This is a genomic window from Xanthobacter sp. NM-25 (assembly GCF_022138605.1).
Classification (GTDB): Bacteria; Pseudomonadota; Alphaproteobacteria; order Rhizobiales; family Xanthobacteraceae; genus Xanthobacter.
The window spans coordinates 130,001-187,671 of the sequence record NZ_JACBFS010000007.1; the positions used below are offsets into that span (position 1 = coordinate 130,001).

Genomic DNA, 57,671 nt, shown 5'->3' on the forward strand with positions numbered 1-57,671 from the left:
GGCCACGAGGGCACCATTGCGTTGTCGGACCGCAACGAGTTCGTGAACGTGCCCGAGCCTGCGGAAACGGAGATCGCCGGCGTCTCGGAGGATACCGATGACGACAGCGGCCCCGGCATCCGGCTTTATGAGAGCGTCTATGAAACGGCGCTGCGCAACGAGATTCCGCGCAACGTGATCGCCGATCTGATCCGGATCTATGCCTTCGACGTGGATTTCCAGCGGCGCGTGCGGTCCGGCGACAGCTTCGAGGTGCTCTATTCCGACGATGCCGGCGCCAACAACGAAATCCTCTATGCGGCGCTGACCACCGGCAGCGAAACCAAGCGCTACTATCGCTTCCAGACCTCGGACGACGGCCTCGTCGACTATTATGACGAGGATGGAAAGAGCGCGAAGAAGTTCCTGGTGCGCAAGCCCGTGGCCGGGGGTGTCATGCGCTCGCCCTTTGGGTACCGCCGCCATCCGATCCTCGGCTATTCCAAGCTCCACACCGGTGTGGACTGGGCGGATTCCATCGGCACGCCCATTTATGCGGCGGGCAACGGCACCATCATCTATGCCAACTGGAAATCGGGTTATGGCAAGCACACCGAGATCCAGCACGCCAACGGCTATGTCACCACCTATTCGCACCAGTCGGGCTTCGCCCGCGGCATCCGCGAAGGCATGAAGGTGCGCCAGGGGCAGCTGATCGGCTACATCGGCTCCACCGGCCTCTCCACGGGACCGCATCTGCACTATGAAGTGAAGATCAACGGCAACTTCGTGGACCCCATGCGCATCAAGTTGCCCCGCGGCCGTGCCCTCGCCGGGCGGTTCCTCACCGAATTCGGCAAGGAGCGCGAACGCGTGGACGCCCTGATGAACCATGCCCCCGTGCCGGCCAAAGTGGCCAGCGCCGGCGCGTCGGGCGCCAAGCCCGCGCGCTCCAGCGCCGACTGATCATCCGTCGCGCTGCGGGCCGAGCGCCGCGGGTACCCCCGCCGCAGTTGACGGCCCCTTCCCCCATCCTCACTCTTCTCTCCCGCCCCAGGGCGGGAGCGCGACGCCTCGGTCCGCTCCCGCGAACCGCCACGGCTGAGACGAGGACACCACAGGATGGGACATCACCTTCTGCGTGACCGCCCGCGACCGGCCCGTGCCGGCATCCGGGCGGCTGCCATGGCGATAGCGGTGGCCCTGTCCTGTTGGGGCAGCCACGACGTGGCCGCCGACACCCCGATCGAAAGCTACATCGCCACCCGCAATCAGCTGAGCGAGGCGGTGGCCGCCGCCGTCAAGGCCGGTGAGAACCAGGACGCGGTCGACACGCGCAGCGCCGCGGCGGTGCAGCAGCTGGAGCGCCTCATGACGGCGCTTATCGGCCCGGTCACCTTCGCGGACACCCGGCCGCCGCCGGTGTTCCTGCCCACCACCCTGGTGCCCGACTATCTGGAATCCCGGCAGCCCGATGGGCTGCTGTTTTCGAGCGCCGACTTCGTCACCCGTTTCTTCGTGGCGCCGGAGCCGGTGTTCGCAGACTGGCTCGCCCGGAGCGCCAAGGATGAGGACGCCCCCGAGGCGCTGCGCGGCGGGCTGGCGGCGGCCGTCGGCACACAGGCGCTCTATCAGGCGGTGATGGGATCGGACGCGATGTTCGTCAAATATATGGACCTGCCCATCACCACCGCTCCGGGCGAGACGGTGAATGCGGCTTTGGGCCTGTTCACCCAGACCGGCGCCCAGAATGATGTGCCGGACAGCATCGTCTTCACCCGCATGGCCGGCGGACGGGTGGTGGTGGGGGCGGCGCCGGTCAAGGTCACCATCAGGCCCATGCCGGCCTGCGACAAGGTCTGGAAGGGGTTCGCCGCGAAATCCAAGGCCCTGATCGCCGCCGCCGAGAAATCGAGGAACGACCAGGACCCGCGCTGGGACCAGGCAACCGATGTGGAAGAAGAAGGCGCGGCGGCCTATCAGGCCTGCTTCGCGAAGGCGGCACCCGCCCTGCCCTTCTTCGCCGCCGCCACCCAGCGGGCCCAGGAGCTGCTGGCCGCCGCCCGCGGCGAATAAAGCCGCGCACCCGGTCCAGACGTCGATGGCTCTCACCAGATGAGTGCCGAGCAACGGCTTCTTGTCTCGTGGCGGACGCCACCCGCGCGCACAACAAAAAGGCCCTCCCCGAAGGGAGGGCCTCTTCTCTTCAGTCATACCCCTGCGACGCCAGGATCAGGCGGCCGCATCGACGGGTGCCGCGGTGGACTGGAAGGCGAGGTGATCGCCTTCGAGGGTGACCTGCACCGTCGCGCCATCCAGGATGTCGCCGGCGAGGATCTTCTCGGCGAGCGGGTCCTGCACCAGCTTCTGGATGGTCCGCTTCAGCGGACGCGCGCCATAGGCCGGGTCATACCCCTTCTCCGCCAGGAAGTGCCGCGCCTCGGGAGACAGCGTGATGGTGATCTTGCGATCCTCCAGCAGCTTCTTCAGGCGGCCCATCTGGATATCGACGATGGAGTCCATCTGCTCCCGCTTCAGGCGGTGGAACATAACGATCTCGTCGATCCGGTTGATGAACTCGGGGCGGAAGTGGTGCCGCACCGCCGTCATCACCAGGTCATAGGCCTCCTCGTCGGACACCACCTTGTCGCCCTCGTGGCCCGGCACCTTGAAGCCCATGGGCTGGCGGGGATCCGCCAGGAACTCGGCGCCGAGATTGGAGGTCATGACGATCAGCACGTTGCGGAAGTCCACCGTGCGCCCCTGCCCGTCCGTCAGGCGCCCGTCGTCGAGCACCTGCAGGAGGACGTTGAAGACGTCCGGATGGGCCTTCTCCACCTCGTCGAACAGCACCACCTGATAGGGCCGGCGCCGCACCGCTTCGGTGAGGGCGCCGCCCTCGTCATAGCCCACATAGCCGGGAGGGGCACCGATGAGGCGACTCACGGAGTGCTTCTCCATGTACTCCGACATGTCGATGCGCACCATGGCGGTCTCGTCGTCGAACAGGAACTCCGCCAACGCCTTGGTCAGCTCGGTCTTGCCGACGCCGGTGGGGCCGAGGAACAGGAACGAGCCGATGGGCCGGTTCGGATCCTGCAGGCCGGCTCGGGCCCGGCGCACGGCGGTGGAAACGGCGGCAACCGCTTCCGACTGGCCGACCACGCGCTTGGCCAGCTCCAGTTCCATGCGCAGCAGCTTCTCCCGCTCGCCTTCCAGCATCTTGTCCACCGGCACGCCGGTCCAGCGGGAGACGACGCCGGCAATGTGGCTGGGCGTCACCGCCTCTTCCACCATGCCGCCGGTCGCTCCGGCCTTCTCCACCTCGGCAAGGCGCTTCTCCAGCTCCGGGATCACCGAATAGGTGAGCTCGCCGGCCTTCTGGTACTCGCCCTGGCGCTGCGCGGTCTGCAGATCGGCGCGGGCCTGGTCGAGCTTGGCCTTGACGGTGGTCGCCTCGTTCAGCTTCTCCTTGTCCGCCTTCCACTTGGAGGTGAGGACGGAGGCCTTCTCCTCCAGGTCCGCCAGCTCCTTCTCCAGCTTCTTCAGCCGGTCCTTGGAGGCGGTGTCGGTCTCCTTCTTCAGGGCTTCCTGCTCGATGCGCAGGCGGACGATCTCACGGTCGAGATTGTCCAGCTCCTCGGGCTTGGAATCCACCTGCATGCGCAGGCGCGACGCCGCCTCGTCGACGAGGTCGATGGCCTTGTCGGGCAGGAAGCGGTCGGTGATGTAGCGGTTGGACAGCACCGCCGCCGACACCAGCGACGAGTCCGTGATGCGCACGCCGTGGTGCAGCTCATACTTCTCCTTCAGGCCGCGCAGGATGGAGACGGTATCCTCCACCGTGGGCTCGGAGACGAAGACGGGCTGGAAACGACGAGCGAGGGCCGCGTCTTTCTCCACATGCTTGCGATATTCATCCAGCGTGGTCGCGCCAACGCAGTGCAGCTCGCCACGGGCCAAAGCCGGCTTCAGCAGGTTGGACGCATCCATGGCGCCGTCGGTCTTGCCGGCGCCGACGAGGGTGTGCATCTCGTCGATGAACAGGATGATGCCGCCCTCGGCCGCCTCGACCTCGTTGAGCACGCTCTTCAGGCGCTCCTCGAACTCGCCGCGATATTTCGCGCCGGCGATGAGGGAGCCCATGTCGAGGGCGAGCAGGCTCTTGCCCTTCAGGCTCTCGGGCACGTCACCATCGACGATGCGGCGGGCGAGGCCCTCCACGATCGCGGTCTTGCCGACGCCCGGCTCGCCGATGAGCACGGGGTTGTTCTTGGTGCGGCGGGCCAGCACCTGGATGGTGCGACGGATCTCCTCGTCACGGCCGATCACCGGGTCGAGCTTGCCGTCGCGCACCGCCTGGGTCAGGTCGCGGGCATACTTCTTGAGCGCGTCATAGGCGTTTTCGGCGGTGGCGGTATCCGCGGTGCGGCCCTTGCGCAGCGCCTCGATGGCCGCGTTCAGATTCTGCGGGGTGACGCCCGCATGGGCCAGGATCTTGCCGGCCTCGGTTTCCTTCTCAATGACCAAAGCGAGCAGCATGCGCTCGACGGTGACATAGCCGTCACCCGCCTTCTTGGCCGCCTGCTCCGCCGCCTCGAAGACGCGGGCGAGCTGCTGGCTCAGATAGACCTGGCCGGAGCCCCCCGACACCTTCGGCAGCTTGGCCAGCGCGGCTTCCACATCGGCGCGCACCAGCGTGGGATTGCCGCCCGCACGCTGGATGAGACCCGAGCACAAGCCTTCCGGGTCGTCCATGAGCACCTTCAGGAGATGCTCAGGGGTAAACTGCTGATGACCTTCCCGCGTCGCCAGCGCCTGGGCCGACTGGACGAACCCGCGCGCGCGCTCGGTATAGATCTCGAAATTCATGTCTTTCCTCCTTCTCACGCCCGGCACCTTCATCTGAAGCATGCCAACGCGCTGGGGCACGGTCCCGGTATCCCCGGCGACCGTCGCGCACGGCCTTGCAACCTGCGCCGTGCCTCATGTGGGTGTGGCTTCCCGGCAACGGAAGGGGGTGCGCGACGAAAACAAGCTTATCGTTCCGCGGCCATGAAACCTTGACGAAGCCCAAGCCCGGACGCCGTTTTCGGCGCCGGCGCCAGCATCCCCGGGATGCCCAGAGCCGGCGTGGCGGCTTGACCGCGATGCCCTTCAGATGAGATCGCGGCACCCATGACCACCGTCGAGACCGTCGCCTCCCTTCCACCCGCCACCGTCACCGCCCTGTACCGTCATCCGGTGAAGGGGCTCTCCGCCGAGCCGCTGGCGGCGGTGCAGCTGGAAGCCGGCGCCTTCTTCCCCGGCGATCGCCTCTATGCGGTGGAGAACGGCCCGTGCGGATTTGACCCCGCCACCCCGGCCTATCGCCCCAAGACGGCGTTCCTGATGCTGATGCGGGATGCGCGCCTCGCCGGCCTGGACAGCCGCTACGACGACGCCTCCCGGGAACTGACCCTGTGCCTCGAAGGGGTGGAAGCCGCCAGGGGCAACCTCGCCACGGCGGAGGGGTGCGCCGAGATCGAGGCCTTCCTCACCTTTTATATGGGCGAGGAGGCCCGCGGCCGGCTGCAGCTGCTGACGGCGCCGGAGGGCTTCCGCTTCACCGATTCCCTGCGCTCGGGCTTCATCTCCCTGCTCAATCTCGCCAGCGTGCGGGATCTGGCAGGGCACATGGGTGAAGCGGTGGACCCGCGACGTTTCCGCATGAACCTTCATCTCGACGGCTGGGCGCCGGGCACGGAGCTCACCCTCGTCGGGCAGACGTTGGCCATCGGCGACGCCCGCCTCGCCATTCTCAAGCGCACCGAGCGCTGCGCCGCCGTCAATGTGAACCCGGACACCGCCGCCCGCGACATCAATGTGGTGAAGGGCCTCGCCCGCGCCTATGGGCACACGGATTGTGGCGTCTACGCCAGGGTGGTCCAGGCCGGCCGGGTGGCGGTGGGCGATGCCGTCCGCGTCGTCTGAGGCCGCCGCCGGCGGCCGGACTTGACCTTCCGACCCGCGCAGCGCACTAGAAGGCATGGAACCGGCTAGCCTCGCTCTTTTCGCGGCGGTCCTGACACTGGGGGCCGCGAGCCCTGGTCCGGCCGTTGTCGCCCTGGTGGCGCGCACGCTCGCCCGGGGTCGCCACGGCGCGTCCGCCTTCATCCTCGGCCTCGCCACCGGCGACATTCTGTGGCTCGCCGCCGCCGCGCTGGGCCTCGCCGCTTTGGCCGCCACCCTCGGCAGCCTGTTCATCGTGGTCCGCCTGGCCGGCGCCGCCTATCTGCTGCTGATGGCCTGGCGCATGTGGACAGCCCCCGCCGCGCCGCCCAGCGACGCACCGGTGCCCACGGATCAATCGGCGCTCGGCCTCTATGGTGCCGGCGTGGCCCTGACCTTGAGCAACCCCAAGACCATGGCCTTCTACCTGGCGCTGCTGCCCACCCTGATGAACCTCGACCAGCTCTCCATGCTCGGCTTTGCCGAGATGAGCGGGGTCATCCTGGTGGTGCTGACGGCGGTGTTCGCCGGCTATGTGATCGTCGCCGACCGGGCCCGCCGGTTCATCGCCTCGCGGCGGGCCATGCGCACCCTCAACCGCATCTGCGGCGCCACCCTTGCCGGAGCCGCCGTGACCGTCGCCGCCCGTTAGCGGCCTCGCCCCAACAGCGCCACCAAATCACCGCGCGCGTGCGCTAAAGTCGCATGACGCTGACCACCGATTCGAGATCCGAGAACCGATATGGCAGAACCCGTGCCCGCTGCTTCCCCCGACGATTACGGCGCCCAGTCCATTCAGGTGCTGAAGGGTCTGGACGCGGTGCGCAAGCGCCCGGGCATGTATATCGGCGACACCGATGACGGCTCGGGCCTCCACCACATGGTCTATGAGGTGGTCGACAACGCCATCGACGAGGCCCTGGCGGGCTGGGCCCACGAGGTCACCGTCACCCTCAACGCCGACGGCTCGGTGACCGTGACCGACGATGGCCGCGGCATCCCCACCGACCTGCACCCGGAAGAGGGGGTCTCGGCGGCCGAGGTCATCATGACCCAGCTGCACGCGGGCGGGAAGTTCAACCAGAATTCCTACAAGGTCTCCGGTGGCCTGCACGGGGTGGGCGTCTCGGTGGTGAACGCCTTGTCCACCTGGCTCGACCTGACCATCTGGCGCGACGGCAAGGAGCATTTCATGCGCTTCCGCCACGGCGACGCGGAAGCGCCGCTGAAGGTGGTGCGCGAGGCCCCCGAGCATGCCCGTGGCACCAAGGTGACGTTCCTGCCGAGCCCGGAAACCTTCACCAAGGTGGAGTTCGATTACGCCACCCTGGAGCACCGCCTGCGCGAGCTCGCCTTCCTCAATTCCGGCGTGCTCATCACCCTCACCGATGCCCGCGGCCCCGAGCCCAAGCGCGAGGAGCTGCATTACGAAGGCGGCATCGAGGCGTTCGTGAAGTATCTCGACCGCTCCAAGACAGCGCTGGTGCCCAAGCCCATCGTCATCCGCGCGGAGCGAGACGGCATCACCGTGGAAGCCGCTCTTTCGTGGAACGATGGCTACCACGAAAACATTCTGTGCTTCACCAACAACATCCCCCAGCGGGATCGCGGCACCCATTTCACCGGCTTTGCCGCCGCCCTCACCCGCCAGGTGATCGGCTACGCCAATGCCTCCGGCATCGCCAAGAAGGAGAAGGTGGACCCCACCGGCGAGGATTGCCGCGAGGGGCTCACCGCGGTGCTCTCGGTGAAGGTGCCCGATCCGAAATTCTCCTCCCAGACCAAGGACAAGCTGGTCTCCTCCGAGGTCCGGCCGGTGGTCGAGAGCCTGGTGGGCGAGGCGCTGAGCACCTGGTTCGAGGAAAACCCCGCCGAGGCCAAATCGGTGATCGGCAAGGTGGTGGAAGCCGCCGCCGCCCGCGAGGCCGCCCGCAAGGCGCGCGACCTCACCCGCCGCAAGAGCCCGCTGGACATCGCCTCCCTGCCCGGCAAGCTGGCCGATTGCCAGGAGCGCGACCCCGCCAAGTCTGAGCTGTTCCTGGTGGAGGGTGACTCCGCCGGCGGCTCCGCCAAGCAGGGCCGCGACCGCGCCTTCCAGGCGGTGCTGCCCCTGCGCGGCAAGATCCTCAACGTGGAGCGCGCCCGCTTCGACAAGATGCTGTCCTCCGAGCAGATCGGCACCCTGATCACGGCGCTCGGCACCGGCATCGGCCGCGACGACTTCGATCTGTCGAAGCTGCGCTACCACAAGATCATCATCATGACCGACGCCGACGTGGACGGCGCCCACATCCGCACCCTGCTGCTCACCTTCTTCTTCCGGCAGATGCCGCAGATCGTCGAGGCCGGCCATCTCTTCATCGCCCAGCCGCCGCTCTACAAGGTGACGCGCGGCAAGTCCGAGACCTATCTCAAGGACGAGAAGGCGCTGGAAGACTATCTGGTGACCGCCGGCCTTGAGGATGCCTCCCTGCGGCTCGCCTCGGGCGAGGTGCGCGCCAGCGCCGACCTGACCCGGCTGGTGGAAGTGGCCCGCCACATGCGGGGCACCCTGCATGCGCTGCACCCCCGCTACAACCGCGCCGTGGCCGAGCAGGCCGCCCTCTCCGGGGCGCTCAGCGCCGCCGCGCTGTCCGATCCCGAGGCCGCTACCCGCAGCGCCGCCGCCATTGCCGGCCGCCTGGATGTGCTCGCCGAGGAAACCGAACGCGGCTGGGTCGGCCTCGCCGACGAAGACGGCTACACCTTCTCCCGCATGGTGCGCGGCGTGCAGGAAGTGGCGCGTCTCGACGCGGCCTTCCTCGCCTCGCCGGAGGCCCGGCGCCTCGACAGCCTCGCCCGCGAGCTGGACGGCGTGTTCACCGAAGCCGTCACCCTCAAGCGCAAGAGCGACGAGCAGACCCTGTTCGGCGCCGTGGACCTGTTCAACGCGGTCACCGATGCCGGCCGCAAGGGCCTTGCCCTGCAGCGCTACAAAGGCCTGGGCGAGATGAACCCCGAGCAGTTGTGGGAGACCACCCTCGACCGCAACGCCCGCTCGCTGCTGCAGGTGAGGGTCAAGGAAGTGGACGCCGCCGACGACCTCTTCAACCGGCTGATGGGCGACGTGGTGGAACCCCGTCGCGAGTTCATCCAGGAAAACGCTTTGCGCGCCAGCGTGGACGTGTAACCCCCTCAAGACGGGGGTGGACACCGCGTCGGCGATGTTGCCGCTGGACCGCGCCTTTGCCACAAAGGGGCGGCCAGAGGGACCATCATGACCACGCCTGCCCCGCTCGCGCTCCGCGCGCTTCCCGTCGAGGATCTCTCCGCCGATCAGGCCGCCCGGGAGCACCAGGCCCTGGCGGCGGAGATCGCCGGCCACGATGCCGCTTATTACCGCGAAGACGCCCCGGTCATCTCGGATGCGGATTATGACGCTCTGCGCCGCCGCTATGAGGCGATCGAGCAGCGCTTCCCGCACCTCGTCGGCGCCGACAGCCTGTCCCAAAAGGTCGGCGCGGCGCCGGTGGAGAAGTTCGGCAAGGTCACCCACCAGGTGCCCATGCTGTCGCTGGCCAACGCCTTCACCGATGAGGAGGTGGAGGATTTCGTCGGTCGGGTGAAACGCTTCCTGGCGCTGGACGAGGCCGACCCGGTGGCGTTCACCGCCGAGCCCAAGATCGACGGCCTCTCCTGTTCCCTGCGCTACGAGCGCGGCCGGCTGACCGTGGCCGCCACCCGCGGCGACGGGTCCGAGGGCGAGGACGTGACCGCCAATGTGCGCACCATCGCCGAGATCCCCCACGAGATCCGCGGTCCCGACGTGCCGGACATCATCGACGTGCGCGGCGAGATCTATATGGCGGTGGCGGATTTCGAGGCTCTGAATGCCCGCCAGGAGGAGGCCGGCGAAAAAGTGTTCGCCAATCCGCGCAATGCTGCGGCCGGCTCCCTGCGCCAGCTCGATGCCAGCATCACCGCCGCCCGCCCGCTGAAATTCTTCGCTTATGCCTGGGGCGAGGCGACCACGCTGCCCGCCGACACCCAGATGGGCATGGTGGAGACGTTCGCGCGCTGGGGCTTTCCCACCAACCCGCTGACGGTGATCGTGGAGTCCGCCCAGGGCCTGCTCGCCCACTACCACGGCATCGAGGAACGCCGGGCGACGCTCGGCTATGACATCGACGGCGTGGTCTACAAGGTGAACCGGCTGGACCTGCAACGCCGGCTAGGCTTTGTCTCCCGCTCGCCGCGCTGGGCCATCGCCCACAAATTCCCCGCCCAGCAGGCCATCACCATCCTGGAGGATATCGAGATCCAGGTGGGCCGCACCGGCGCCCTCACCCCGGTGGCCAGGCTCGCGCCCATCACGGTCGGCGGCGTGGTGGTCTCCTCCGCCACGTTGCACAATGAGGATGAGATCCAGCGCAAGGACATCCGCATCGGCGATACGGTGGTGGTGCAGCGCGCCGGCGATGTCATCCCCCAGGTGGTGCGGGTGATCGCCGACCAGCGCCCCGCCGGCGCCCGGCCCTATGTCTTCCCCACCGTGTGCCCCGCCTGCGGCTCCCACGCGGTGCGCGAAGCGGATCTCAAGAGCGGCAAGGTGGATGCGGTGCGCCGCTGCACCGGCGGCCTCATCTGCCCGGCGCAGATGGTGGAGCGGCTGCGCCACTTCGTCTCCCGCAACGCCTTCGACATCGAGGGGCTGGGCGAGAAGCAGGTGCATGCCCTTTATGAGTGGGAGCTGATCAAGTCCCCCGCCGACATCTTCACGCTCGAGGCTCGCAACGCCAATTCCCTGCAGCGGCTGGAAAATCGCGAGGGCTGGGGCAAGACCTCAGTGAAGAACCTGTTCGCGGCCATCGCCGCGCGACGCACGGTGGCGGTGGATCGCTTGGTGTTCGCGCTGGGCATCCGCCATGTGGGCGAAACCAACGCCAAGCGGCTGATGCGCCACTACGGCACCGTGGAGGCGCTGGAGCAGGCGGCCCTGGATGCGGTGATGCCGTGCGAGGCCGAGCCCAAGGGCAATGCCGCATGGCAGGAGATGCTGGCCATCGACGGCATCGGCGATGTGGTGGCGGAAGCGGTGATCGACTTCTTCACCGAGCCCAACAATCGCGAAGTGGTGGCGGCCCTGCTCACCCATGTGACGCCGGCCCCCATGGAAGCGGTGGCGGCGGCAAGCCCGGTCTCGGGCCAGACCGTGGTGTTCACCGGCAGCCTGGAAAAGATGACCCGGGACGAAGCGAAAGCCATGGCCGAGCGGCTGGGGGCGAAGGTGGCGGGCTCGGTCTCGGCCAAGACCAACCTCGTGGTGGCCGGCCCCGGCGCCGGCTCCAAACTCGACAAGGCCCGCGCCCTGGGGGTGAAGGTGATCACCGAGGATGACTGGTTCGAGCTGGTGGGCTGAGGCGGGGACAAGCCCTCGCGCCGACGGGGCAGCGCCCTCCGCCCCCTTGACGCCCCGCGCGGGAGCGCTCATTGGTCCCGCACCAGCCGGCCGGGCGGCCGCGGCATTTCGGTGTCGAGGAAAGTCCGGGCTCCACGGAGACACGGTGCCGGATAACGTCCGGCGGGGGCGACCCCAGGGAAAGTGCCACAGAAATCAAACCACTCGCGAAGGTCCCTCGGGTCCGCGCGAGCCAGGGTGAAACGGTGGGGTAAGAGCCCACCGCGCGACCGGCAACGGAAGCGGCACGGCAAACCCCACCGGGAGCAAAGTCAAATAGGGACGACGCGGGAAACCACCCGGTCTTCGGGATGTCGTCCGGGTTGACTGCTAGAGGCGCCGGGCAACCGGCGTCCCAGATGAATGGTCGCCACGCGGGCCTTGTGCCCGCCGTACAGAACCCGGCTTACAGGCCGGCTGGTATTCCCCTATTTCGCCTGCACCTGCTTCAGGAGCGCCTCCACATCCGGCAGGATGCCGGACACCATCACCCGCACCCCGTCGGGATTGGGGTGCAGCCCGTCCTTCTGGATGAGCTCGGGATGCCCGGCCACCCCCTCCATGAAGAAGGGATAGAGCAGCACGCCCTGCTGGGCCGCCAGCTGCGGGAACACGGCGTTGAACTCGGCCTGGTATTCCGGCCCGAGGTTGGGCGCCGCCAGCATGCCGGCCACCAGCACCTTGATGCCTCGTGCCTTCAGGCGGCTGACGATCTCGGTCATGGCCTTACGCGTGGTGGCGGGGGGCAGCGCCCGCAGCATGTCGTTGGCGCCCAGCGCCACGATCACCCCATCGGTGCCCTCGGGCACCGACCAGTCGAGCCGGGCGAGGCCCTGGCTGGCGGTGTCGCCGGAGACGCCGGCATTCACGATCGCCACATCATAGCCCTTCGCCTTCAGCGCCGCCTGAAGCTGCACCGGAAACGCCTGCGATGACGGCACACCATAACCGGCGGTGAGGCTGTCGCCGAAGGCCACCAGCTTCACCGTGCGGGCGGCGGCGGGTGACGCGATCGTGATCAGGCAGGCGAGGGCCATCAGCCCCGGCAGTGCCTTAAATACCGTTTTCCATCCGTATGCGGTTGCCGGACGCGCGCCCGCGCCCATTGCAGATGCCTCGAAGGTCTTGTCACGCATGAACGATGCTTCCCTTCCCCCGCCGGCCCTGAAGCTCTCCGGGGTCGATCTCTCTTTGGGGGCCGGCGCGGCCCGTGTCCATGTGCTGAAAGACATCTTCGTCCAAATCACGGCAGGGCAGACCGTGGGGCTGGTGGGTCCCTCCGGCTCGGGCAAGTCCACCCTGCTCATGGTGATGGCCGGCCTGGAGCGGCCGGACAAGGGACGGGTGGAGGTGGCGGGCACCGATCTCACCCCCCTGTCGGAAGATGCCCTCGCCCGCTTCCGGGGCCGGCATATCGGCATCGTCTTCCAGTCGTTCCACCTCATCCCCACCATGACGGCGCTGGAGAATGTGGCGGTGCCCCTGGAACTGGCCGGCCGGGCCGATGCCTTTGCCCGCGCCGCCCGGGAGCTGGAGGCGGTGGGCCTCGGCCATCGCGCCACCCATTATCCCGCCCAATTGTCCGGCGGCGAGCAGCAGCGGGTGGCGGTGGCCCGGGCGCTGGCGCCCGAGCCGCCCATCCTGGTGGCCGACGAGCCCACCGGCAATCTGGACGAGGCCACCGGCCAGCAGATCATGGACCTGCTGTTCGCCGCCCATCGCGACCGCGGCACCACGCTGGTCCTCGTCACCCACGACACTGGCCTTGCCGCCCGCTGTGGCCGGGTGATCCAGGTGCGGTCCGGCGTCATCGCCCACGATTCGGCGGGCGAGGACCCGGCGGCGGATGCGGCGGCCCAGGCGGCCATCGGGGCCCTGGCATGAGCAGCCCGACCGAAACGCCCCCCCTTGCGCCCCTCCGATTCACGCCTCTCCGTTTCACGCCGCTCCGCTTTGCCTGGCGCGAGCTGCGCGGGGCCCGGCGGGGCTTTGGCATCTTCCTCGCCTGCCTGATCATCGGCGTCATGGCCATCGCCGGCATCGGCTCCTTCGCCCGCGCCCTCACCGAGGGGCTGGAGCGGGAGGGCCGCGCCATTCTCGGCGGCGATGCCGCCTTCACCTCCGCCCAACGCCAGGCGAGCCCGGACGAGCTGGCGCTGATGCGCGGGCCTCAGAGCTCGACCACCTTGGGCCGCGTCGCGTTGCTGCGGGCCATGGCCCGCGCCCCATCCGGCGATGCCACCCTGGTGGAGCTCAAGGCGGTGGATTCGACCTACCCCATGGTCGGCACCCTCGATATGTCTCCGCCGGCGCCCCTTTCAACGGTGCTCGGCCTGCATGACGGCCTTTATGGCGCGGTGGCGGACGAGGCGCTGATGACGCGGCTCGACCTCGGTATCGGCAGCCGCATCAAGGTCGGTGAGGCGGAACTGGAAATCCGCGCCCGGCTGGTGTCGGAGCCGGACAAGCTCGCCTCCGGCGTCGGCTTCGGCGCCCGCCTCTTGGTCTCCGATGCCGGGCTCGAGGCCACCCGCCTGATCCAGCCGGGCAGCGTGGTGCGCTGGACCTATCGGGTCCGGCTCTCAGATCCCGCCGCATTACCGGCCTATCTGGAGCGCACCCACACGCCTTTGGCCGCCGCCGGCTATGAAATCCGCACCCGCGATGCCGCCACCCCGCAATTGGAACGCAATGTGCGGCGCATCAGCCAGTTCCTCACCCTGGTGGCCCTCACGGCTCTGCTGGTGGGCGGGGTGGGCGTCGCCAATGCGGTGTCGAGCCACTTGGCCGCCAAGCGGGAGACCATCGCCACCCTGAAGGCGCTGGGGGCCACCCGCGCCACCATCTTCGCCACCTATGGGGCCGAGCTGGCGCTGATCGCCATGGTGGGCATCGGCATCGGCCTGGTGCTGGGCGCTCTGCTGCCGTTCGTCGCCACCGCCGCCATCTCCGCTCTGGTGCCGTTCCCGCTGGCGCCGCGGCTCGATCCGGCGGCGCTGGCTCTGGCCGCCCTCTATGGGGTGCTGGTGACGGCCATCTTCACCCTCTGGCCCCTGGCCCGGGCCCAGGAGGCGCCGGTTTCGGTGCTGTTCCGCGACAGTTTGGGTGCCGACCGGCGCCGGCCGGCGCTGGCCTATGCCGCGCTGGTGGCCGTGCTTGCCCTGGCCCTGGTGGCGCTCGCGCTCCTCACCTCCGACGACATGCGCACGGCGGCGGTGTTCCTGGTGGCGGCGGCCGGCGTGTTCGTGCTGCTGCGCGGCGTCGCCCTCGCCATCATGGCGCTGGCCCGCCGGCTGCCCCGGCCCCGCTCGGCTTTGGCGCGCCTCGCCCTCGGCAACATCCACCGGCCGGGCGCCCTCACCCCCACGGTGGTGCTCTCCCTCGGCCTCGGCCTGTCGCTGATGGTGGCGCTGGCATTGGTGGACCGCAGCCTCGGCACCCAGCTGTCCGGCCCCATGCAGGAGAGCGCGCCGAGCTTCTTCTTTGTCGATGTGCCCTCTTCCCAGCAGGAGGAATTCGCCGCCTTCATCACCGCCAAGGCGCCGGATGGGGTGATGGACTCCGTGCCCATGCTGCGCGGCCGCATCACCGCTTTGAACGGCGTGCCGGCGGAGGAGGTGAAGCCCACCGCCGACGCCGCCTGGGTGCTGCAGAGCGATCGCGGCATCTCCATGGCCGCTGCGGTGCCCAAGGGCTCGCAGGTGGTGGCCGGCACATGGTGGGCGCCCGATGCCACCGAACCGCTGGTGTCGTTCGAGGACAAGCTCGCCGCCGGGCTCGGGCTGAAGCTCGGCGACAGTGTCAGCGTCAATGTGCTGGGGCGCACCGTCACCGCCCGCATCGCCAATCTGCGGCGGGTGAATTGGGAGCGGCTTGGCATCAATTTCGTCATGGTGTTTTCCCCCGGCAGCTTCGCCGGCGCGCCCTATACGGTGCTCTCCACCCTCGCCTTCCCGGGCGGCGCCGACACCGCCCGCGAGGTGACGCTGATGAAGGAGGTGGCCGCCGCCTTTCCCGCCGTCACCACGGTGCGGGTGAAGGAGACCCTGGAAGAGGCCCGGCGCATGCTCGACAACCTCTCCCTCGGCATCCGCGCCGCCAGCCTCGTCACCTTGCTGACCTCGGTGCTGGTGCTGGCCGGCGCCCTGGCGGCCGGGCATCAGCACCGGGTGTATGACGCGGTGATCCTGAAGACGCTGGGGGCGACGCGCACCCGCCTCATCGGCGCCTATGCACTCGAATATGCCGGGCTCGGCCTCATCACCGCGGTGTTCGCGCTCATCGCCGGCGGCATCGCCGCCGCGGTGGTGGTCACCCAGATCATGGAGATTCCCTTCACCTTCTCCATTCCCGCTGCCGCCGGGGCGGTGGCGGGGGCCCTGCTGCTCACCGTGGGCTTCGGCCTCATCGGCACCTACCGGGCCTTGAGCGCGCCGCCGGTTCGGGTATTGCGGCACCTGTGAACGTGCACCGGGTCAGCACGCCGCGTTGATCCGGCGCCCGCGCCGTGCCAGCACCATTCCAAATACAAAGGGGAGGATGGGGCATGGCACAGCGGGAGCCGGACCATGGCTGAAGCGGATCTGGTCATCGGCGAAGGGCGCACCCTCGCGGCGCATCCGCTGCGGGCGGCGGTGCTGAAGGAATTGCACGCGCGCCCGTTCATGCCGGCGGAGACGCCGCGCCGCATCCTCCACGCCGCCTTCCTCCTGGATACGGGCGCGGCCGCCCGCGACCGGGCGGCGCTCAGCGCCCTGTGCAGCTCGCGCGGCCTGCCCACCCCGCCGGCCGGCGCCAAGCATCACCATGTCTCGTTCGGTGGTGCCGACCTGCGCTGGGAGAGCCACGCGGAATTCTGCACCTATACCTGGGATCTGCCCTCGCCCGGCGTGCTGCCCGGCATGCTGCCGTTCCAGCCGCCGGCGGTGACCCTGGCGAGCCCGTTCGGCGAGATGCCCCAGCCTGGCCCGCTGCTGGTGGCGGTGGACCTGCACCTGATCCAGGACACCGCCGAGGACCTGTTCCTCGACAAGGCCTTCAACCGGGCGAGCCTGGCCCGCGCCGACGTCAATGACGGCCTCGCCGAGATCGCCACCGATTTCATGGCCGATCCGTCCGGCTTCGTGCGCATCCTGGTGCGCGATCGCGGCCTCGGGGCCGAGGCGGCGGGGGCGCTGGTGCAGCGCCTCCTGGAGATCGAGACCTATCGCACCCTGGCGCTGCTCGGCCTGCCGGAAGCGCAGCGGCTCGCCCCGGCCATCTCCAAGATCGAGGGGCGGCTGGCGGAGGTGGCCACCGCCATGACCCATTCGGAGGGGCTCTCCGCCAACAACAAGCTGCTCGACGAGTTGGTGGCGCTGGCGGCGGAGCTGGAGGCGGATGCCGCCGGCTCCCTGTTCCGCTTCGGCGCCAGCCGCGCCTATATGGAGATCGTGAAGCTCCGCCTCGCCACCATCCGCGAGGTGCCGGTGCCGGGCTTTCCCACCTGGCAGCAATTTCTCGATCGCCGGATGGCCCCGGCCATGCGCACCTGCTTCGCCATCGAGGAGCGGCAGGACAAGATTGCCCGCAAGCTCGCCAATGCCGCGGACCTGCTGCGCACCCGGGTGGATGTGGAGCTGGAACAGCAGAACCGCGACCTGCTCACCTCCATGAACGAGCGCACCCGCCTGCAATTGCGCCTGCAGCGCACGGTGGAGGGACTTTCGGTCGCCGCCATTTCTTATTATGTGGTGAGCTTGGTCCACCACCTCGCCGAGGGGGTGCATCAGAGCGGCATGGCCGAGGCGCTGGGCCTCCACTTCGACGTGGGGCTCATCACCGCGGTGTCGGTGCCGGTGGTGGTGCTGGGGGTGTGGGGCGTGGTCCGCAAGATCCGCAACGCCCACGGCGACCATGACTGAATCTGGCGACCATGATTCGATTTGACAATCATGCCTGAGGCCGGCCGAACGCCCGGCGCGGAGGACACCTTGGATCTCGCGCTCGAATATGACAATCGGGCCCGTGTTCCCGACTATCCCGCCATTGTCGATGGCTGGATCCGCCGTTCGGCGACCCTGCGCGCCGAGGTGCCGGCGGCCGATCTCGGCGTGCCCTACGGCCCCTCGCCCCGGCAGACCCTCGACATCTTGTGGCCCGACGCCTCGCGGCAGGCTCCAGTGGTGCTGTTCTTCCATGGTGGCTACTGGCAGCACGGCCACCCGCGCAATTTCTCCTTCGTCGCCGAGGGCTGCCTCGGCCAATCGGTGGCCATGGCCATCGCCGGCTATGACCTCACCCCCGACGTGTCGCTGGCCACCATCGTCGCCCAGGCCCGCGCCGCGGCGCTCTGCCTCGCCCGGCTGGTGGGCCGCAAGGTGGTGGCCTGCGGGCATTCGGCCGGCGGCCATCTCACCGCCGCCCTGCTGTGCACCCCATGGCGGGAGCATTCCCCCGGCGCGCCGGCGGATCTGGTGCCGGCGGGGGTCGGCCTGTCCGGCGTCTATGACGTGGAGCCCTTGGTCGCCACCCCGCTCAACACCGCCCTGCGGCTGACGCCGGAAGAGGCGCGGCGGGTCTCCCCCTCCGCCTGGGCGGTGCCGCCGGGCCGGGTGTTCGATGCCGTGGTGGGCGGTGAGGAAAGCAGCGAGTTCCTGCGCCAAGGCCGCCACATCACCGATCTGTGGGCGACCCAGGGCGCCACCACCCGCTATGTGGAACTGCCCGCCACCAACCATTTCACCATTCTCGAGCCGTTGACCGATCCGCGATCGGCGCTGGTGCAACGGCTCACCAGCCTGGCCCGCGGCATCACCGACTGAGCCGCCGCCCCATGCCAGGCCCGCCCGGCCTGGCCCTGGAGTTCCCATGGAAACCGCCCCCGCCCAGCCCGTGCAGATCGCCATCGTCCCCGTCACCCCGTTCGCGCAGAATTGCTCGATCCTGTGGTGCACCAAGACCATGAAGGGGGCAGTGATCGATCCCGGTGGCGATGTCGACCGCATCCAGGCGGCCGTCGCCGAAACCGGCGTCACCATCGAGAAGATCCTGCTCACCCACGGTCATGTGGACCACGCGGCCGGCGCCGCCGCGCTCGCCGAGCAGCTGAAGGTGCCGGTGGAAGGGCCCCATGCCGCCGACCAGTTCCTGCTCGACGAGATCCCCGCCTCGGCCACCAAGTTCGGCTTCGAGGGCGGCGGCCGGGCGGTGACGCCGGATCGCTACCTGAGCGAGGGCGATGCCTTGAGCGTGGGCGCGCTCGACATCGACATCCTCCACGTGCCCGGCCACACGCCCGGGCACCTGGTCTTCGTGCTGAAGGACGCCAACATCGCCATCGTCGGCGACACCCTGTTCCGCGGCTCGGTGGGGCGCACGGATTTTCCCTATGGCGACCATGAGCAGCTCATTGCCGGCATCGTCGAAAAGATGCTGCCGCTGGGGGATGGCGTGGTGTGCCTGCCGGGACATGGCCCTTTGACCAGCATCGGCGACGAGCGCGCCCGCAACCCCTTCCTGCCGCGCTGACGGCCGGCCATGACCCATCGCTACGCGCTCTATCTGGCTCCGCCGGCCGCCAGCGCCCTGTGGCGGTTCGGCTCCGCGGTGGTCGGCTACGACGCAGAGACCGGCGCCGAGCTGGCGCCGCCCGAGGTGGCCGGGTTCGATGCCGAAACCTGGCGCACCCTCACCGGCGAGCCACGCCGCTACGGCTTCCACGGTACGCTGAAGGCGCCGTTCCGGCTGGCGCCGGGGGTGAGCGAGAGTGATCTTCAGGCCCAGATCGCGATGGTCGCCGCCGGCCAGCACCCGTTCGAGCTGCCGCCGCTGGTGGTGCGGGCCATCGGCCCGTTCATCGCGCTCGTGCCGGCGGCCCCGGCGCCGGCCCTCGACGACCTGGCCCGCAGCATGGTCCTCGGCCTCGAACCGGCGCGCGCCCCGCTGAGCGCCGAGGAGATCGCCCGCCGCCGGCCCGAGCGGCTCACCACCCGCCAGCGCGCCCATCTCGAACGCTACGGCTATCCCTATGTGGGCGAGGACTTCCGCTTCCACATGACCCTCACCGGTCCGCTGGAGCCGGAGACCCAGGCCCACGCCCTCAACGCGCTGAGCGACGCCTATGGCGCCTGCGGCGCGGAGGCGCCCCTCACCATCACCGAGGTGGCGCTCTACACCCAGGCCAGCCCCGACAGCCGGTTCCGGCTCAGCCGCCGCATGCCCCTCGGAGCGCCCTGAGCGCGGCCGGCCGCGTGTATTGATTCGGCCTGCAACCCACCAACACGTGGCCGCGCGCACCCACCGGCGCCCGGCTGCGTTCCGCGCAGGGCTGGATTGCCGAGCGGGCCAAAGCCTGTCGCACCAAGAACTTATACAAACTCTTGCACAAGCTCTTGCAAACGCTGCGTTCACCCGGCGTCACGCGGCGCGGATGCTCCCCCTGCGGCGCGAATGGTGCTAAGACAACCGGCATGATGCCCTCTTTGAAGATCCCTGTTCCAGGTGCCGACGAGCAACCGATGCGGCCCTCTTCCGTCACGTCCGCTCTGGCCACCCTCGACGCGGAGAGCAACGGCCTCAAAGCCCTGACGGCCGCCATCGCCGGCCCGCTCGGTGCCGCCTTCGAGACGGCGGTGGAGACCATCCGCAACGCCCGCGGCCGGGTGGTGGTGACCGGCATGGGCAAGAGCGGCCATGTGGCGCGCAAGATCGCCGCCACCCTCGCCTCCACCGGCACCCCCGCTTATTTCGTGCACCCGGGCGAGGCGAGCCACGGCGACCTCGGCATGATCACCGGCGATGACGTGATCATCGCCCTGTCGTGGTCCGGCGAGACGGCGGAGCTGCGCGATCTCGTCGACTATTCCAGCCGCTTCGGCGTGCCGCTGATCGCCTTCACCTCCAATCCGCAGAGCACGCTGGGGCGCACGGCACAGGTGCTGCTGAGCCTGCCGGTGGAGCCGGAAGCCTGCCCCCACGGCCTCGCCCCCACCACCTCCACGGTGATGCAGCTGGCGTTGGGTGACGCGCTGGCGGTGGCCCTGCTGGAGAGCCGCGGCTTCACCGCGCTGGACTTCCGGCAGTTCCACCCCGGCGGCAAGCTGGGTGCCAAGCTCAAGTTCGTGCGCGACGTGATGCGCGACCGCGACGCCCTGCCGGTGGTGCGCCGGGGCACGCTGATGGGCGAGACGCTGGTGGAGATGAGCGCCAAGGGCCTCGGCTGCGTCGCGGTGGTGGACGAGGACGCGCGGCTGATCGGCATCGTCACCGACGGCGACCTGCGCCGCCACATGACCCGCGACCTCACCGTGCAGACCGTGGAGACGGTGATGACCGCCGCGCCGAAGACCGTGCGCCCGGACCAGCTGGCGGTGGAAGCCCTCAAGATCATGAACGAGCGGCAGATCACCACCCTGCTGGTGGCCGAGGACCAGGCCCTGAAGGGCGCGCTGCACATCCACGACCTGCTGAGCACCGGCATCGCCTGAGCGCAGTCGAGGGCCTTCATCCCCGGTGCACGCCGCTCAGACCATGAGGGGCGCCGGCGCCGGGCGGCTGGTGACCAGGCGATGCAGGGTGGTGATGGTGGACGCATCGGCGATGCCGTCCACCCGCGTCCGCCGGAAGTGGCGCTGGAACGCGGTCACCACTTGGGTGGTGGCCGGGTCGAACACACCTGTCACTTCAAGGCCATAGCCATAGAGCGCGAACAGCGCCTGGAGCGCCGACACCGGCTCGCCATAGTCGCCGGGCATCAGAAAACGGCCGCCGGTGAGCGGCGTTTCGGGCACCAGATGGCCGATGCCGGCGGCGTGGAGGGCCTCCCAGGGGAAGTTCTCGCCGGGATCTTGCTTCCGGTCCGGCGCCACATCCGAATGGGCGAGCACCCGATCGGCGCGGATGGCGTGCCGCGCCTGCAGATCCGCGCACAGCGCGATCACCGCCGCGATCTGCGCCCCGGGAAAGGCCGGCAGCCCGAAATCGTGGCCGCCATTGACGATCTCGATGCCGATGGAGCGGGAATTGGTATCGGTGATGCCTTCCCAGCTGGACCGGCCCGCATGCCAGGCCCGCTGCGCTTCCGGCACCATCTGGATGATGCCGCCATCCTCCAGCACCACATAATGGGCCGAGACTTCGGCGGCCGGATTGCGCAGCTGCTCCACCGCCGCCTCGGCGCTGGCCATGCCCGTATAGTGCAGCACCAGCATATCGACCGGCGCACGGCGCGCGCCGAAATTGGGCGAGGGCACCAACGTGGTGACCAGGCAGCAGTCGGCCCTCATCTCAACCGGCCCGCTCATCGCAACCCCCGCATCTGTGCAATCCGTCCATAGGCGACATTGAGGGCCGCCACCCGATCATTGGCGAGCTTCACCGCCGCCGGCGGCAGGCCGCGCCCGGCGATGCGATCGGGATGATGGCTCGCCACCAGCGCCCGCCAGCGGGCCTTCACCTGCGCATCGGAGGCCTCCGCATCGAGATCCAGCACCGCATAGGGATCATCGGGCCGGCGCACGTGGCGCGCCTCGATACGGGCATAGGCCGGGCCGCTGAAGCCGAGGATGCGGCCGACCTCCTCCAGAAAGGCGAGCTCCCGCGGGTGCAGGGCATGGTCGGCCTTGGCCACGTGGAACAATGCGTCGATGAGGTCTTCGCGGGTGTCGGGATCGTCGGCGAACATCTCCGCCACCTGGCGGGCATAGGCCTCGTAGCCCGCCACGTCCGCCTTGGCGAGATTATAGAGCCGCGAGACCGCCTCGAAATCCTCCGGCGGAATGTCGAACACCTCCTGGAAGGCGGCCACCTCAGCCGGCACCACCACCCCGTCGGCCTTGGCCATCTTGGCCGACAGGGCGATGAGCGCCACGGAGAAGGCGGCCGGCCGGGGCGCCGGCGCCAGCAGCAGCCGATCCAGCACCACCCCGGCCAACGCCCCGAGCAAGGCTCCGAGCGGCCCGCCCAGCACGAAGCCGACGCCGGTGCCGCCGATCAATCCTATGGTCAAATGTGTCTCCCTGGTCGGCGCCGGGCTAGCCGAGCAGTGCGGCATTCTCAAGGGCGCCGTGGGCCGACGCCGCCGGCAGCCACACCGTGAAGACGCTGCCCTGGCCAGGCGCGCTCTCCACCTCCATCACGCCGCCGGCCCGCTCCACCAGGGTGTAGCTGATGGAAAGACCGAGCCCGGTGCCGCCCTCGCCCTTGGTGGTGAAGAAGGGATCGAACACCCGGGCGAGCTGCGCCGGGGCGATGCCGACCCCGGTATCGCGCACCGCCACCGCCACCCCGGCCTGCCCGCCGCGCGCGCCGTCACGGACGGTGAGGGTGAGCGTGCCGCCGGCCGGCATGGCATGGATGGCGTTGACCATCAGGTTGATCAGCACCTGCTGCAGCTCCACCCGGTTCATCAGCACCATGCCCGTGGCCTGCTCGTGCCGCACCACCTCGATCTCCGAGCGGGCCAGAAGGTGCTGCACCAGCAGCAGGCAGTCGCCCACCACATCCACCGGGCTCACCGGCTCGCGGGCGCCGGCGAACTCGTCCGGACGCGCGAACTGCAGCAACTTGGACACGATGATGTTGATGCGGTGCACCTGCTGGTCGATGAGGGCGAACTCGCCTTTCACCGGGCCCGCAGCGCCGCCCAGAAGCTCCCGCGCCACGTCCAGATTGCCCTGGATCACCGCCACCGGATTGTTGATCTCATGGGCGATGCCGGCGGTGATCTCACCGATGGCGGCGAGCTTGCCACTCATCACCAATTGCCGCTGGGCGGCGGCCAGCTCCGCATTGGCGGCCTCCAGCTCGCGGGTGCGGGCGGCCACCCGGGCATCCAATTCCTCCGCCCATTGGCGCAGCTGGGCATCGCGCTGCTGCAGCAGGTCGAGCATGGCGTCGAGATGGTGGGCGAGGCGACCGATCTCGTCGGCCGGGCCGGTAAGGCCGGTGCGGGCATCGAGGGCGCCGGCCTCCACCTTGGAGATGGTGGCGTTCATCGCCTCCAGCGGCCGGAAGATGCCGGCGGCCCAGCGCAGCAGAATGGGAATGGTGACCAGCGCCACCAGCAGAAAGCCCACCCCCACCGAGGCCAGGATGGCCCGTTTCAAGGCCAGGAACGGAGCCTCCAGGAAGCCCACATAGAGCATGCCCACCCGCTGGCCGGCGGAATTGAGGATGGGTTCATAGGCCGAGATGTACCAGTCGTTCACCACGAAGGCGCGGTCGAGCCACACTCGCCCCTCGCCCAGCACCGCCGCGCGCACCTCCCGCGACACCCGGGTGCCCAGCGCCCGCTGGCCCTCGAACAGGCGCACATTGGTGGAAATGCGCACATCATCGAGGAACAGCGTGGCGGTGCCCTCGCTGCCCTCCGGCAAAGCGCCGCGGCCATAGACCAGATCGTTGATGGTGTCGATGAAATCGAGATTGCCATTGAGCAGCACCCCGCCCACCAGCACCCCGCGATGGTCGCCGGCCAGCAGCACCGGCGCCGCCGACTGCACCACCATGCCGCGCACCTCCTCGGTGCGGGTGGTGGGCACGGCGCCGGGGGTGGGCACCAGTTCCACCCGCGCCCGCTCGGCCAGCGCCGGCGAGAGCCGCGCCAGGGTGGCGGCACCGAACACGTCGATGCCGGAACCGGCCTTGCCATCCAGCGCCCGCAGCACCACCGAGGACTGGGTGACGGCGGTGCCATCCGGCCGCGCCCCCGGCGGCGCGGCGGCCACCAGCGCATCGCGGGCATCGAGCACGTAGAGGAAATCGAGGCCGAGGGCAGCGCGGCGGGTATTGAGGAAGGTGGCGAGCGCCGCCGGATCGCCGGCCTGCGCCACCTTCTCGAACGCCACCGAATCCCCCAGCGCATGCAGCGTCTCGTCGGAACGCTCCATCAGCCGGTCGAGATACTGGCGGGCGATGGTGAGATCGCCCTGCACCTTGGAAATGAGCAGCCGGTCAAACTGCCGGGTCCACCAGCCCACCGCCACCAGCAGCACCACCGGCAGAATGATGAGCATGGGTAAAAGCGCGATGGCCAAGAGCCGCGCCCGCACGGTGCCAACGCGCCCGTATCCCAACCGCCCGTATCCCAAACGCCCGTGGCTCACTCGCCAGTTCCCCAATCGCCCGCGGCCAAGGGCGGGCCGCGCCCCATCGGCGGGAGCCCCTTCAGCCATGCCAGGCCTTCAGCTTGCGATCCAGCGTCTTGCGCGACACGCCGAGCCGGCGCGACGCCTCGGCGCGATTGCCCCCGGCCTCCGCCAGCACCTTGAGCATGTGGTGTTTTTCCACCGCCTCCATGGCCTGGGAATAGGCCTCCTCGTCGTCGGCGCCATCGAGGGGCACCACATCGCGCGGGAAATCGCCGAGGATCAGCGCCCGCTCGATCACATTACGCAGTTCCCGCACGTTGCCCGGCCAGGGATAGCGGGCGAGCTGGCGCAGCACCGCCTCGGTGAGCTCCAGCGGCGGCACCCCCAGCTGGGCGCTGAGCTCGTCCATGAACAGGCGCGCCAGCGGCGCCACGTCGGCCGCCCGCTCGCGCAGCGGCGCCAGGTGAATGTTCACCACGTTGAGCCGGTAATAGAGGTCCTGCCGGAACCGGCCGGCCTCCACCATCTCCTTGAGGTCGCAATTGGTGGCCGCCACTAGGCGCACGTCCACCGGTACCTCCCGTTCGGCCCCCACCGGGCGCACCTTCTTATCCTCGATCACCCGCAGGAGCTTGGCCTGCAGGCCGAGCGGCAGCTCCCCCACCTCGTCGAGAAACAAGGTGCCGCCCTGGGCATAAAAGAACAGCCCCTCGCGAGAGGAGGCGGCACCGGTGAACGCCCCCTTGAGGTGACCGAACAATTCGCTCTCGATGATGTCCGCCGGAATGGCGGCGCAGTTCAGCGGCACGAACGGCTTGTCGGCCCGGGGCGAGGAGGTGTGCAGGGCGCGGGCGGTCACCTCCTTGCCGGTGCCGCTCTCGCCGGTGACCAGCACCGTGGTAGGCATGGGCGCCACCCGCGCCACCATGGTGCGCACCGCGTGGATGGACAGGGAATCCCCCACCAGGGTGGACGGGCCGGCGCTGGCGCCCGGGGTCCGCAGGGCCCGGCGCAGCACGAAGTTCTCGCGGCTCAGCCGGGCCCGCTCCAGGCAGCGGGCCATGGCGTTGAGAATCTGGTTGGAGCGGAACGGCTTCAGCACGAAATCGGCGGCCCCGGCGCGCAGCGCCTCGATGGCGGTTTCGAGATCGGCGAAGGCGGTGATGAGGATCACCTCGCGGAAGAAGCCGGTGGCCCGCAGCTCCTTCAGCCAGTCGAGGCCGGAGCGGCCAGCCATGATGTTATCGAGAATGATGAGGTCGAACGGCGTCGCCTCCAGCAGCCGGGCGGCGGTGGCCACATCGGCCGCCTCCGCCACATGGCGGCAGCGCGGCGCCAGCATGCGGGTGAGGAAGTTGCGCATGCCCGGCTCGTCATCCACCACCAGCACGGCCGATTCCGCCAGGTGCGGGCTGAAGGTGACGTCGGAAGCGGGGTCCGCCGGAAGGGCGCGGGTCATGGTCATCAGATGCGTGCCGCAGTTGCTGGGCGCTCGCCCCTGGCGACACGACCCCACCTCGAAGCCCGGCGCCCGGCACCGGTCTTCCTCCTCGATGGCGGCGACACGTCTTCTGTCACGGGCTGCCCGCGCGGCGCGGCTCGTCATCAGCCCTATCAATCGCTCAAATTGATCCAGCGATCAAATACGCAGCACGAGGCCCCCTCTCCACCCCCGCGGGGGAGAGGGGGTTCTGCAATCCGGCCGGACCCCTGACGCCCGGCCGGGTGCCCGCGATCAGTGGAACAGGACCACCGCCTTCTGCAGGGTGATCCAGATGCCCCACACCAGGGGGATACCCACCGCCAGCCAGGCCAGCGCGACCAGCGCCACGGGGGTCGAGCCGGTGGCCACCGGGGTGCTGGAACGCACGGCGGACGTGGTGCCGTCCTTCGCCTCCTCCTCGAAGTCCTCGAAGTCGGCGTGGGTCTCCTCCTCGGCCTTCTGGACGGCGAGCTTGCCCGCCTTCTTGAGCTCCTCGTCGGTCATGTAGAGCTTCTCGGCGACCGGCCTGACCAGGAGGTTGCAGATGAAGCCCAGCACCAACAGACCGGCCAGGATGTACATGGTCTGGTCATAGGCGGCGAACCGCGGAATGCCGGCGGCGATCTGGTATTCGCGCAGATAGTTCACCAGCACCGGCCCCAGCACGCCGGCGGTGGCCCAGGCGGTGAGCAGCCGGCCGTGGATGGCCCCCACCATATGGGTCCCGAAAATGTCGGCGAGATAAGCGGGAATAGTGGCGAAGCCGCCGCCATACATGGACAGGATGATGCAGAACGCCAGCACGAACAGCACCACCGACCCCATGTGGGCGGTGGTGGGCACCAGGGCATACAGGCCAAAGCCCAGCACGAAGAAGACCGCATAGGTCATCTTCCGCCCCAGCTTGTCGGAGAAGGAGGCCCAGCCGAACCGGCCGCCGATGTTGCACAAGGACAGCAGGCCGGTGAAGCCGGCGGCGATTGCGGCGATCTGCGCCTTCTGGCCCGCATCCAGCTGGGAGAAGGTGAGGTCGAGGCCGATGAGCCGGCCGCCGAACACTTCCTGCAGCATGGGCGAGGCCATGCCGATGACGCCGATGCCGGCCGACACGTTGAGGCACAGCACTGCCCACAGCAGCCAGAACTGCGGGGTCTTCCACGCCACGTCCAGATGCACATGGCGATGGGTGACCATGGCGTTGGCGCTGGCGGCGGGGGGGGTCCAGCCGGCCGGCTTCCAGCCTTCGCGCGGCACCCGGTAGCCCAGCGCGCCAGCCACCATGAACACGAAATAGATGGCCGCCATGGCGAGGAAGGTCTGCGCCACGCCCACCGAGGTGGGGCTGGCGAAATGCTGCATCAGGATGTTGGCCAGCGGCGCGCCGATCATGGCACCACCGCCGAAGCCCATGATGGCCATGCCGGTGGCCATGCCGCGCTTGTCGGGGAACCATTTGATGAGGGTGGACACCGGCGAGATATAGCCGAGACCGAGGCCGATGCCGCCGATGACGCCGGAGCCGAGCCACAGCATCCAGATCTGGTGCAAATAGACGCCGATGGCCGAAATCACCAGGCCGCCGCACCAGCAGAAGGCGGAGACGAGGCCGGCCTTGCGCGGCCCGGCATGCTCCAGCCAGCCGCCCCACACCGCCGCCGAAGAGCCCAGCAGCACGAAGAACAAGGTGTACATCCAGCCGAGCTGGGAGATCTGCCAATCACAGGAGGTGGCGAACAGGCCCGCGATGAAGCCCATGTCGGCCGGGCAGGCCACCGGCGCGGTGATGCCGACGGCGCGCGACAGCGGCAGCCAGAACACGCTGAAGCCATAGGCCATGCCGATGCACAGGTGGATGGCGAGGGCCGCCGGCGGGACCAGCCAGCGATTGAAGCCGGCGCCGGCGATGGTGCGTTCCCGGCTGAGGAACGGGGGTGGGGCAAGGGTGGTGACGGACATCTTTCCTCCTGGCGGCTTCTTGCTTGGGCCTGGATCTTGATCCCGCGCACGTCCGGCGCAGGTGGTCTCGCCTAGCAAGCCGGGGGCCAGCACCGATCTGCCCGCAGAATTGTGGAATTTGAGGCCTCCACGCAGCCGCGCGCCGCCAGCGACGACGGCAGGGTGGACATTTTGTCCCATCGGCGACGGAAGCGGCGCCCCGCCCGGGGCAAAATGACGAGACGCTCAGCCGAGCTCCAGGCTGGTGATGCCGAAGATTTCGGCCAGGGGCAAAGCCGGCGCCGGGCCTTGATACATGCGCGCCGTCTCGAACACCGGCGCCAGCCCGGCGGTCTGCGCCAGGGCGGCCGCCGCGCCATTGGGCTCGGGCACGTCGAGGAAAACGGCCTCTCCGGTCCGCCCGGCCACGAGCGCGCGGAACAGAGCTTCCGCACACGCCGGGTCATCGGCGAACAGCGGCCCGATCCTGTAGCCGGTCCGGCACGCCCGGATCACCCCATAGCCCTTCACCGTTCCATCCTCCACCAGGGCCAGCGCGCTGCCATGGGTCGGCACCAGCCAGGAGGCCAGGAAGCGGGGCCGCTGAAAGCCGAAATGGCGCGCGTCATAGTCCATCACCGCGGCCCGCACCGCCATGTCCACGGGCACGATGCGGGGGTCGACGGCACCGACGGCAGGGGCTGGCCCTCCATATCGGTTGTTGCGATGGGCGAGGACAAAGCCGGAGGTCGCATAATTGGCCTGCTGCGCCACCACCCCATCAAGGCCCATGCTGCGACCGGACAGGCCGGCAAGGGCCGCCTGCCACAGCTTGAGCCCCAGCCCACGCCCCCGCAGATCCGGCCGGCAGATGTAGAAGCCGACGAAAGCGAAGCCGCCGTCATAGCGCACGGTGGACAGGCTGACCGCCAGCGCCCCCTCGACAAACAGGCCCCAGAACCCTTGTGGGTCCTGGGCGTGGAAGATGGGGGCATCGGCGAGGCCCGGGTTCCAGCCCTCGGTGGCCGCCCATTCCACGACCGTGTCCAGCTCGGGGGCGGACAACAGACCGATACGAAGATCCTCAGCCATCACGCGCCTCCTCCGGCTCCGCCGCCCACATGACCACGCAATTGCGCCCGCCCGCCTTGGCGGCATAGAGGCCGCGATCGGCCCGTTCGATGACGGCCGCAATGGTCCGGTCGTCCGCCGCGAGGGCGGCACAGCCGATGCTACAGCGCACCTCCAGCGCCATTTCTCCCACGGTGACCGGCACACCGGCCACGGCCTCCAGCAGGTTCTCGGCCACCAGACGCGCCCCGGCCGCGCCGGTGTTGGGCAGCAGTACGGCGAATTCCTCGCCCCCCATGCGGGCCACCAGATCGCGCGCCCGCAGCGCCGCCCGGCAGCGGCCGGCCACCTCGCGCAGCACCGCATCGCCGGCGGCGTGGCCATGGCTGTCGTTGATGCCCTTGAAGTGATCGAGGTCCATCATCAGCACCGACAGATCGGAGCTGGTGGCAACGGCGATCCGGAAGGCGCGGTCCGCCTCCTCGAAGAAGCGGCGGCGGTTGCACAGGCCGGTGAGCTCGTCGGTCACCGCCAGGTGACGCAGCTCCCGCTCCAGCCGTCGCGGCTCGGAGACATCCCAGAAGACCACCACATAGGTGTCACCCACGAAGCGGAAGCGGAACAGGATGGTGCGGGTTTGGCCATCACGGCACAGCACCTCCCATTCCGCATCCTGGACCGTGCGCGGATCGGCACGCACCGCATCCATGCAGGACCGCCACTCGCGGATCACCTCGGCCCGGATCGCATCGTCGGGAAAGGCCCGCTCCCACCAGCCGTCGAAATCACCATAGGCCGGCGTCTGATCGCCCGCGCCGAGGCCGAAGAGCTGATCCGACTGGGCATTGAAGAACAGCTCCCGCATGTTGACATCGTAGATCTCGACACCGACCGGCAGGGAGCGGACGATGTCTTCCAGCTTGGCGCCGAAATCGTCGACCGCAGGCAGCGGCCGCCCGCGCCGCGCCGCCGCGCTCTCCCGGTGATCCCGCAGGGTAACCACCGTGCCGTCCCCTTCCGGCAGCCGCGCGACCTTGAAACCAAAGGTGGCGAGGCCGAAGGGCGTGCGGCAATAGAGCACCATCTCTTCGGTATCGAGACGCGGGCCCGCCAGCAGGCCATGCAGACGACCGGCGGCATAGGCGCCGAACAGGTCCGCAAGATCACGCCCGTCGAGCTGATCACCCACCAGGCTCACTGCCGACGCGTTGGCCCTGATGACCCTGCGCCCCTCGCCCTCCACCACCAGCACGGGGGCGTGGACGAGATCGAGCCACGCGAAGCGACCAGCATCCTGCACTGCGAGAACCTCACGCGAGACAGTCGTCGACGGAGCCCGCTCCCGCCTCAAACGGGCCTGCCCCTTGAAGTTACTTTGGACATGGCGCGCGCACACCCGAAATCTCAGACGTCACCGCACGGACACGGCCACCACGCCGGATCCCCCATCGCGTGCCGGACCTGAACACCACTCCCGGCCAGACATGGCCCTGCGTTACGGCGACCGAAGTGACCATATCACGCAGATATACAACCTCAAGATGTACCCATTGTCAGGCCAGGGCCTTCAGGAAGCCTTCGAGGTCATCGGTCACATGGTCCACATGCGGCGCCTCACGCCCCTCCAGCTCCCAACTCTCGCGGCCGGCGCCGGAATGGCCGGGGGTGACCACCAGCACGGTGGCCATGCCGAGCCGGGCAGGCACTTCCAGATTGCGCGCCAGATCCTCGAACATCACCGCCCGGGTGGGCACCACCCCATGCGCGGCAAGGAACCGCTGATAGGCCTCCGCGGTGGGCTTGGGGTGGAAATCGGCGGCGACGATGTCATGAATGGCGTCGAACTGGCCGGCGATGCCCAGCCGTTCCAGCACATTGCGCGCGTGGCGCTCTGAACCGTTGGTATAAACCATCTTGCGTCCCGGCAGAGCGGCGATGGCCGCACCCAGGGCCGGTTCCGGCGCCAGGCCCGACAGGTCGATGTCGTGCACATGGGCGAGGAAGGCGGCGGGATCGATCTTGTGCTCGATCATCAGCCCGCGCAGGGAGGTGCCGTAGCGCCGGTAATACTCCTTCTGGAGCTTGAAGGCGTCGTCGGGCGTCATGTCCAGATGCTGCGCAATATAGGATTTCATGCGCGCATCGATCTGCGGCCACAGATCGTGGTCGGCGGGATAAAGGGTGTTGTCGAGATCGAACACCCAGGTGTCGATGCCGGCAAAGCGGGGCGAAGAAACGGGAAGCGACATGCAGCTCTCGATGGGCGCGCCCAGGCGGCGCGCCGGGTGATGGAGCGCCCGCGCAGTGGCCGGGCTCCGAAGTCAGAAGGGTCCGCGCGCGGAGATGGCGCCCAGGGCGGCCTCCAGCTCCGCGATCCGCGCGGTATAGGCGGTCTGCACGCAGGCCGCATCCGTGCCGCACAAGGCACGCCGCGACAGCCACGCGCGCTGGGCATCGACCATATCGCCGCGCTGGCCCATGGCGACCAGCTGGGTGAGCACCCCATAAAGGGTCGCCATCTTCACATCCAGCTGCTGCAGGTCGCAGCTGGCGCAGATGGTCTTCTCATCCGCCGCTTTCGCCGCCGCGCAGGAGAAGCTGGCGCCCTGCGCGACGGCGCCGGTGGCCAGAAGAACGGCGATTGCGACGCCGGCGAGCCGGAACAGTGACGCGCCCATATGATCCTCCTTTCCTGCGCGCCGATGGCCGGCGCGGATCTAAGGGACGGCGGCGTAGCGGGCGAAGCCCTCGGCCCTGAGCCGGCAGGCCGGGCATTCGCCACAGCCATAGCCCCAGGCATGGCGAGCCCCCCGCGTTCCCAGGTAACAGGTGTGGGTCTGCTCCAGAATCAGCTCCACCAGCTCGCGCCCGCCGAGCCGCTCCGCCAGCCGCCAGGTCTCCGCCTTGTCGATCCACATCAAGGGGGTGTGCAGCACGAAACGGCTGTCCATGCCGAGGTTCAGGGCCACCTGCATGGCCTTGACCGTATCGTCGCGGCAATCGGGATAGCCCGAGAAATCCGTCTCGCACATGCCGCCGACCATATGGCGCAGGCCACGCCGGTAGGCGAGCGCCGCCGCGAAGGTGAGGAAGATGAGGTTGCGGCCCGGCACGAAGGTGTTGGGCAGGCCCCCCTGCTCCATCTCGATGGAGACGGCGCGGGTCAGCGCGGTATCGGAGATCTGGCCGAGGGCGTCGAGGTCGAGCAGATGGTCCGGCCCCAGCCGCTCCGCCCATTGCGGCCGCAGCCCGGCGATGCCCGCGCGCACACCCGGCCGGCAATCGAGCTCGATGCGGTGCCGCTGGCCATAGGAAAAGCCGAGGGTCTCCACCCGCTCGAAGCGGTCAAGGGCATAGGCGAGGCAGGTGGTGGAGTCCTGCCCGCCGGAAAACAGCACCAGGGCACCTTCGCGGGCACCCGCGTCAGCGGTGGTCATGGGAGCCTTTCAATGACGAACGGGCCGCAGTGCCCGCTCCGTTCGTTCCGCGCAAATGGCGCTCAATTGCAGTGCGCTCACTCCCCGGGAGCCTTGGCCTCGATGGCCAGGGCGTGCAGCCCCTTGGCGATTTCACCCTGCAGCAGGGCATTCACCATGCGGTGGCGCTCCAGCCGGCTCTTGCCCGCGAAATCGGTGGCCACCACCCGCACGCGCAGATGGGTGATGCCCCCGTCATCGCGATGGGCCCCCTTGTGATCATGCATCACGCCGGCATGGCCGGCATGCTTGTGGCTTTCGTCCTCCAGATCGAGGGCCAGGGGACGAAGGCCGGCTTCGAGGCTGTCACGAATGGCGGAAAGTGAGGCATTGGACATGATGAAAACCGTGCTCTGAAAAGAGAAGCGTCACCGTGCAGGCCGCGCGCCATGGCCAGCTCACCAGAACAAGCTCAACCATGGCACCTGCCGGACCCTGCCATTATATAAGCGTTATTCCGGCGCGCCTATCCTGCCCCCTGCGGTGCGGAACGGCTGTCTGCCGGGGGGGGGGCCGTCGCGTTTCCGGTGCCGTACCTGCGGTATCGGGAGCCCTCGTCGCGTCGCCGCGTATCTGTGCCGTATCCTTGCCGCGCTGCCGCACGGCGCTCATAATTGCCCTGTCATGAAGCTCAACTCTCCGCTCTTCGACCGCATCCGCGTGAAGCCCGCCGCCACCCGCGCGCGCGAGCCGGAACAGACCTGCTGCCAGTGGCCGGGCTGCGGAGCGCCGGCGACTCACCGCGCGCCGAAGGGGCGTCAGCAGGAAGGGCAATACTGGCATTACTGCCTCGACCACGTGAAGCAGTACAACCAGTCGTACAACTATTTCGCGGGCATGACCGACGATGCGGTGTACGCCTATCAGAAGGATGCGCTGACCGGCCACCGCCCCACCTGGCGCATGGGCAGCAAGGGGGCCGGTGGCGCCGCGGCCGGCGACGAGGGGGCCACCCCGCGCGGCGATTTCCATGAGGGCGTGGGCGATCCGTTCGGCTTCGGCGCCGAGATGGGCCGCACCTTCCGGCCCGAGCGCGAGGAGGCCGAGGGCCGCGTGGTGCGCACCACCGAGCGCCGGGCGCTGGAGGTGATGGGCCTCGAAATGTCCGCCGGCGCGGACGAGATCAAGGCCCGCTACAAGGAGCTGGTGAAGAAGCACCACCCCGATGCCAATGGCGGTGACCGTTCCTCCGAGGACCGGCTGCGCAGCGTCATCCAGGCCTATACCAACCTCAAGCAGGCGGGATTTTGTTGACCTTCCGCCGGCATTGAGCCCACCAAGGGGCGTTTGATTTTTCTTGTGGCCGCGGCTTTGCTTGGGCGAATCCAGCGGCGAACCATTCAGGCACGAAGGGCGCGGGATGCGCCCACGGAGGAGTTATGAGCGGCACCGAAACCCTTGCCCCCACCCCGGACATGAAAGTCTCGGTGCGCCAGACCTTCGGCATCGACATCGACATGGAAGTACCGGCCTATTCCGAGCCCAACGAGCACGTGCCCGATCTCGACCCGGACTATCTGTTCGATCGCCCCACCACCCTCGCCATCCTGGCCGGCTTCGCCCACAACCGGCGGGTGATGGTCACCGGCTATCACGGCACCGGCAAGTCCACCCATGTGGAGCAGGTGGCGGCCCGCCTCAACTGGCCGTGCGTGCGCATCAACCTCGACAGCCACATCTCCCGCATCGACCTGATCGGCAAGGACGCCATCGTGGTGAAGGACGGGCTGCAGGTGACCGAGTTCCGCGACGGCATCCTGCCCTGGGCCTACCAGAACAACATCGCTCTGGTGTTCGACGAATATGACGCCGGCCGGCCGGACGTGATGTTCGTGATCCAGCGCGTGCTGGAATCCTCCGGCCGCCTCACCTTGCTCGACCAGAGCCGGGTCATCCGCCCCCACCCCGCCTTCCGGCTGTTCGCCACCGCCAACACCATCGGCCTCGGCGACACCACCGGCCTTTATCACGGCACCCAGCAGATCAACCAGGCGCAGATGGACCGCTGGTCCATCGTCACCACCCTGAACTACCTGGCCCATGACCACGAGGTGGCCATCGTGCTGGCCAAGGCCAAGCACTTCCAGACCGCCGAGGGCCGCGACACGGTCAACCGCATGGTGCGGCTCGCCGATCTCACCCGCCAGGCGTTCATCAACGGGGACCTCTCCACGGTGATGAGCCCTCGCACGGTCATCACCTGGGCCGAGAATGCGGACATCTTCAAGGATCTCGCCTTCGCGCTCCGGGTCACCTTCCTCAACAAGTGCGATGAGCTGGAGCGGCCGCTGGTGGCCGAGTTCTACCAGCGCTGCTTTGGTCAGGAACTGCTGGAAAGCACCGTCAACGTCGCTCTGTCCTGAGGGCGTTCCGGCGGCCGCCGCGGGTGGCCGCCTCCTTGTCCGCGGTGCCGGCCGTCCCGGCACCGTTCCTCGCGTCGCTTTGAGAGACCGGCACCATGGCCCCCACCAACCGCACGCCTGGAAAGGCGCCCCAGGAAGCGCCCGTCGAGCCGTTCAAGCGCGCGATCACCGGATGCTTCAAGGCCATCGCCGGGGTAGGCGAGTTCGAGGTGACCTTCACCGCCGAGCGCCCGTCCCTCGGTCCCGACAGGGTGCGCCTGCCGGAGCCGCCGCGGCGCTTCACCGTCCATGACGCCGCCGTCGTGCGCGGCCAGGCGGATTCCATGGCGCTGCGCCTTGCCTGTCACGACGCGGCGGTGCATCGCAAGATGCTGCCCACCGGCGACACCGCCCGCGCCATCTTCGAGGCCGTGGAGCAGGCGCGGGTGGAAGCGCTGGGCTCCAACCGCATGCCGGGCACCAAGACCAACATCTCCGCCATGCTGGCGGACCGCTACCACAAGGCCAATTACGCCGATATCACCGATCGCGCCCAGGCTCCCATCGAGGAGGCCATCGCGCTGATGGTGCGCGAGCGCCTGACCGGCGAGGCCCCGCCCCGCGAAGCGCGCAACCTGGTGGATGTCTGGCGATCCCATATCGAGGATCGGGCCGGTGATGATCTCGCCCGCCTGCTCGCCTCCATCGACAACCAGAAGCATTTTGGCGAGATCGCGCGCCACATCCTCTCGTCCCTCGACATGGGAGAGGATGCCGACTTCGACGCCGACACCGAGAGTGAGGACAACGAGAGCGACGGCGGCCCCGAAGAGGAAGCCGGCGAAGAGGGCGAATCCAAGCAGGACCAGAGCCAGCAGGGCAGCACCGAGGCCGACGCCCAGCTCTCGGAGGAAGAACTGCCGCTCGGCGAGGTGGATGCCGAGGCCGCCCCGCCCGACGACATGCCCGAGGGCACCGAGCCCGGTGATAGCGAGGAGGCGGCCGAACCCTGGCAGCCCCGGCCGCCGGCCACCCACGACAATCGCGGACCGGAATACCACGCCTTCACCACCAAGTTCGATGAGGAGGTGGCGGCCGAGGATCTGTGCGACCCGGAAGAGCTGACCCGCCTGCGGGCCTATCTGGACAAGCAGATCTCCCATCTGCAGGGGGTGGTGGCGCGGCTCGCCAACCGGCTGCAACGGCGGCTTCTGGCGCAGCAGAACCGGGCCTGGGAATTCGACCTGGAAGAAGGCGTGCTCGATCCCGCCCGCCTCTCCCGCGTGGTCACCGACCCCACCGCCGCTTTGTCGTTCAAGCGCGAGCGCGACACCGATTTCCGCGACACGGTGGTGACGCTGCTCATCGACAATTCCGGCTCCATGCGCGGGCGGCCCATCACGGTGGCCGCCACCTGCGCCGACATCCTGGCGCGGACGCTGGAGCGCTGCGGCGTGAAAGTGGAGGTGCTGGGCTTCACCACCCGCGCCTGGAAGGGCGGCCAATCCCGCGAGGCGTGGCTGGCCGCCGGCAAGCCGGCCCATCCCGGCCGGCTGAATGATCTGCGGCACATCATCTACAAGGCCGCCGACGCCCCCTGGCGGCGGGCCCGGCGCAATCTGGGCCTGATGATGCGCGAAGGCCTGCTGAAGGAGAATATCGACGGCGAGGCCCTCGACTGGGCCCACCAGCGCCTGCTGGTCCGCCCCGAGGCGCGGCGCATCCTGATGATGATCTCCGACGGCGCGCCGGTGGATGATTCCACTCTCTCGGTCAATGCCGGCAACTATCTGGAGCGGCACCTGCGCCACATCATCTCCGAGATCGAGACCCATTCCCCGGTGGAGCTGATCGCCATCGGCATCGGCCATGACGTCACCCGCTACTATCGCCGCGCGGTGACCATCGTCGACGCCGAGGAGCTGGGCGGTGTGATGACCGAGAAGCTGGCCGAGCTGTTCGAGGAGAAGGCCGCTCCCGCGCAGCCGGGCCGGCGGATGCATTGACCCGGCGCGACGCCCCTCGCCCCTCATTCCGACGGCTCATCAGCCTCATCGCCGCCGGAGTGCTGACGCTGGCGGTCGGCGCCGGGGTGGTGATCGAGACCGCGATCTCGAAGCCCACCACGCTGCCGGAGCGGCCCGAGCCGCTCACCGTCACCGCCAGCCCCATCACCCGCTTCAAGCTCGATGACGAGCGCACCCGTTTCGGCGCGCTCGCCTTTCGCGGCGGGCTGGTGCTGCACTCGACCTATCCCGCGTTCGGCGGCATTTCCGGCTTCCATCTTACTGCCGACAACCGCTTCCTGGCGGTCACCGATGCCGGCGTGTTCCTCTCCGGCCGGCTCGATGTCGACGGCGATCGCCCCACCGGCCTCTCCGATGTCACCGCCGCCGCCCTCCAGGATGACGCCGGCCGCCTGCAGGCCCAGCGCGGCCGTGGCGATTCCGAATCCCTCGCGGTGGCCCCGGATGCGGTCTATGTGGGCATGGAGACCATCAACGAGGTGTGGCGCTATCCGCGCGATCCCCTCAGTGCCCACGGCACGCGGGTGCAGGCGCCCGCGGCGGTGCGCCGGCTGCGCACCAATGTGGGCCTGGAAAGCCTCGCCTATGTCCCCGCCGGCCCGCTCAAGGGTGCGCTCATCGGTATCGGCGAGGAGGGGTTCGAGAAGGGCGGCGACCTGCCCGGCTTCATCATCGGCGGGCCGCAGCCCGGCGCCTTCACCATCACCAAGAGCGGGCCGTTTAACGCCACCGACATGGCGGTGGCGCCCGATGGCAGCTTCTATCTGCTGGAACGGCACTTCTCCATCACCACCGGGGTGCTGATGCAGATCCGCCGGTTTGCGCTGAAGGATGTGACGCCCGGCGCGGTGCTCACCGGCACCGTGCTCGGCACCTTCGACGGCGGTTATGACATCGACAACATGGAAGGCCTCGCCGCCACCACCAACGCCGCCGGCGAGACCCTGCTGACACTGGTGTCCGACGACAATTTCAGCCCCCTGCAACGCACCATCCTGCTGCGCTTCGCGGTGCTGCCGGACTGAGGACATGTCCCGATCCGGGACGCCCCGCAGACCGCATCGGGGGTGAACGGGAACAAAACGGGCGCGAATCGCGAGACATCGGCGGATCGCGCTTCGTTCCCTCCGGGTTGCAGCGGCACGACGCCCATGTCCTTATGCGCGGGCCGGCCCAGGCCGGCTGCGGGGGTCACGGGCAGCGGCCGAAGAACCGGCCGCAGGACTCATGTCAAGAGACGGACCAAAGGATAAGACCATGCTCGTCGTCGGCCCGAACCTCTTTGTGATCGTGCTTCTGGTGCTGGCCATCGCCATCGTCTTCGCCGGGGTGAAGACGGTGCCGCAGGGCTACGAATATACCGTCGAGCGCTTCCGCCGCTACACCAAGACCCTCTATCCCGGCCTCAACCTCATCGTTCCGTTCATCGACCGCATCGGCAACAAGGTGAACGTGATGGAGCAGGTGCTGGACGTGCCCACCCAGGAGGTCATCACCAAGGACAATGCCACGGTCTCGGTGGATGGGGTGGCCTTCTTCCAGGTGTTCGACGCGGCCAAGGCCTCCTATGAGGTGGCCCGGCTCGACACCGCCATCCTGGCCTTGACCATGACCAATATCCGCACGGTGATGGGTGGCATGGACCTCGACCAGCTTTTGTCCCACCGCGACGAGATCAACGTGCGGCTGCTGGCGGTGGTGGATGCCGCCGCCTCACCCTGGGGCATCAAGATCAACCGCATCGAGATCAAGGACATCGTGCCCCCCACCGATCTGGTGAATGCCATGGCGCGGCAGATGAAGGCGGAACGCGAGAAGCGCGCCGCCATCCTGGAGGCGGAGGGCCTCCGGCAATCGGAGATCCTCAAGGCGGAAGGCCAGAAGCAGGGCCAGATCCTGCAGGCGGAAGGCCGCCGCGAAGCCGCCTTCCGCGACGCCGAGGCGCGTGAGCGCCTGGCCGAGGCCGATGCCCGCGCCACCGAGATGCTCTCCGCCGCCGTGGCGAGCGGCGATCCGGCGGCGCTCAACTATTATATCGCCGAGAAATACGTGAAGGCGTTCGAGACCCTGGGCGCCGCCCCCAACCAGAAAGTGGTGTTGATGCCTTATGAAGGCACGGCGCTCCTCTCCTCCCTCGCCGGCATCGGCGAGCTGACCCGCAGCGCCTTCGGCGGCGAGCCGCCGCGCCCTACCGGCAACCGCCGCGCCACCGGCCCCCTCACGCCGCCGGCCGCGTGATGGGCCCTCTCTCCGATCTCGGGCCCTGGGCCTGGTTCGTGCTGGGCGGGGTGCTGCTGGTGGCGGAGATCGCCGCCCCCGGCACCTTCCTGGTCTGGCTGGGCCTCGCCGCCCTCCTCACCGGCGCTCTCACCTATCTGGTGGACCTGGCGTGGCAGAGCCCGGTGCTCGCCTTCTCCTGGCAGGCCCAGGTGCTGGTCTTCGCCGCCTTGGCGGTGGTGGCGGTGCTGGTGGGCCGCAAGGTCTCCCCCAGCCCCGACAAGGCCTCTGACCGGCCATTCCTGAACCGCCGGGCAGACGGCTACGTGGGCCGGGTGTTCACTTTGGACGAGCCCATCATCAGCGGCATCGGCCGGGTGCGCATCGACGACACCGTCTGGCGCGTCACCGGCCCCGACACCGCCGCCGGCCACGACGTGAAAGTGGTGGCCGCCGACGGCGCGGTGCTGAAGGTGGAGGCGGTCTAGGCTTCCCCCATCGCCGCCCTCACCAGTTCCTCTTCGGCTTCGGCAAGCAGGGCGTCCTCGGCGTCGCCGCCCACGCCTTCGCGGCCGATTTCCAGCAGCACCGGCACCGACAAAGGCGAGACGCGGTCCAGCGGCTGGTGGACGATGTGGCCCTTGATGCGGGCCAGCATCTCGGCGAGGCGCTTCACGTCGAGGAGCCCGGTGGCGGCATCGGCCCGCGCCGCGCGCAGCAGCAGATGATCGGGCTGGTGGCGGCGCAGGACGTCGTAGACGAGGTCGGTGGACATGGTGACCTGCCGGGCATTCTTCTCCTTGCCGGGAAAGCGCCGCTCGATCAGCCCGGCGATGACCGCGCAATAGCGGAAGGTGCGCTTCATCAGGCTGCTCTCGTCGAGCCAGGCTTCCAGATCATCCCCCAGCATGTCCTCGTCGAACAGCTCCGCCAGCGAAAGCCGCCCCTGGCGCAAGGCGAGGCCCATGTCGCCCACCCCATAGATGCCGAGGGCATAATCGTTGGCAGTGAAGCCCAAAGGCCGCAGCCGGGCCCGCTCCAGACGCCGGGTCAACAGCATGCCGAGGGTCTGGTGGGCGAGGCGGCCCTCGAACGGATAGGTCACGAGATAATGCCGCCCGCCCCGCTCGAAGGTCTCCACCAGGAGATCGTCGCGGCCCGGCAGGCGGGAGCGCAGGCGCTGCAGCTCCAGCCATTCGCGCACCGGCGCCGGCAGATCCCCCCACCGCTGCGGGCTCGCCAGCAGCGCCCGCACCCCGGCGGCGAGGAAGGTGGAGAGGGGAAACTTGCCGCCCGCATAGGCCGGCACCTTGGGCTCGGTGGCACTGGCGCGGGCCACATAGGCCTCGTCCTCCACCATGGCCTCGTAGCGCAGGATTTCGCCGGCGAACACGAAGGTGTCGCCCGGCGTCAGGGTCTCGATGAAATATTCCTCCACCTCCCCCAACACCCGGCCGCCCCAGCGCACTCGCCCGGCCACCCCGCTCTTGGCGGCGCCGCGGGCCGAGACCAGGCGGATCTTGATCATCGGGCTTTCGACGATGGTACCCACATTCAGCCGGTAGGCCTGGGCAATCATGGGGTTGGCCACCCGCCACAGGCCATCCTTGGTGCGGCGGATCTTGGCGAAGCGCTCGTAGGCGCGCAGGGCGTAGCCGCCGGTGGCGACGAAATCGAGCACCGCATCGAAATCCGCCCGCGACAGGTCGCGATAGGGGGCGGCGCTCACCACCTCGGCGAACAGAGCGTCGGCATCGAACGGCGCCGCGCAGGCCATGCCAAGCACGTGCTGGGCTAGCACGTCGAGAGCGCCCACCCGCTCCGGTGGGGTATCCTGGGCGCCCGCCCGCACCGCCTCCAGCGCCGCCCGGCATTCCAGCACCTCGAACCGGTTGGCCGGCACCAGCACCGCGCGGGAGGGCTCATCCAGCCGATGATTGGCGCGGCCGATGCGCTGGAGCAGGCGCGAGGACCCCTTGGGCGCGCCCACATTAATGACGAGATCCACATCGCCCCAGTCGATGCCGAGATCAAGGGAGGAGGTGGCCACCACCGCCTTCAGCCGGCCCGCCGCCATGGCCGCCTCCACCTTGCGGCGCTGGTCCACCGCCAGTGAGCCGTGGTGCAAAGCGATGGGCAGATTGTCGTCGTTGATGCGCCACAGCTCCTGGAACAGGAATTCCGCCTGCCGCCGCGTGTTCACGAACACCAACGAGAGGCCGCTCGCCTTGATGGCCGCATAGATGTCCGGCACCGCATGGTCGGCCATGTGGCTGGCCCAGGGAATGGGGCCGTCGGCTTCCAGCAGGGCCACGTCCGGCGCGGCGCCGCCCTTGGCCACCACCAGCTCGGCCAAAGGCACATCGGCCCTTTGGGGCACCAGATAGCGGCGCAGATCATCGGGTTCCGCCACGGTGGCGGAGAGGCCGACGCATTGCAGCCCCGGCGCGATGGCCCGCAGCCGCGCGAGGGCCAGAGCCAGAAGATCGCCGCGCTTGGAGGTGACGAGGGCGTGGAGCTCGTCCAGCACCACCCGCTTGAGGCCGGCGAACAGGGTTTCCGCATCCTTCGAGGCCAGCAGCAGCGAGATCTGCTCCGGCGTGGTGAGCAGGATGTCCGGGGGATCATGCCGCTGGCGCTGGCGGCGCGATGCTGGCGTATCACCGGTGCGGGTCTCCACCCGGATCGGCAGGCCCATCTCCGCGATGGGGGTTTCGAGATTGCGGGCGATGTCCACCGCCAGCGCCTTCAGCGGCGAGATATAAAGCGTGTGCAGCGGCGAGACCGAGGCGGCGCTGGCCCAGCGGGCGAACGGAACGGCGGCGCCATCGGCGGGAGGCGGCGCCTCATCCCCGGATCGGCGCGCCGCGCGGGCGGCACGGCCTTCGCGCCCATCGGCCAGCTCCAGCAGAGTGGGCAGGAAGCCGGCCAGGGTCTTGCCGGCGCCGGTGGGGGCGATCAGCAGCACCGAGCGACCGGCCCGCGCCGCCGCCACCAGATCGAGCTGATGCACGCGGGGCGCCCAGCCGCGCGCCTCGAACCAGCGCCGGAAGGGTTCGGGAAGGGCGCGCACGCCCGCTCGTTTCGCCTGTGCCACCCGGGAAAGATAGGGGCGACGGGCCGCTTCCGCGAGGCGGACCCATGGCCTTAATCCGGCGTCAACCGTCTTCCCTCACTGTGCGGCCCATGTTCTCGCGTGGAGTATGCGTCCCATGATGTCGCGCGCCGATCGCACCGTGCTGAGCGAATGGTGGTGGACGGTGGACCGGGCCCTTCTGGCCGGCCTGTTCACTTTGATGGTCATCGGCATCATCCTGTGCCTGGCCGCCAGCCCCGCCGTGGCGGCGCGCATCGGCATCGATGACCCGTTCCACTTCGTGAATCGGCAGGTGATGTTCCTCATCCCTGCCGCGTTCGTGATGCTCGCCACCTCCTTCCTCTCGCCGCGCTCCATCCGGCGGGTGTGCATGGTGGTGTTCGCCATCTTCTTCGTGCTGCTGCTTGCGACCTTGGTGATCGGCCCGGAGGTGAAAGGCGCCCGGCGCTGGCTCACCGTCGCCGGCATCACCGTGCAGCCGTCCGAATTCATCAAGCCGGCCTTCGTCATCCTCGCCGCCTGGCTGTTCTCGGAAAGCACCAAGCGACCGGAGATGCCGGCGCAGCTGCTGGCCATCGGCCTGCTCGCCCTGGTGCTGGGCCCGCTGGTGAAGCAGCCGGATTTCGGCCAGAGCCTGCTCATCTCCCTGGTGTGGGGCTCGCTCTTCTTCATCTCCGGCCTGCGCTGGATCTGGATGTTCGGCTTGGTCGGGGTCGGCATCGGCGGCGGCACCATCGCCTATTTCACCGTCTCCCACGTGCACAAGCGCATCAGCCGCTTCCTCAATCCGGAATCCGGCGACACCTACCAGATCGACGCGGCGCTGAATTCCTTCCGCAACGGCGGCTGGTTCGGCCAGGGCCCGGGCGAGGGCACCATGAAGCGCCTGCTGCCGGACGGCCACACCGACTTCGTGTTCGCGGTGGCGGGCGAGGAGTTCGGCATCATCCTGTGCCTGATCATCCTGACGCTGTTCGCCTTCATCATCCTGCGCGCGCTCAACCGCGCCCAGCACGAGACCGATCCCTTCGCCCGCTTCGCCGTCACCGGCCTCGCCCTGCTGTTCGGCCTGCAGGCCTCCATCAACATGGCGGTCAACGTGCATATCGCGCCGGCCAAGGGCATGACGCTGCCCTTCATCTCCTATGGCGGCTCCTCGCTGATCTCGCTGGCATTCGGCATGGGCATGCTCATCGCCCTCTCCCGCAAGCGCCCGGGGGCAGCGGCGCTGGCGGCGCTGAGCGAGCCGCGCCAGCTCACCGGCACGCCGCGCGCCACCCCCAAAACCGCCGCGCCCTATGGCGGCCCCGCCGAGGGCGCCCCTTCCCCGGCATGACCAGCGCCGCCTTATTGGCGTCGCGAACACGGAACAAGAGAGCGCCGTGACCAAGCTCGTTCTTCTCGCCGCCGGGGGCACCGGCGGCCATCTGTTCCCCGCCGAGGCGCTGGCCGCCGTGCTGACCGCCCGCGGCTGCATGGTGGATCTCGCCACCGACGAGCGGGCGGCGCGCTATGCCACGAGCTTCCCCGCCCGGCAGCTGCATGTGCTGCCTGCCGATACGGTGCGCGGGCGCTCGCCCGTGGCCCTGGCGAAGGCGGGCCTCACCCTCGCCTCGGGTCTCATTTCGGGGCTGGCGCTGATGCGGCGGCTGAAGCCGGCGGTGGTGGTGGGGTTCGGCGGCTACCCCTCATTGCCGCCGCTGCTTGCCGCCTCGCTCATGGGCATTCCCACCCTCATCCACGAAGCCAATGGGGTCATGGGCCGTGCCAACCGGCTGCTGGCGCGCCGCGTCACCGCCATCGCCACCGGCTTCCCCGGCCTCACCAAGACCGATCCGGTGCTCGCCGCCAAGGCGGTGTGGACCAGCAATCCGCTGCGCCCCGCCGCCATCGCCGCCGCCGCCGAGCCCTATGATGAACCGGCGGCCGACGGCCCGCTGAAGGTGCTGGTGTTCGGCGGCAGCCAGGGCGCCCGCGTCATGTCAGACGTGGTGCCCGACGCGCTGGCCCACCTGCCTCGTGAGGTTCGCGCCCGGTTGCAGCTGACCCAGCAGACCCGCGCCGAGGACATGGCCCGGGTGCGCGACGTCTATGGCGATCTCCATCTGAAGACGGAGCTCGCCCCCTTCTTCGACGATCTGCCCGCCCGCATGGCGCACGCCCATCTGGTCATCTCCCGCTCCGGCGCCGGAACGGTGGCGGAGCTGGCGGCCATCGGCCGGCCGTCGATCCTGGTGCCGCTACCCCATGCGCTGGACCAGGACCAGGCCGCCAACGCCCGCAGCCTCGCCGAAATCGGTGCGGCGCTGGTGCTGCGGCAGCTGGAATTCACCCCCGAGCGGCTCAGCGAGGAGCTCACGCGGCTCGCCGCCGACCCGCAGACATTGACGCAGATGGCCGCGCGCGCCAGAAGCGCCGGCGTGCTGGACGCCGCCGAACGCCTCGGCGACCTCACCCAACATCTGGCCGACGGGGGCACGGCCGCAACTTTTCAAGGACCACGCTCATGAAGCTGCCGGCAGCGCTCGGCCCCATCCATTTCGTTGGCATCGGCGGCATCGGCATGAGCGGCATCGCCGAGGTGCTCCACAATCTCGGCTACACCGTGCAGGGCTCCGACGCGGCGGAGAACGCCAATGTGAAGCGCCTGCGCGAGCTGGGCATCACCGTCAGCATCGGCCATGATGCGGCCCATGTGGAGACCGCCGCCGTGGTGGTGGTTTCCTCCGCCATCAAGCGCGATAATCCCGAGCTGGCGGCGGCGCGGGCCCGGCGCCTGCCGGTGGTGCGTCGCGCCGAGATGCTGGCCGAGCTGATGCGGCTGAAGAGCTGCGTCGCCGTTGCCGGCACCCACGGCAAGACCACCACCACCTCGCTGGTGGCCACCCTGCTGGACGCCGGCGACCTCGACCCCACGGTCATCAATGGTGGCATCATCAACGCCTATGGCACCAACGCCCGCTGGGGTGGTGGCGAATGGATGGTGGTGGAGGCCGACGAAAGCGACGGCACCTTCCTCAAGCTGCCCACCGAGGTGGCCATCGTCACCAATGTGGACCCCGAGCATCTCGACCACTTCAAGACCTTCGAGAAGGTGCAGGAAGCGTTCGAGACCTTCGTGGAGAACCTGCCCTTCTACGGCTTCGCGGTGATGTGCATCGACCATCCGGTGGTGCAGGCGCTGGTGGGCCGCATCGAGGACCGCCGCGTCATCACCTATGGCGAGAACCCCCAGGCCGACGTGCGGCTGGTGGACGTGGACCTCAAGGGCGGCATCACCAAGTTTGGCGTGGTGTTCCGCGACCGCTCCGGCGCGGTCACCCACGAGATCACCGGCCTGCGCCTGCCCATGCCCGGCAAGCACAATGCGCTGAACGCCACCGCCGCCATCGCGGTGGCCCGTGAGCTGGGCGTGTCCGATGCCCAGATCGTCGAGGCGCTGGCCGGGTTCGGTGGCGTGAAGCGCCGCTTCACCCATACCGGCGATTGGAACGGCGTCACCATCTTCGATGACTACGGCCACCACCCGGTGGAGATCGCCGCAGTGCTGCGCGCGGCCCGCGGCGCCAGCGAGGGTCAGGTGATCGCCGTGGTGCAGCCGCACCGCTATTCGCGCCTGCAGAGCCTGTTCGACGAATTCTGCACCTGCTTCAACGACGCCGACCACGTCATCGTCGCCCCGGTCTATGCCGCTGGCGAGGCGCCCATTCCCGGGGTGGATCGTGACCATCTGGTGGAGGGGCTCGTCGCCCACGGCCACCGCTCGGTCATCGCCCTGCCGGGACCGGAGGCGCTGGCGGGACTGGTGGCCGGCCTCGCCAAGCCGGGAGATTATGTGGTGTGCCTGGGTGCCGGCTCCATCAGCGGCTGGGCCTATGCCCTGCCCGGCGAGCTGGCGGCGCTGAAGCCCGCCGCCTGACGCGGCCGAGCCGCGGCGGAAGGAGACGCGCCATGCTGCCGCTGCTGCCCTGGCTGCGCCGCATGCGCCACGGCCTCACCCTCGGCGTGCGCGTGCTCGCCACCGACGCCGACGACCGGCTGCTGCTGGTGCGGCACGGCTACACGCCCGGCTGGCACCTGCCCGGCGGCGGGGTGGATGCGGGTGAAAGCGCGGCCGCCGCCGCCCATCGCGAGCTGATGGAGGAAACCCACGCCGTGGTGGACGGGCCGCTGCTGCTGCACGGCGTGTTCTTCAATCCCCGGGTGGGCGGGCGCGATCATGTGGTGTGCTTTCGCGCCCGAGTGACGGCCGGCCCCCCGCCCGCCCCCAATCTCGAAATCCGCGAGATCGGCTATTTCCCCTTCGACGCCCTGCCGGACGGCACCACCCCCGGCACCCTGCGCCGCATTGGCGAGTGGCGTCGGCAGCTGCCCCTGCACGAGGCGTGGTAGCGCCACGCCATCGCCGCTGCGCCGGCAAAGAGCGCCGGATGCCTTGCCAACCTCCCCGCCAGAACCTTAAGTGCGCCGACGACCGCCCGGGGCGGTGACTCACGGAGGCTTTGATGTCCCTCGACGCCGACCAGATCGTCGAACGCCGCAGATTGCGGCGCAAAGTCACCTTCTGGCGCACGCTGGGCGTGCTGGCGGTGGTGGGGGCGATCGCGGCGGGGGTCGGCTACGCGGTCTCCGACAAGGTTTCCACCGGCGGGCCCCACGTGGCGCGGGTGGTGATCGGCGGCCTCATCCGCAACGATCGCGAGCGGGTGGAAATGCTCGACGAGATCGGCCGCTCGGGCGCGCGGGCGGTGATTCTCTCCATCGACAGCCCCGGCGGCACGGTGACCGGCTCCGAACAGCTTTATGACGCGCTGCGGCGCCTCGCCGCCAAGAAGCCGGTGGTGGCCATGGTGGAAGGCGTGGCCGCCTCGGGCGCGTATATCGCCGCCCTCGGCGCCGACCATATCGTCGCGCGGCGCAACGCCATCGTCGGCTCGGTGGGGGTGATCTACCAGTTTCCCAACGTCACCGAGCTCCTGAAGACGGTGGGCGTCACCATGGAGGACATCAAGTCCTCCCCGCTCAAGGCCTCGCCCAACCCTTATACCCCCACCACCCCGGAAGCCCGGGCCGCCATCGACGCCCTGGTGGTGGACAGCTACGACTGGTTCAAGGGCCTGGTGGGCGAACGCCGCAGGCTCTCCGACGCCAAGCTCGCCGCCGTTTCCGACGGCCGGATCTTCACCGGCCACATGGCCCTGCCGCTGCAGCTGGTGGACGAAATCGGCGACGACCGCACCGCCCGTGCCTGGCTCTCCCGCGAGAAGGGGGTTCCCGAGAACATGCGCGTGCGCACCTGGCGGACCCGGGAGCTCGATACCGAGTTCGGCTGGCTGCTCGGCATGGCCCGTGGCGCACTGGACGCTGTGGGATTACCACAACTTGGAATTGTGCTGTCAGCAGCGACCCAGGGGGCCCTTGAGCGTAGTCAACTTGACGGCTTGCTGGCCCTCTGGCACCCTCCGGCCGACAGATAACCGGGGACCCAACCCCCTCTCAGGGGTTGCGAATTTTCACAAGATCGAGGCTGGAGGCGACAACCGCCGCCGTCAGCCTGTCCACCGCTCCCGGCGGTTCGGTCGTGAGGGGAACCAGAGCCATCATGATCAAGTCGGAACTCGTCCAGAAAATTGCCGAAGCCAACCCGCACCTGTATCAGCGGGATGTTGAGAACATCGTCAACGCCATCCTGGAGCAGATCGTCTCGGCCCTCGAGCGGGGTGACCGCGTCGAGCTGCGCGGTTTCGGCGCCTTCTCCGTCAAGAAGCGCGACGCCCGCGTCGGCCGCAACCCGCGCACCGGCAAGCAGGTGGAAGTGAGCGAAAAGACGGTGCCTTATTTCAAGACTGGCAAGGAGATGCGCGAGCGTCTCAACACCGGAAAGTAAACAGCCGTGCGGCGGTTCGTGTCCCTTCTCATCGGCCTGCCCGTGTCGATCCTGGTCATCGCCCTGGCGGTGGCCAATCGCCGCGAAGTGCTGGTTTCGCTCGATCCCTTCTCGCCCAGCGCGCCCGTGCTCTCCATGACGGTGCCGCTCTATGCGGTGATCTTCGGCGCCCTGATTCTCGGCGTGGTGCTGGGTGGGTTGGTGACCTGGCTGCGGCAGGGCCGCTTCCGGCGTGAAGCCCGCCAGGCGCGGCGCGACCTCAAGAAGACCGGCGCCAGCCCGGCCGCCCCCGCACCGGGCCTCACCCTGCCGGCGCCGCGCACCTGAGCGCGCCGGCCGAAAGGCCGAAGCCTCTATCCCCACGAGGGATCAGGCCGCAAGGTCTGTCGGGCGCTCGCCGCGTTTCTTCTCCGCCCGCTCAATCAGGTATTTCGCCACCAGGGTGAACAGCGCCACCCCCACCAGCACCGTGGCCGCGGCAAAGGCCGCCACCACTTGACTGTCCTGGTACAGCAGCTCGATCTGCAGCGGCAGGGTCGATGTCTGCCCGCGGATGTTGCCCGACACCACCGAGACCGCGCCGAATTCCCCCATGACCCGGGCATTGCACAGCGCCGCGCCATAGAGCAGTGCCAGCCGCACATTGGGCAGGGTGACCAGCCGCAGGATCTGGAAGCCGGAGGCACCCAGGCTCGCCGCCGCCTCCTCCTCGTCTCGCCCCTGGGCCATCATCAGCGGCACCAGCTCGCGCACCACGAACGGCGCCGTCACGAACAGGCTGGCAAGGATGATGGCCGGCACGGCGAACATGATCTTGATGTCATGGGCGGCGAGGAACGGCCCCAGCAGGCCCTGGGCGCCGTAGACGAACAGATAGGCGACGCCGGCGATGATGGGCGAGATGGAGAAGGGCAGCTCCACCAGCGCCAGCAGCAGGCTGCGCCCGGGAAAGGTGAACTTGGTGACCGCCCATGCGGCGGCAATGCCGAACCCCACATTGACGGGCACGCAGACCAGCGCCGCGAAGACGGTGAGCCCCATGGCGTGCAGCGTATCGGGACGCACCAGGGCTTCGCCATAAGGGGTAAGCCCGCGCCGGAACGCTTCCACGAAGATGACGCCCAGCGGCGCGATCAACACCAGAGCCGTCACCAGCAGCACGGCGCCGGTGAGGGTGAAAGCCACCGCCGGCTGATCGCCGACGCGCACCCGATAGCGATTGATGCGCCGCGCCATCTCAGGCCTCCCCGATGCTGTGGCGCTGGTGCCAGGCCTGGATCAGATTGACCAAGAGCAACATCAGGAAGGCCAACCCCAGAAGGGTCGCCGCGATGGCCGCCGCTGCCGGATAGTCATATTCCTCGAGCCGGATATAGGTGAGCAGCGCGACGATCTCGGTGCGAAACGGCTGGTTGCCGGCGATGAACACCACCGCCCCGAACTCCCCGAGCGAGCGGGCAAAGGCCAGTGACGCGCCGGCGAGAAACGCCGGAAACAGCGCCGGCAGGATCACCGTGCGCAGGATCCGCCCATCGGAGGCGCCAAGGGTGGCAGCGGCCTCCTCCAGCTCCGGCTCCAGATCCTCCAGCACCGGCTGCACCGTGCGCACCACGAACGGGATGGACGTGAATGCCATGGCGCAGGCGATGCCCGCGGGCGCATAGGCCACCTGGATGCCCCAGAGCGAGAGCGGCGCGCCATACCAGCCATTGCGGGCGAACAGCGTGGTGAGGGCGAGACCCGCCACCGCCGTGGGCAAGGCGAAGGGCACATCCACCAGCGCATCCAGCAGCCGCTTGCCGGGAAACTCATAGCGCACCAGCACCCAGGCGAGCGCCAAGCCATAGACACAATTGAACAGCGTGGCCGCCGCCGCCGTCGCGATGGTGACTTCGAACGAGGCGAGGGTCCGCGGCGAGGTCATGATCGCCACATAGCGCGCAAACCCCACGTCCGCCGCCTTCAGCAGCAGCGCCGCGATGGGCAGCAGCACGATGAGCGCCAGATAGGTGAGGGTCAGCCCCAGGGAGAGGCGCAGGCCGGGAATGACCGTGCGCCGCGGGCGGGAAGCAAGGCGGTGGAACATGTGCGCTCGAACATCTCCGGCCGGGGCCCCTCGCGAAGGCCCCCTCGGGGAAACGCTCCTCGTGAAAGCCCGCAGGCGTGACAGGAGCAGGAAGCAAGAGGAGCAGCCAGCCAAAGCGGCCACCGACGCACCGGAGGACCAAGGAGATCCGCGCCACCCCATGGGGTTATGGCGCGGCACACGCTATTTGTCATTCTTTTTCTGTGAAGAAAATATTCAACAATTTTTAATTGTATAAAATGCACAAAACAAAGGGCCGCTCTGGCTGGAGCGACCCTGCGACACGCGGAGCGGTACGCCTGAACTCAGTATCCCGGCAGATCGAACGGACCGGGCAGCGGCCAGCGGATGCCGGTGATGGGGCCCGGGCCGACGGCCGAGCCGCTGTAGTTCGGGAAATTGTAGTTCAGCGGCAGCGCGTAATCGAGATAGGGCTGCGAACCCGGCTTCACCATGGTGCCCGGATCGAGATACGAGCGCTGGGTGATGGTCAGCTTGGTGCGCTTCTGGGTCTGCTGCGTCTGCGCCTCGGCGCTGCTGGCGACCGCGACCGAACCCGCGAGCGCGACCATCAGCGCGGCGGCAAGGGTGTGAAGCGGCGCGATACGCATGGAACCCTCCTCAAACGGCTCATCTGCCGTCTCGCCATGAATTACGGCACTTGTCCGGCTGGCGCAAGGAAACGTCGGTGCGCGGCCAGGGTTCCCCGTGGGAGAAATCGCCCTCGTGGCGTCACGGCAACACCGCCATCGCGCCACAAAGCGCAGTAGCGGTGCCGGAAAACGCCGCGACCGCCGGCCTTTGCGCAGCCCCGCCCAGCCCCGCGCTGACGGCACCCGCGCATCGCCCGGCGCAGCGCCCGGCGCATCGCCCCCTTGCAGCGCGCTCCAGCGCTCCTAATTGATTCGGTAGATTTGCAACGCGCGCACGTTCGTCTTACAAGGCGCGTTCACCGGCCCCAAGGCCGGCAATCCCGAGGAAGATCATGGGTTACAAGGTCGCCGTCGTCGGCGCCACGGGCAACGTGGGCCGAGAGATTCTCTCGATCCTCGAAGAGCGGGGCTTCCCCGCGGACGAGGTGGTTGCACTCGCATCGCGCCGCTCGCAGGGCACCGAGGTTTCTTACGGCGACAAAACCCTGAAGGTGAAGGCCCTCGATACCTACGACTTCTCCGACACCGACATCTGCCTGATGTCGGCCGGCGGCTCCGTGGCGAAGGAATGGGCGCCCAAGATCGGTGCCCAGGGATGCGTCGTCATCGACAATTCCTCCCAGTGGCGCACCGACCCCGACGTGCCGCTGATCGTGCCCGAGGTGAATGCCGACGCCATCGTCGACTTCAAGAAGAAGAACATCATCGCCAATCCCAACTGCTCCACGGCGCAGCTGGTGGTGGCGCTGAAGCCGCTGCATGACGCGGCAACCATCAAGCGGGTGGTGGTGTCCACCTATCAATCCGTCTCCGGCGCCGGCAAGGACGCCATGGACGAATTGTTCAGCCAGACCCGGGCCATCTTCGTCTCCGATCCGGTGGAGCCGAAGAAGTTCCCCAAGCGCATCGCCTTCAACCTCATTCCGCAGATCGACGTCTTCATGGACGACGGGTCCACCAAGGAAGAGTGGAAGATGGTGGTCGAGACCAAGAAGATCCTCGACCCCAAGATCAAGCTCACGGCCACCTGTGTCCGCGTGCCGGTCTTCATCTCCCATTCGGAATCGGTGAACGTGGAGTTCGAGAAGGAGCTGTCCGCCGAGGACGCGCGCAAGATCCTGCGCGAGGCCCCGGGCATCCTGGTGGTCGATACCCGTGAGCCCGGTGGCTATGCCACCCCCCACGAGGCGGCCGGCGAGGACGCCACCTATATCTCGCGCCTGCGCGACGATCCGACGGTGGAGAACGCCATCAACTTCTGGTGCGTCTCCGACAACCTGCGCAAGGGTGCGGCCCTGAACGCGGTTCAGATCGCCGAGGTGCTGGTGAACCGCAAGCTCATCTCGCCCCGCCGCGCGGCGGCGTGACCGCATCGCGAACGGCCCTCCCCGGAGGGCCGTTTTCGCTTGCGGCCCGATGCCCTATGCTCGGGCCGCCTCTGGTCGGCAGCAGGCCGACGGCTCGATGGATCAGGTGAAGACCATGTCTCAATCCCAGCGCTCCGGCCAGGATGTGGATCCCAAGCTCCTGGAGATCCTCGTGTGCCCCCTCACCAAGGGGCCGCTGGAATATGATCGCGCGCGCCAGGAACTCATCTCCCGCGCCGCCCGCCTCGCCTATCCCATCCGCGACGGCATCCCGATCATGCTCGCCGACGACGCCCGCCCGCTGGACGAGGCCGAGCTCAAGAAATAAGCCGCTGCCGGCAAGCCGGACGTTAGGATCGGTCAGCAGCCCAGCGCGCCTGCATATAGGCGAGGGCAAAGGGCGCCATCTGCGGCGTAAAATCCCCCGGGCCGCGCACCAGCATCATGTCGGTGAGTTCCGGCAGCGCCTCGCGGGCCAAGAAGTCGCGCACCTGTGCCGCCGCGGCGGCGGCCGGGCGGCGCAGCACCAGACGTCGCATGAGGGCGAGGCGCGGGCCGTCGAACACGGCGACAAAGCCAAGGTCCTGCGCCACATCTGCGGCGCCCAGCCCGGTTTCCTCCCGCAGTTCCTGCCAGGCCGACGCCTCCAGATCCACCTGCCCTGCGGGCGTGACATTGGAGAGGTCCGGCGTGCCGCCCGGGAAATAGACGCAGCCGGCGGATGCGGTGTGGGGACCCATCACCCCCATCAGGAAGGCGCCGTCCGCCCCCTCGATGGCGGCGAGGGAAAAAGCGTTGAGCGCCTGCATGTCCTGCGGCCAGCCACGATCGCGCCACCACAGGAAGGTGGCGAAATCGGTCTGGCGGAATCGGCCCCGCAGGTGACCGTCATCCATCTCATAATCGCGCAATAGCAGAACGGCCCCGTTCCACAGGTGCGGATTGACGGCGCGCCGTTGGGCGAAATGGGCGTCGATCTCGCTGCGGAATGCCTCCGCCTCGGGCCAGCCGCCGGGCTCCAGAACGAGGTCGAGACCTCGGACCGGCACCACGCGCCGGCCGTCGGTCTCATTTCCCCATAGCGGATCGGCGCTCACGCCACCGGGTCCAGGGCAGGATAATCGGTATAGCCCTTGGCGCCGCCGCCATAGAGGGTGTCGCGGTCGAGCTCGTTCAGGGGCGCGTTGCGGCGCAGCCGCTCCACCAGATCGGGATTGGAGATGAAGGGGCGGCCGAACGCCACCAGATCAGCCTTGCCTTCCGCCACCACCCGGGTGGCGAGATCAAGGTCGTAGCCGTTGTTCACCATCCAGGGGCCGGCGAAACGCTGGCGCAGCGCCTCGAAGGAGAAGTCCGGCGCCACATCCCGCGGGCCGCCGGTGGCGCCTTCCACCACATGCACATAGAGCGGGTGGCGCTTGTCCAGCTCTTCGATCACCACATTGAACAGCGCCTGCGGGTCGCTGTCGGAGATGCCGTTGGCCGGGCTCACCGGCGACAGGCGCACGCCGGTGCGAGCGGCGCCGATCTCGGCGATCACCGCATCCATCACCTCCAGCAGGAAGCGGCTACGGTTGGCGATGGAGCCGCCATAGGCATCGGTGCGCTGGTTGGCGCCATCCTTCAGGAACTGGTCGATGAGGTAGCCATTGGCGGCATGCACCTCCACCCCGTCGAAGCCGGCTGTGATGGCATTGGCCGCCGCCCGGCGATAATCGGCAACGATGCCGGCGATCTCGCCAATCTCCAGCGCCCGCGGCATAGAGGTGTCGGTGAAGGTGTTGTTCACAAAGGTCTTGGTGGCGGCCTGCAGCGCCGATGGCGCCACCGGCGCCGCCCCGCCCGGCTGCAGCGCCGTGTGGGAGACCCGGCCCACGTGCCACAGCTGGATGACGATGCGCCCGCCCTTGGCGTGCACCGCGTCGGTCACCTTGCGCCAGCCGGCCACCTGAGCGTCGGTATAGATCCCGGGGGTGTCCTGATAGCCCTGGCCCTGCTGGCTGATCTGCGACGCCTCGGTAATGAGCAGGCCGGCGCTGGCGCGCTGGGCGTAATAGTCCGGCGCCAGATCGCTCGGCACGAAGCCCGGCGCGGCGCGGTTGCGGGTGAGGGGCGCCATGACAATGCGGTTGGGAAGCATCATCTCGCCCAGGCGATAGCTGTCGAACAAGGAGGGCGTGCTTGCGCTCATAGACAATCCCTTTGCCAGGCCGCAGACGGCCGGATGGATGCGATTGAGCGAACATAGGTGCGACCGGCCGATCGCCAAGGGGCGCGCCGGGAAAGCCTGCGCCAAAACCCCCGGAAAGCGGCGTGATCATAAGAAAATTCACGCCGCGGCATGCATTTTCCAGAGCTATCGCAAGGGAATACGCCATTTCCCTTGTGAAATGCGGCGTCAACGGCCATGCCCTGTTTCACGTGAATCCGCCGCATGGGCGCGCGGCACACGGTCAGATGTGCAGCACCCCCTCGGCCACCACCACCGCACCGCCGCCGATGGTGGTGGTGCCATCCACCAGTGCCCCATCCTTCACAGAGAAGCCGATGTCGATGCGGCTCGGCCGGCCCATCTCGAAGCCCTGGTCGATGCGCACCTTATGGTGGCCATCCACCCGGTTTTCCGCATCCAGCAGCACCTTGGGGAATGCCGCTGCCGCCGCGCCGGTCGCCGGGTCCTCGACGAGGCCGAGGCCGGGAGAGAACATGCGGGCGCGGAAATCGGCGTCGCCGTCCTCATCCAAAGTGTAGAGATAGACCGCCTCGCCAAAGGCCCCGAGGGTGGCGATGGAGGCCGCCTCGTCAGGCCGTGCCCGGGCGAGGGCCGTGAGATTGGCCAGCGGAATGAACAGGAAGGGCACGCCCGCGGAGGCCACCACCGGCCGGTGGGCGTCAAAGCCGATATCTTCCGGATCAAGGTTCAGCGCCTCGGCACAGGCCTGGCGGGAGACATCCACCGTCTCCAGCGCGGCGCGGCGCGGCACGGTGAAGACCGCCGATCCCTTGCGGCTGCCTGCGCCATCGGTGGCCACGGTGCAGCTGACGGCGCCGATGGGCTCGTCCAGCTTCATCACCCCCTTGTCGATCTTGTCCTCCAGCGCCAGCAGGACCGCCGTGCCCACCGTGGGGTGGCCGGCGAACGGCATCTCATGGGCGACCGTGAAGATGCGGATGCGGGCGCGGTGCGCCGGATCCTTCGGCGGCAGGATGAACACCGTCTCGGAGAGATTGAACTCGCGGGTGATCTGCTGCATGGCCGCGTCGTCGAGCCCCGAGGCGTCGGTCACCACGGCCAGAGGATTGCCGCCGAACGGGCGGGTGGTGAACACGTCGAGCGTCACATAACGGCGCGGCATGGCGGCTTTCCGGACAGGATGGCGAACAGAACGCACCGGCCCCGAAGGCCGGCGCCACAAAGTTGCCTTAAACCGCCATGGGCGTGAAGACCTTGGAGGGGCTCACGAACTCCTCCTGGGCCTCGACCAGCAGCAATTCCCGGGAGTGTGCTTTTTCGGTCCGCTCCAGGAGGCAGAAGATGGAGGAGGCGGCGGCCGACAGCGCCTCGGCGGTGGAGCCCGTGCGCTTCACGTGGAAGAAGAACAGGGCCGCGATGGCGTCGCCCGCCCCGTTCAGGGACACGTCCAGCCGCGGCGTGCGCACCAGGAAGCGGCCATCCGGCCCGCAGGCGAGGAGATCGATGGATTCCTTCGGCGTTTCCCGGGTGTGCAGGCTGGTCACCAGCACCGCCTTCGGCCCGCGCTTCTGCAGCACCGCGCAGGCCGCCAGCGCATCCTCCAGATCCACCACCTGACGGCCGGAGAGCAGCTCCAGCTCGAACTGGTTGGGTGTGATCACGTCAGCCGCCGGCACCGCCTGGTCGCGCATGAATTCGGGAATGCCCGGCAGCACGAACACGCCGCGCCCCACGTCGCCGATCACCGGGTCGCAGCAATAATCCGCATTGGGATTGGCCGCGCGCACCCGCTCCACGGCACCGAGAATGCCGGCGCCGATCTCCGCCGAGCCCATGTAGCCGGACAGAACGCCATCACAGCGCGGCAGCACCCCGCGCTCGGCGATACCCTCAACCAGATCGGCGATGACCGAGGCATCGAACACCTGGCCGCGCCAGGCGCCATAGCCGGTGTGGTTGGAGAACTGGACAGTGTGGATCGGCCACACCTCCACCCCCAGGCGCTGCAGCGGGAAGACGGCGGAGGCATTGCCCACGTGCCCATAGGCGACATGGGACTGGATCGACAGGAGATTCATCGGGCGTTTCCGGGTCGAGCCGAAGCAGGGGACAGGACATTAGACGCGGTTCGCCGGTTACTCCCCGCATCGGCGCGGCACAAATGGAAATTGCTCATCAATGCCGCACGCAACGGTGATGGGTCAGCCGCGCGACGCCAGCATGAAACGGGTGGCCTCGCTCACCAGCCGGCGCGGTGCGAGCCGCGCCGTGAGGATCAGCACCTTGTTGAGCAGCCCCACCACCTCCACCCGCCGCCCGGCCATGAGCGCCTTGAGGCCGCGCTCGGCCACCATCTGCGCGCTGGTCATGGGTCCCTTGAACAGCCGCGTGCCATCCCAGCCGGCCCGGGCGAAGAAGCGGGTGGACGTCGGCCCCGGACACAGGGCCGTGACGGTGACGCCGGAGCCCTTCAGCTCTTCGGCGACCGCCTCCGAGAAGCTCAGCACATAGGCCTTGGTGGCACCGTAAACGGCGGAGAAGGGCAGCGGCGCGAAGGCGCCGGTGGACGCCACATTGAGGATGCGGCCCGAGCCGCGCGCCCGCATGCCCGGCAGCACCGCCGCCGTGAGGCGTGTCAGCGCCCCCACATTGGTGGTGATCATGGACAATGACAGCGCCGGGTCGATTTCGGCAAAGCGGCCATAGGCGCCAAAGCCCGCATTGTTCACCAGAATGTCGGGCACCCGCGCCGCCAGCTCCTGCGCCAGTCCCTCGAGGGCGGCCGGCGCGGCAAGGTCCACCTGCCGCACCGTGACGGCGTGGCCGAGCGCCGCAATCTTCCGTTCCGCCGCCGCCAGCCGCTCCCCATCGCGCCCCACCAGCATGAGATCGAAGCCGGCCTGGGCAAGCTCCACGGCGAGCGCCAGACCGATGCCACTCGACGCCCCGGTGACCACCGCGAGCGGCGCGGCGGCCGTACCTTCCGCCGATCGAAGGCCAAGCTGAGCGGACATCCCCACCTCTCCGGTGCCGTGAACGATGTCGCAGTCTAGCCCAAATGATCGCCGGCCCGCGCCCCGCCGCTGCGACCAACGCAGCCCTGGCACCGGGGCCGCGAGGCGCCTATGGGTAGCGACGCGACGCCGCGCCCCCGGACCTTGGGGCCGGCCGCGTCGCTGCCTTGCCGAGACCGACCGTGCACCATCCTTCCTTTGCCTTCCGTGTCGCCGCCCTGCTGGGCGCGCTCCCGCTGCTCGCCGCCGCCCCCAGCCACGCCGCCGGGCCCGCCTGCTTCCCCCCGCAGAGCCTGGCTGCCCGCGCCGGCGAAGAAATCGTCCAGCCCCACCCGAAGTCCGAGC

General features: G+C 68.7%; 51 protein-coding genes and 1 other RNA gene (2 of these 52 running past the window's edge). 30 read left to right on the forward strand and 22 right to left on the reverse strand.

Annotation, left to right across the window (positions count from 1 at the left end):
- Nucleotides 1–945, forward strand: partial view of a M23 family metallopeptidase gene (locus MEU52_RS18575; RefSeq protein WP_238123460.1) — the end only. The gene continues 1,050 nt to the left of window position 1, outside the view; only the last 945 of its 1,995 coding nucleotides appear in the window; the start codon falls outside the window, past its left edge; it ends in the stop codon at nt 943–945.
- 156 nt (nt 946–1,101) lie between these two features.
- Complete coding sequence (locus MEU52_RS18580) at nt 1,102–2,055, forward strand: hypothetical protein (protein ID WP_238123462.1); 954 nt, start codon at nt 1,102–1,104, stop codon at nt 2,053–2,055.
- Between the two features lie 156 nt (nt 2,056–2,211).
- On the opposite strand, the gene clpB is transcribed toward MEU52_RS18580, so the two are convergent.
- Nucleotides 2,212–4,851 carry an ATP-dependent chaperone ClpB gene (gene clpB / locus MEU52_RS18585; protein WP_238123464.1) on the reverse strand — a complete coding sequence of 880 codons (2,640 nt, stop codon included), beginning with the start codon at nt 4,849–4,851 and terminating at the stop codon, nt 2,212–2,214.
- Between the two features lie 306 nt (nt 4,852–5,157).
- On the opposite strand from clpB, the gene MEU52_RS18590 reads away from it, so the two are divergent.
- The 5 genes from MEU52_RS18590 (at nt 5,158) to rnpB (ending at nt 11,832) form a co-directional block, all read left to right on the forward strand.
- Entirely contained in the window at nt 5,158–5,952 is a 795-nt protein-coding gene (locus MEU52_RS18590) for an MOSC domain-containing protein (protein ID WP_238123466.1), read from the forward strand.
- Between the two features lie 55 nt (nt 5,953–6,007).
- On the forward strand, nt 6,008–6,622 hold the full coding sequence (locus MEU52_RS18595; protein WP_238123467.1) for a LysE family translocator: 615 nt from the start codon (nt 6,008–6,010) through the stop codon (nt 6,620–6,622).
- Nucleotides 6,623–6,712: 90 nt separating this feature from the next.
- On the forward strand, nt 6,713–9,139 hold the full coding sequence (gyrB, locus tag MEU52_RS18600) for a DNA topoisomerase (ATP-hydrolyzing) subunit B (RefSeq protein WP_238123468.1): 2,427 nt from the start codon (nt 6,713–6,715) through the stop codon (nt 9,137–9,139).
- 87 nt (nt 9,140–9,226) lie between these two features.
- Nucleotides 9,227–11,368 carry an NAD-dependent DNA ligase LigA gene (ligA, locus tag MEU52_RS18605; protein ID WP_238123469.1) on the forward strand — a complete coding sequence of 714 codons (2,142 nt, stop codon included), beginning with the start codon at nt 9,227–9,229 and terminating at the stop codon, nt 11,366–11,368.
- Nucleotides 11,369–11,450: 82 nt separating this feature from the next.
- Nucleotides 11,451–11,832: RNase P RNA component class A (rnpB, locus tag MEU52_RS18610), an RNA gene on the forward strand.
- 3 nt (nt 11,833–11,835) lie between these two features.
- Here rnpB and MEU52_RS18615 read toward each other — a convergent pair.
- Entirely contained in the window at nt 11,836–12,543 is a 708-nt protein-coding gene (locus MEU52_RS18615) for an arylesterase (RefSeq protein WP_443267636.1), read from the reverse strand.
- On the opposite strand from MEU52_RS18615, the gene MEU52_RS18620 reads away from it, so the two are divergent.
- From MEU52_RS18620 to MEU52_RS18650, 7 genes are all read left to right on the forward strand, one after another.
- Nucleotides 12,542–13,291 carry an ABC transporter ATP-binding protein gene (locus MEU52_RS18620; protein WP_238123471.1) on the forward strand — a complete coding sequence of 250 codons (750 nt, stop codon included), beginning with the start codon at nt 12,542–12,544 and terminating at the stop codon, nt 13,289–13,291. The genes MEU52_RS18615 and MEU52_RS18620 overlap by 2 nt on opposite strands.
- Entirely contained in the window at nt 13,288–15,870 is a 2,583-nt protein-coding gene (locus MEU52_RS18625; protein ID WP_238123472.1) for an ABC transporter permease, read from the forward strand. The genes MEU52_RS18620 and MEU52_RS18625 overlap by 4 nt, the downstream gene beginning before the upstream one ends.
- A 105-nt stretch (nt 15,871–15,975) precedes the next feature.
- Nucleotides 15,976–17,310: a DUF3422 family protein gene (locus MEU52_RS18630; RefSeq protein WP_238123473.1), complete on the forward strand. Its 1,335-nt coding sequence runs from the start codon at nt 15,976–15,978 to the stop codon at nt 17,308–17,310.
- Nucleotides 17,311–17,379: 69 nt separating this feature from the next.
- Complete coding sequence (locus MEU52_RS18635; RefSeq protein ID WP_238123474.1) at nt 17,380–18,210, forward strand: alpha/beta hydrolase; 831 nt, start codon at nt 17,380–17,382, stop codon at nt 18,208–18,210.
- Between the two features lie 46 nt (nt 18,211–18,256).
- Entirely contained in the window at nt 18,257–18,916 is a 660-nt protein-coding gene (locus tag MEU52_RS18640; protein WP_273546385.1) for an MBL fold metallo-hydrolase, read from the forward strand.
- 9 nt (nt 18,917–18,925) lie between these two features.
- On the forward strand, nt 18,926–19,624 hold the full coding sequence (locus MEU52_RS18645) for a DUF1045 domain-containing protein (protein ID WP_238123475.1): 699 nt from the start codon (nt 18,926–18,928) through the stop codon (nt 19,622–19,624).
- Between the two features lie 236 nt (nt 19,625–19,860).
- Nucleotides 19,861–20,874 (forward strand): KpsF/GutQ family sugar-phosphate isomerase, encoded by a 1,014-nt coding sequence (locus MEU52_RS18650; protein ID WP_443267710.1) that lies wholly within the window; start codon nt 19,861–19,863, stop codon nt 20,872–20,874.
- Between the two features lie 36 nt (nt 20,875–20,910).
- Here MEU52_RS18650 and MEU52_RS18655 read toward each other — a convergent pair whose 3' ends face one another.
- The 11 genes from MEU52_RS18655 to MEU52_RS18705 all read right to left on the reverse strand — a co-directional run bounded on the left by MEU52_RS18655 (nt 20,911) and on the right by MEU52_RS18705 (nt 32,780).
- Nucleotides 20,911–21,690, reverse strand: a complete 780-nt coding sequence (locus MEU52_RS18655) for an N-acetylmuramoyl-L-alanine amidase (protein WP_238123477.1) — start codon at nt 21,688–21,690, stop codon at nt 20,911–20,913.
- Complete coding sequence (locus tag MEU52_RS18660) at nt 21,687–22,394, reverse strand: molecular chaperone DjiA (protein ID WP_238123478.1); 708 nt, start codon at nt 22,392–22,394, stop codon at nt 21,687–21,689. Before MEU52_RS18660 ends, MEU52_RS18655 begins: the two co-directional genes overlap by 4 nt.
- 25 nt (nt 22,395–22,419) lie before the next feature.
- Nucleotides 22,420–24,402 carry a cache domain-containing protein gene (locus tag MEU52_RS18665; RefSeq protein WP_238123588.1) on the reverse strand — a complete coding sequence of 661 codons (1,983 nt, stop codon included), beginning with the start codon at nt 24,400–24,402 and terminating at the stop codon, nt 22,420–22,422.
- A gap of 151 nt (nt 24,403–24,553) precedes the next feature.
- Entirely contained in the window at nt 24,554–25,936 is a 1,383-nt protein-coding gene (locus tag MEU52_RS18670; protein ID WP_238123479.1) for a sigma-54-dependent transcriptional regulator, read from the reverse strand.
- A 276-nt stretch (nt 25,937–26,212) separates the two neighbouring features.
- Nucleotides 26,213–27,916: an OFA family MFS transporter gene (locus tag MEU52_RS18675; RefSeq protein WP_238123480.1), complete on the reverse strand. Its 1,704-nt coding sequence runs from the start codon at nt 27,914–27,916 to the stop codon at nt 26,213–26,215.
- A gap of 225 nt (nt 27,917–28,141) precedes the next feature.
- Entirely contained in the window at nt 28,142–28,987 is an 846-nt protein-coding gene (locus MEU52_RS18680) for a GNAT family N-acetyltransferase (protein WP_238123481.1), read from the reverse strand.
- Entirely contained in the window at nt 28,980–30,266 is a 1,287-nt protein-coding gene (locus MEU52_RS21990) for a GGDEF domain-containing protein (protein ID WP_238123482.1), read from the reverse strand. The genes MEU52_RS18680 and MEU52_RS21990 overlap by 8 nt, the downstream gene beginning before the upstream one ends.
- 253 nt (nt 30,267–30,519) lie before the next feature.
- A complete protein-coding gene (locus MEU52_RS18690; protein ID WP_238123483.1) occupies nt 30,520–31,215 on the reverse strand; it encodes a pyrimidine 5'-nucleotidase in 696 nt (231 codons plus the stop codon).
- Between the two features lie 72 nt (nt 31,216–31,287).
- Nucleotides 31,288–31,644, reverse strand: coding sequence for a lysozyme inhibitor LprI family protein (locus MEU52_RS18695; RefSeq protein WP_238123484.1), 357 nt, complete (start codon nt 31,642–31,644; stop codon nt 31,288–31,290).
- Nucleotides 31,645–31,683: 39 nt separating this feature from the next.
- Nucleotides 31,684–32,403 carry a 7-cyano-7-deazaguanine synthase QueC gene (queC, locus tag MEU52_RS18700; protein ID WP_238123485.1) on the reverse strand — a complete coding sequence of 240 codons (720 nt, stop codon included), beginning with the start codon at nt 32,401–32,403 and terminating at the stop codon, nt 31,684–31,686.
- Nucleotides 32,404–32,480: 77 nt separating this feature from the next.
- The gene (locus MEU52_RS18705; protein WP_238123486.1) at nt 32,481–32,780 is read right to left on the reverse strand and encodes a BolA family protein; all 300 of its coding nucleotides are present in this window, start codon (nt 32,778–32,780) and stop codon (nt 32,481–32,483) included.
- Nucleotides 32,781–33,066: 286 nt separating this feature from the next.
- On the opposite strand from MEU52_RS18705, the gene MEU52_RS18710 reads away from it, so the two are divergent.
- The 6 genes from MEU52_RS18710 (at nt 33,067) to MEU52_RS18735 (ending at nt 39,516) form a co-directional block, all read left to right on the forward strand.
- On the forward strand, nt 33,067–33,696 hold the full coding sequence (locus tag MEU52_RS18710; RefSeq protein ID WP_238123487.1) for a J domain-containing protein: 630 nt from the start codon (nt 33,067–33,069) through the stop codon (nt 33,694–33,696).
- Nucleotides 33,697–33,821: 125 nt separating this feature from the next.
- On the forward strand, nt 33,822–34,805 hold the full coding sequence (gene cobS, locus MEU52_RS18715; RefSeq protein WP_238123488.1) for a cobaltochelatase subunit CobS: 984 nt from the start codon (nt 33,822–33,824) through the stop codon (nt 34,803–34,805).
- Nucleotides 34,806–34,900: 95 nt separating this feature from the next.
- Nucleotides 34,901–36,790: a cobaltochelatase subunit CobT gene (cobT, locus tag MEU52_RS18720; protein WP_238123489.1), complete on the forward strand. Its 1,890-nt coding sequence runs from the start codon at nt 34,901–34,903 to the stop codon at nt 36,788–36,790.
- A complete protein-coding gene (locus tag MEU52_RS18725; protein ID WP_238123490.1) occupies nt 36,787–37,836 on the forward strand; it encodes an esterase-like activity of phytase family protein in 1,050 nt (349 codons plus the stop codon). The genes cobT and MEU52_RS18725 overlap by 4 nt, the downstream gene beginning before the upstream one ends.
- 232 nt (nt 37,837–38,068) lie before the next feature.
- Nucleotides 38,069–39,049, forward strand: a complete 981-nt coding sequence (locus MEU52_RS18730) for an SPFH domain-containing protein (protein ID WP_238123491.1) — start codon at nt 38,069–38,071, stop codon at nt 39,047–39,049.
- Complete coding sequence (locus tag MEU52_RS18735) at nt 39,049–39,516, forward strand: NfeD family protein (RefSeq protein WP_238123492.1); 468 nt, start codon at nt 39,049–39,051, stop codon at nt 39,514–39,516. The genes MEU52_RS18730 and MEU52_RS18735 overlap by 1 nt, the downstream gene beginning before the upstream one ends.
- Here MEU52_RS18735 and MEU52_RS18740 read toward each other — a convergent pair.
- Entirely contained in the window at nt 39,513–42,101 is a 2,589-nt protein-coding gene (locus tag MEU52_RS18740; RefSeq protein WP_238123493.1) for a ligase-associated DNA damage response DEXH box helicase, read from the reverse strand. The genes MEU52_RS18735 and MEU52_RS18740 overlap by 4 nt on opposite strands.
- A gap of 139 nt (nt 42,102–42,240) precedes the next feature.
- Here MEU52_RS18740 and ftsW point away from each other — a divergent pair, with 139 nt between their 5' ends.
- From ftsW to MEU52_RS18775, 7 genes are all read left to right on the forward strand, one after another.
- Entirely contained in the window at nt 42,241–43,461 is a 1,221-nt protein-coding gene (gene ftsW, locus MEU52_RS18745) for a putative lipid II flippase FtsW (RefSeq protein WP_238123494.1), read from the forward strand.
- A gap of 46 nt (nt 43,462–43,507) precedes the next feature.
- Nucleotides 43,508–44,635, forward strand: coding sequence for an undecaprenyldiphospho-muramoylpentapeptide beta-N-acetylglucosaminyltransferase (gene murG / locus MEU52_RS18750; RefSeq protein WP_238123495.1), 1,128 nt, complete (start codon nt 43,508–43,510; stop codon nt 44,633–44,635).
- Complete coding sequence (gene murC / locus MEU52_RS18755; RefSeq protein ID WP_238123496.1) at nt 44,632–46,044, forward strand: UDP-N-acetylmuramate--L-alanine ligase; 1,413 nt, start codon at nt 44,632–44,634, stop codon at nt 46,042–46,044. Before murG ends, murC begins: the two co-directional genes overlap by 4 nt.
- 32 nt (nt 46,045–46,076) lie before the next feature.
- Entirely contained in the window at nt 46,077–46,517 is a 441-nt protein-coding gene (locus MEU52_RS18760; RefSeq protein WP_238123497.1) for an NUDIX domain-containing protein, read from the forward strand.
- 113 nt (nt 46,518–46,630) lie between these two features.
- Nucleotides 46,631–47,602: a signal peptide peptidase SppA gene (sppA, locus tag MEU52_RS18765; RefSeq protein ID WP_238123498.1), complete on the forward strand. Its 972-nt coding sequence runs from the start codon at nt 46,631–46,633 to the stop codon at nt 47,600–47,602.
- Nucleotides 47,603–47,727: 125 nt separating this feature from the next.
- The gene (gene ihfB, locus MEU52_RS18770) at nt 47,728–48,012 is read left to right on the forward strand and encodes an integration host factor subunit beta (RefSeq protein ID WP_238123499.1); all 285 of its coding nucleotides are present in this window, start codon (nt 47,728–47,730) and stop codon (nt 48,010–48,012) included.
- A gap of 18 nt (nt 48,013–48,030) precedes the next feature.
- Nucleotides 48,031–48,339 (forward strand): lipopolysaccharide assembly protein LapA domain-containing protein, encoded by a 309-nt coding sequence (locus MEU52_RS18775; protein WP_238123500.1) that lies wholly within the window; start codon nt 48,031–48,033, stop codon nt 48,337–48,339.
- A 42-nt stretch (nt 48,340–48,381) separates the two neighbouring features.
- Here MEU52_RS18775 and cysW read toward each other — a convergent pair whose 3' ends face one another.
- From cysW to MEU52_RS18790, 3 genes are all read right to left on the reverse strand, one after another.
- On the reverse strand, nt 48,382–49,248 hold the full coding sequence (cysW, locus tag MEU52_RS18780) for a sulfate ABC transporter permease subunit CysW (protein ID WP_238123501.1): 867 nt from the start codon (nt 49,246–49,248) through the stop codon (nt 48,382–48,384).
- A gap of 1 nt (nt 49,249) precedes the next feature.
- A complete protein-coding gene (gene cysT, locus MEU52_RS18785) occupies nt 49,250–50,098 on the reverse strand; it encodes a sulfate ABC transporter permease subunit CysT (RefSeq protein ID WP_238123502.1) in 849 nt (282 codons plus the stop codon).
- Between the two features lie 305 nt (nt 50,099–50,403).
- A complete protein-coding gene (locus tag MEU52_RS18790) occupies nt 50,404–50,709 on the reverse strand; it encodes a hypothetical protein (protein WP_238123503.1) in 306 nt (101 codons plus the stop codon).
- A 374-nt stretch (nt 50,710–51,083) separates the two neighbouring features.
- Here MEU52_RS18790 and MEU52_RS18795 point away from each other — a divergent pair, with 374 nt between their 5' ends.
- Both MEU52_RS18795 and MEU52_RS18800 read left to right on the forward strand, forming a co-directional pair.
- On the forward strand, nt 51,084–52,118 hold the full coding sequence (locus tag MEU52_RS18795) for an aspartate-semialdehyde dehydrogenase (protein WP_238123504.1): 1,035 nt from the start codon (nt 51,084–51,086) through the stop codon (nt 52,116–52,118).
- 115 nt (nt 52,119–52,233) lie between these two features.
- Nucleotides 52,234–52,446: a Trm112 family protein gene (locus tag MEU52_RS18800; protein ID WP_238123505.1), complete on the forward strand. Its 213-nt coding sequence runs from the start codon at nt 52,234–52,236 to the stop codon at nt 52,444–52,446.
- Between the two features lie 22 nt (nt 52,447–52,468).
- Here the strand turns inward: MEU52_RS18800 and MEU52_RS18805 are convergent, their stop codons facing one another.
- The 5 genes from MEU52_RS18805 to MEU52_RS18825 form a co-directional block, all read right to left on the reverse strand.
- Complete coding sequence (locus tag MEU52_RS18805; protein WP_238123506.1) at nt 52,469–53,215, reverse strand: NUDIX hydrolase; 747 nt, start codon at nt 53,213–53,215, stop codon at nt 52,469–52,471.
- A complete protein-coding gene (locus MEU52_RS18810) occupies nt 53,212–54,309 on the reverse strand; it encodes an alkene reductase (RefSeq protein ID WP_238123507.1) in 1,098 nt (365 codons plus the stop codon). Before MEU52_RS18810 ends, MEU52_RS18805 begins: the two co-directional genes overlap by 4 nt.
- Before the next feature lie 262 nt (nt 54,310–54,571).
- The gene (locus tag MEU52_RS18815) at nt 54,572–55,474 is read right to left on the reverse strand and encodes a PhzF family phenazine biosynthesis protein (RefSeq protein WP_238123508.1); all 903 of its coding nucleotides are present in this window, start codon (nt 55,472–55,474) and stop codon (nt 54,572–54,574) included.
- A gap of 67 nt (nt 55,475–55,541) precedes the next feature.
- Nucleotides 55,542–56,390: a pyridoxal kinase PdxY gene (gene pdxY, locus MEU52_RS18820; RefSeq protein ID WP_238123509.1), complete on the reverse strand. Its 849-nt coding sequence runs from the start codon at nt 56,388–56,390 to the stop codon at nt 55,542–55,544.
- A 123-nt stretch (nt 56,391–56,513) separates the two neighbouring features.
- Nucleotides 56,514–57,326, reverse strand: coding sequence for an SDR family NAD(P)-dependent oxidoreductase (locus MEU52_RS18825; RefSeq protein WP_238123510.1), 813 nt, complete (start codon nt 57,324–57,326; stop codon nt 56,514–56,516).
- 182 nt (nt 57,327–57,508) lie between these two features.
- On the opposite strand from MEU52_RS18825, the gene MEU52_RS18830 reads away from it, so the two are divergent.
- Nucleotides 57,509–57,671: the 5' portion of a polysaccharide deacetylase family protein gene (locus tag MEU52_RS18830; RefSeq protein ID WP_238123511.1), read on the forward strand. Its footprint extends 818 nt past the window's final position; only the first 163 of its 981 coding nucleotides appear in the window; its start codon is at nt 57,509–57,511; its stop codon lies beyond the right edge, outside the window.

Coding starts and splice junctions, on each gene's coding strand:
- MEU52_RS18580 (WP_238123462.1), top strand. CDS start 1,102: ATGGGACATCACCTTCTGCGTGACCGCCCGCGACCGGCCCGTGCCGGC.
- clpB (WP_238123464.1), bottom strand. CDS start 4,851: ATGAATTTCGAGATCTATACCGAGCGCGCGCGCGGGTTCGTCCAGTCG.
- MEU52_RS18590 (WP_238123466.1), top strand. CDS start 5,158: ATGACCACCGTCGAGACCGTCGCCTCCCTTCCACCCGCCACCGTCACC.
- MEU52_RS18595 (WP_238123467.1), top strand. CDS start 6,008: ATGGAACCGGCTAGCCTCGCTCTTTTCGCGGCGGTCCTGACACTGGGG.
- gyrB (WP_238123468.1), top strand. CDS start 6,713: ATGGCAGAACCCGTGCCCGCTGCTTCCCCCGACGATTACGGCGCCCAG.
- ligA (WP_238123469.1), top strand. CDS start 9,227: ATGACCACGCCTGCCCCGCTCGCGCTCCGCGCGCTTCCCGTCGAGGAT.
- MEU52_RS18620 (WP_238123471.1), top strand. CDS start 12,542: ATGAACGATGCTTCCCTTCCCCCGCCGGCCCTGAAGCTCTCCGGGGTC.
- MEU52_RS18615 (WP_443267636.1), bottom strand. CDS start 12,543: ATGCGTGACAAGACCTTCGAGGCATCTGCAATGGGCGCGGGCGCGCGT.
- MEU52_RS18625 (WP_238123472.1), top strand. CDS start 13,288: ATGAGCAGCCCGACCGAAACGCCCCCCCTTGCGCCCCTCCGATTCACG.
- MEU52_RS18630 (WP_238123473.1), top strand. CDS start 15,976: ATGGCTGAAGCGGATCTGGTCATCGGCGAAGGGCGCACCCTCGCGGCG.
- MEU52_RS18640 (WP_273546385.1), top strand. CDS start 18,257: ATGGAAACCGCCCCCGCCCAGCCCGTGCAGATCGCCATCGTCCCCGTC.
- MEU52_RS18645 (WP_238123475.1), top strand. CDS start 18,926: ATGACCCATCGCTACGCGCTCTATCTGGCTCCGCCGGCCGCCAGCGCC.
- MEU52_RS18650 (WP_443267710.1), top strand. CDS start 19,861: ATGCCCTCTTTGAAGATCCCTGTTCCAGGTGCCGACGAGCAACCGATG.
- MEU52_RS18655 (WP_238123477.1), bottom strand. CDS start 21,690: ATGAGCGGGCCGGTTGAGATGAGGGCCGACTGCTGCCTGGTCACCACG.
- MEU52_RS18665 (WP_238123588.1), bottom strand. CDS start 24,402: ATGCTCATCATTCTGCCGGTGGTGCTGCTGGTGGCGGTGGGCTGGTGG.
- MEU52_RS18670 (WP_238123479.1), bottom strand. CDS start 25,936: ATGACCCGCGCCCTTCCGGCGGACCCCGCTTCCGACGTCACCTTCAGC.
- MEU52_RS18675 (WP_238123480.1), bottom strand. CDS start 27,916: ATGTCCGTCACCACCCTTGCCCCACCCCCGTTCCTCAGCCGGGAACGC.
- MEU52_RS18680 (WP_238123481.1), bottom strand. CDS start 28,987: ATGGCTGAGGATCTTCGTATCGGTCTGTTGTCCGCCCCCGAGCTGGAC.
- MEU52_RS18690 (WP_238123483.1), bottom strand. CDS start 31,215: ATGTCGCTTCCCGTTTCTTCGCCCCGCTTTGCCGGCATCGACACCTGG.
- MEU52_RS18695 (WP_238123484.1), bottom strand. CDS start 31,644: ATGGGCGCGTCACTGTTCCGGCTCGCCGGCGTCGCAATCGCCGTTCTT.
- queC (WP_238123485.1), bottom strand. CDS start 32,403: ATGACCACCGCTGACGCGGGTGCCCGCGAAGGTGCCCTGGTGCTGTTT.
- MEU52_RS18705 (WP_238123486.1), bottom strand. CDS start 32,780: ATGTCCAATGCCTCACTTTCCGCCATTCGTGACAGCCTCGAAGCCGGC.
- MEU52_RS18710 (WP_238123487.1), top strand. CDS start 33,067: ATGAAGCTCAACTCTCCGCTCTTCGACCGCATCCGCGTGAAGCCCGCC.
- cobS (WP_238123488.1), top strand. CDS start 33,822: ATGAGCGGCACCGAAACCCTTGCCCCCACCCCGGACATGAAAGTCTCG.
- cobT (WP_238123489.1), top strand. CDS start 34,901: ATGGCCCCCACCAACCGCACGCCTGGAAAGGCGCCCCAGGAAGCGCCC.
- MEU52_RS18730 (WP_238123491.1), top strand. CDS start 38,069: ATGCTCGTCGTCGGCCCGAACCTCTTTGTGATCGTGCTTCTGGTGCTG.
- MEU52_RS18735 (WP_238123492.1), top strand. CDS start 39,049: ATGGGCCCTCTCTCCGATCTCGGGCCCTGGGCCTGGTTCGTGCTGGGC.
- ftsW (WP_238123494.1), top strand. CDS start 42,241: ATGATGTCGCGCGCCGATCGCACCGTGCTGAGCGAATGGTGGTGGACG.
- murC (WP_238123496.1), top strand. CDS start 44,632: ATGAAGCTGCCGGCAGCGCTCGGCCCCATCCATTTCGTTGGCATCGGC.
- MEU52_RS18760 (WP_238123497.1), top strand. CDS start 46,077: ATGCTGCCGCTGCTGCCCTGGCTGCGCCGCATGCGCCACGGCCTCACC.
- sppA (WP_238123498.1), top strand. CDS start 46,631: ATGTCCCTCGACGCCGACCAGATCGTCGAACGCCGCAGATTGCGGCGC.
- ihfB (WP_238123499.1), top strand. CDS start 47,728: ATGATCAAGTCGGAACTCGTCCAGAAAATTGCCGAAGCCAACCCGCAC.
- cysW (WP_238123501.1), bottom strand. CDS start 49,248: ATGGCGCGGCGCATCAATCGCTATCGGGTGCGCGTCGGCGATCAGCCG.
- cysT (WP_238123502.1), bottom strand. CDS start 50,098: ATGTTCCACCGCCTTGCTTCCCGCCCGCGGCGCACGGTCATTCCCGGC.
- MEU52_RS18790 (WP_238123503.1), bottom strand. CDS start 50,709: ATGCGTATCGCGCCGCTTCACACCCTTGCCGCCGCGCTGATGGTCGCG.
- MEU52_RS18795 (WP_238123504.1), top strand. CDS start 51,084: ATGGGTTACAAGGTCGCCGTCGTCGGCGCCACGGGCAACGTGGGCCGA.
- MEU52_RS18800 (WP_238123505.1), top strand. CDS start 52,234: ATGTCTCAATCCCAGCGCTCCGGCCAGGATGTGGATCCCAAGCTCCTG.
- MEU52_RS18810 (WP_238123507.1), bottom strand. CDS start 54,309: ATGAGCGCAAGCACGCCCTCCTTGTTCGACAGCTATCGCCTGGGCGAG.
- MEU52_RS18815 (WP_238123508.1), bottom strand. CDS start 55,474: ATGCCGCGCCGTTATGTGACGCTCGACGTGTTCACCACCCGCCCGTTC.
- pdxY (WP_238123509.1), bottom strand. CDS start 56,390: ATGAATCTCCTGTCGATCCAGTCCCATGTCGCCTATGGGCACGTGGGC.
- MEU52_RS18825 (WP_238123510.1), bottom strand. CDS start 57,326: ATGTCCGCTCAGCTTGGCCTTCGATCGGCGGAAGGTACGGCCGCCGCG.